The sequence below is a fragment of the Pseudomonas sp. genome, assembly GCF_046581935.1.
In the GTDB taxonomy this organism is placed as follows: domain Bacteria; phylum Pseudomonadota; class Gammaproteobacteria; order Pseudomonadales; family Pseudomonadaceae; genus Aquipseudomonas.
The window spans coordinates 1-54,136 of the sequence record NZ_JAYGFK010000027.1 but is presented as its reverse complement, the minus strand read 5'-3'; the positions used below and the strand labels follow the sequence as shown (position 1 = coordinate 54,136).

The window sequence follows — 54,136 nt, the reverse complement described above, 5'->3', positions numbered from 1 at the left end:
TGATTGTGGTCAACCTGGCCCAGCCGGGTGCTGGCATGCATATCGACCCAAGCACGTTGGATGCCAGCAGCATTGCCGCGTATACCTCTGCAGGTGCGCAGCAGACGACTATCGGTTTTCTGCTTAACGTGATTCCAAGCACCGTCGTGGGTGCATTCGCCAATGGCGATATTTTGCAGGTGCTGTTCTTCTCGGTGCTTTTTGCTTTTGCGCTGCAGCGCATGGGTGAGTTTGGCCGGCCGGTGTTGGAGTTTATCGAGCGTATTGCTCAGGTGATGTTCGGCATCATCAACATGATCATGAAGCTCGCGCCCATCGGTGCTTTTGGTGCCATGGCCTTCACCATCGGCCAATACGGCGTGGGGTCGTTGGTGCAGTTGGGGCAGTTGATGATCTGCTTCTATATCACCTGCGTATTCTTCATCCTCGTGGTGCTGGGCGGTATCGCACGCAGTCATGGCTTTAGCATCCTGCGCTTTATCAGCTACATTCGCGAAGAGTTGATGATTGTGCTGGGCACCTCGTCGTCTGAGTCGGTATTGCCGCGCATGCTGACCAAAATGGAGAAGCTGGGCGCGAAGAAGTCGGTGGTGGGCCTGGTGATTCCGACGGGCTACTCCTTCAACTTGGATGGCACCTCGATCTACCTGACCATGGCGGCGGTATTTATCGCTCAGGCCACCGATACGCCGATGGACCTGACTCATCAGATCACCCTGTTGTTGGTGTTGCTGGTGGCTTCCAAAGGTGCGGCCGGGGTGACCGGTAGCGGCTTTATCGTGTTGGCGGCAACGCTGTCGGCTGTTGGCCACTTGCCGGTTGCTGGTCTAGCGCTGATTCTGGGCATCGACCGCTTTATGTCCGAAGCTCGCGCGTTGACCAACCTGATCGGTAATGGTGTGGCGACTATCGTGGTGGCCAAGTGGGTCAAGGAGTTGGATGAAGAAACCCTGCAGCGTGAGCTGGCCAGCGATGGTAAGGCGCAGCCAGTGCCACTGGCGGCCAAGACCGAGCTGAGCTGACGTATTTGTGTGGTTGCTGAACAGCCCGCCTTATTGGCGGGCTTTTTTTCGTCTGCAGCATTCGCTTGAGCGCTATTGCGGCTATGACCGTTTGGGTCAATCCAGGCTGAGCACATGGGTCATTGAGGCGTTGGGCAAGCGCGGCCTAACCTGCGTCACGACTTCAGCTCAGGGAGCAACTCCGCATGCAGCGCACTATTTTCGACACCGAGCACAATCTGTTCCGCGACGCGTTCGCCGCCTTTCTGAAGAAGGAAGTGGTGCCACATCAGGATGAGTGGGAAGCCGCTGGCGTGGTTAGCCGTGAGGTGTGGAAGAAGGCCGGCGAAATGGGCTTTCTGTTGCCCTGGGCGGATGAGCAGTATGGCGGCTCCGGGCTCAAGGATTTTCGCTATGAACAGATCATGTGCGAGGAGCTGGCCAAGATTAACGAACCGGGTTTTATGCTACCGCTGCACTCGGCGCTGTGTGGTCCGTATATCGCCGAGTATGGCAGCACCGAGCAAAAGGCGCGTTTTATGCCGGGCATCATCAGCGGCGATTTGATTTTGGCGGTTGCAATGACCGAGCCGAGCGCTGGTTCCGACCTGGCTGGTATGCGCACCAGCGCGGTGGAGCAGGGTGATCACTACGTGCTCAACGGCTCCAAGGTGTTTATTTCCAATGGCCTGCTTGCCGATGTGGTGATCGTGGCAGCGAAGACTGATCCGGCGAATAAGCACGCCATGGGTTTGTTTCTGGTCGAGCGCGGCATGGAAGGTTTCGAGCGTGGCAAGAAGCTGGAAAAACTTGGTATGAAGAGCCAGGACACCGCCGAGCTGTTCTTCAATAACGTCAAAGTGCCCAAGACCAACCTGCTGGGTGACGCCAAAGCCGGCTTCTTCTACCTGATGAACATGCTCACCCAGGAGCGTCTGACCAACGCCTGCGGCGCGGTGGCGGCGGCCGAGGCGGCGCTGCAAGTGACTATCGATTATGTGCGTGAGCGCAAGGCCTTCGATCGGCCGATTTCGCACTTCCAGAATACCCGCTTCAAACTGGCGGAAATGCGCACGCAGATCGACGTTGCCCAGGTGTTCGTCGACCGCTGCGTGACGGATCACAACGAAAAAAAGCTCACCCCGGAAGTGGCCGCCGAAGCCAAGCTGTTTACTACCGAACTGCTGGGCAAAGTGGTCGATGAAGGGGTGCAACTGCACGGTGGCTGGGGTTATATGTGGGAGTACCCGATCTGCAAGATGTACGCGAACGCACGCATTCAGCGCATCTTCGCCGGCACCTCGGAGATCATGAAAGAGATCATCAGTCGCGGCATGAAGCTTTAACGCGCGGTTTTGGTTGAGCGCAGCGATATATCTCAGCATTAAAAACACCCAAGGAGCGGTTATGTCAGGCCCGTTGTCTTCGCTGAAAGTGCTGGATTTCTCCACCCTGCTACCGGGGCCATTTGCCTCTTTGCTGATGGCGGATATGGGCGCCGAGGTGCTACGGGTTGAGTCGCCTTCGCGCATGGACCTGGTGCGTGTTCTCCCGCCGCATGACGGCGGCGTATCGGCCAGCCATGCCTATCTCAATCGTAACAAGCGCTGCATCGCCCTAGACCTGAAAAAGCCCGAGGCGGTGGAGATGGTCAAGCAGCTGGTGGGGGAGTACGACATCGTGCTTGAGCAGTTTCGCCCAGGCGTGATGGATAAACTCGGCGTTGGTTATGCGGCGCTGAAGGCGATCAATCCGCGCCTGATTTATGTGTCGATCACGGGCTACGGCCAGAGCGGCCCGTACAAGGATCGCGCCGGGCATGACATCAACTATCTCGCTCTGGCTGGTATTGCCAGTTACACCGGTCGGTGCGACAGCGGGCCGTTGCCGTTAGGCATTCAGGCGGCGGATATTGCTGGCGGCTCGCTGCATGGGGTGATTGGTTTGTTGGCTGCAGTGATCCAGCGTCAGGTGACCGGGCAAGGCCAGCATGTGGATATCAGCATGACTGACTGCGCTTTTAGCCTGCACGGCATGGCTGGCGCGGGGTATCTGGCCGCAGGCGTGGAGCCCGCGATGGAGAACCAGGCGCTAAATGGCGGTAGCTTTTACGACTATTACCGCACCCGTGACGGTCGCTGGTTTTCAGTTGGCAGCCTGGAACCGCAATTTATGCAGCAATTCTGCGCGGCTATCGGTCGCCCTGAGCTGGCGTCGCGCGGCTTGTCGCAGAAGCCGGAGGATCAGCAAGCGCTTAAACGCGAAATCGAAATCGAGTTTGAAAAACGCGACTTTGCTGAGTGGAGCCAAGCGTTTGCCGAGCTGGATGCTTGCGTGGAGCCGATGCTCAACCTCGGCGAAGCGGTCGAACATCCGCAGATCAAGGCTCGTGGCTTGGTCGCTGAGGTGCCGCGTGCAGGCAATTCCGCGCAATCACAAATCGCCTGCCCCATCAAATTCTCCAGCGGTTTACCTGCGCCCCGGCATATCGGCGCAGCACTGGGCGCGCACACCGAGGAGGTTTTGCTCGAATTGGGCTACAGCAGCGAGCAGATCGCTCAGCTCAAGGACGCTAAGGTGGTCGCTTGAACGGCGTTGATTGCGCGTTGAGTGTTTAGTTTGCTGCAATGTGTGCTCGTCAAATGCTGAATTTTCCGGCATAAGCCTGGTAGCTCGTTCGGGAACACAACATGTATCACGGTGAACGCTTTAACGCCTGGACCCATCTGGTCGGGGCAATTTTGGCCTGCATGGGGGCCGTTTGGTTGCTGGTGCTGGCAAGCCTGGATGGCGATTTACGCAAAATCATCAGTGTGGCGATCTATGGGCTGACGCTGGTGTTGCTCTACAGCATCTCCACGCTTTACCACAGCGTTCAGGGACGGGCGAAAGTGGTGATGCGCAAGCTTGATCATTTGTCGATCTACCTGCTGATTGCTGGAAGTTACACGCCGTTTTGTCTGGTAACGCTCTATGGCGCGTGGGGCTGGACGCTGTTTGGCATCGTTTGGACGTTAGCGGTGCTGGGCATGCTGCAAGAGATCAAACCACGCTCCGAGGCGCGGGTGTTGTCGATTGTGCTCTACGCGGTGATGGGCTGGATTGTCCTGGTAGCCGTCAAACCGCTGCTTGCAGCGTTGGGTACGGCAGGGTTTATTTGGCTGGCGGGTGGCGGGGTGTTGTACACGGTGGGGATTATCTTTTTCGCCTATGACAGCCGCTTCCGTCACTGGCATGGCATCTGGCACCTGTTCGTGATGGGCGGCAGCTTGATGCATTTTGTCGCTGTGTTGCGTTACGTGCTCTAAGTGCCCACCTTGAGCTGCGGTGGCGGTTAATAACGTCTTTATAGCTGCTTGAACTGCTGTGACGGGTTATTCGATGCGCTGTTCGCCGGTGTAGCTCAACGTCACTTTGCAGCGCCGGCAGTAGTAGCGCCGGCCTTTGCTGACCAAGGCGTGACGCTGGGCAGAGAAGGGGAATTCGCCTTGCGGGCAACTGCAGCGATAGATATAGCGGCTTACCGCGCGCCGCTGCACGGCATAGCTGTGGCAGCGGTTGGGCGCTAGTTCATACACGCCGCGCATAATCAGCTGCCACTCTTCGCCGTGGGGCTGGATCTTCAAGCCGAACAGTTGGTGAGCGATCAGGTGTGCGACTTCGTGGGGCACGGTCTGCCTGAGAAAGTCTTCGCGGTTTTCCCGATACAACTGTGGGTTGAAGCGCAGTTTGTTTTCCGTCAGGTGCGCCACGCCAGCCTTTTGTCCACGCAGCTTGAAACTCACTTCGGCACGGACAAAGGATTGCTTGAAGAAGGCTTCTGCCTGCTGGTAGCAGTGCTCTACGCGGCTCAGGAGGTGTTCGGGCATAAAAGGTGGCTATCGCGACGTGGATGGCGATTATGCCCAAGCCATGGATGTTGCGCAGCCCTGAAACGACGAAACCACCTGTTGGTGGTTTCGTGGTTTTTCAGTCATTGAGCTGCTAGCTGGTGTATACCGGGCCGACCCCAAAGCCCCAAAGAATTACCGAACAGGCAATCATCGCAACCAGTACCACCAGCCCCACTGCCAGTACCGAGCTGGAGAACATAAAGCCTTCATCTTCGGGGATGCCCATAAAGGCTGGTATGCCTACGTAGAGCAGGTAGACCGTGTAGCAGATGGCCGCCGTGCCGACCACCATGGCCAGCCAGAGGTGTGGATAAAGCGCTGCGAGCCCGCCGATAAACAGCGGTGTAGCGGTGTAAGCGGCAAATACTACGCACTGGGTGAAGTTCGGGCTGGCGTCGTAGGTCCGTGCCATCCAGTGGATGAACGCTCCCATTACGGCTATCCCGGCGAGCATGGCCAGGTAAGTCATGATGGTCATTTGCATGGCGCTGGCTTCTGTGAGCATCACCGGTGCTCGATCGCCGATGGCCCAGCCAACCTGGGTCGTGCCGATATAGGCGGATACAGCGGGAATCGCCGCTAGTACAAGTACGTGGGTGAGGTACATGTGGCTTATAGATTCTTCTTCGCCACGGATTTCCTGCCATTCCTGATCGGGATGGGTGAACAGCCCCAAAACATGATGGATCATGTCAGATCTCCTTTTGGTATAGCGATCGCCCCCCAGCTCAGCGCCTGATTTGCGTGTGCAGCGTTATCAGGTGCGAGGCCGAACCTATGCGACCGTATGTCGCAGTATAGGCAGCGATTAAACATGACAACGGCGTGACGTTAGAGCAAATCGAACTCTCAACAGCGGCCGTAATAACGTTCGAGGATTTCCATAGCCTTGTTGATCGACTGCAAGCGCTCTGTACTGCCGCCTCGATCCGGATGATGCAGGCTGACCAGTTGTCGGTAGCGGTGCTTGATGACCGGCAGGCTGAGCGTTTGCTCGCTGTCTGTGAGTTCGAAAAGCTCTAAAGCCGCTTGCTCCTCCTCGCCGCCCTGCATGCGTGACCAGAAGCTGTGCAGCAGCTTGGCCACATCTTGCTCGTCGGTATCGCGTAGCTGGCTCATGTCCAGGTAGTAGTCGCGCAGTGGGTCATGTTCGCTCAGCTGCGCACTGCCAGGCTGGTAGGGCAGAAGCTGGATGTTTAACGCGCTGATATGCAGATAACCGCTTTGCGTCGCCCAGAGCTTTTCACGCAGGCGATAGAGGGCGTTGAACAGCAGGAAATGGGTGCGGAACAGCACCAGGTGGTCGGTCAGTGGCAGGTTGGGGATGTGCGTGCAGTGGCGTGCTTTTAGTTGCTGGATCAATTGGTACTCGCCAAGGCCAGCGGGCGCGGCGCGTAGCAACTGGAGCAGCTGTTCGGACAGATCGAGGTCGGGGTTTAAATCGTCATTCATCGGCCGAGCCTAGCATTTAAGCAACTGCGGGGTAGGGCGCGTCACGCTTTCTGGGTAAAATGCCGCACTTTCGTAACCCTCCGGATTCCAGCGCACCATGGGCACCCTCTCGGTCAATCAGAACAAACTGCAAAAACGCCTGCGTCGCCAGGCCGGCGAAGCCGTTGCCGACTTCAACATGATTGAAGATGGCGACAAGGTCATGGTCTGCCTGTCCGGCGGTAAAGACAGTTACACCATGCTTGACGTGCTGCTGCACCTGCAGAAGGTCGCGCCGATCAAGTTCGAGATCGTAGCGGTAAACATGGACCAAAAGCAGCCAGGCTTTCCCGAACATGTGCTGCCGGCATATTTAGAGTCCATCGGCGTGCCCTATCACATCGTCGAGAAGGACACTTACTCGGTCGTTAAAGAGAAGATCCCGGAAGGCAAAACCACCTGCTCGCTGTGCTCGCGTCTGCGCCGTGGCACGCTGTACACCTTCGCTGATGAGATCGGCGCGACCAAGATGGCCCTCGGGCATCACCGCGACGACATTCTGGAAACCTTCTTCCTGAATATGTTCTACGGCGGCACCCTCAAGGCCATGCCGCCCAAACTGCGTGCCGACGATGGGCGCAACGTGGTGATTCGCCCGCTGGCTTACTGCAACGAGGCGGATATCGAAGCTTACAGCCAGCTCAAAGAATTTCCGATCATCCCGTGCAACCTCTGCGGCTCGCAGGAAAACCTGCAGCGCCAAGTGGTCAAAGAGATGCTGCAGGACTGGGAGCGCAAGTCGCCGGGGCGTACCGAAATCATGTTTCGCGCGCTGCAGAACGTGGTGCCATCGCAACTGGCTGACCGTAACCTGTTTGACTTCAAGAGCCTGAAAATCGACGACAGCGCGACGTCACGCTTTGTCGACGTGATGAATCTGTAAGCTTCGCGCGAATTATTGAGGAGGGTGCGTATGCGCGCTGCGCTGTTACTGCTGGTATGTCTGTTGCTATCTGCCTGCGGCGGCTCTGCTGAAAAGGGGCATTTGACCCTGAGGTTCGACGGCAAGCCGATGACGTTCAACGGGCCACTGAACGCGCAGCTGGGTGAGAGCCGTGAACACTTGGTAGTCGGCGGTTACCACACCGGTTCGAGTGAAAGCTACGACATCGAATTGTGGAGTCTCGGCAAGCAGATCGTGCCTGGTACCTATGTGCTGCCCGGTTCCAAGCTGATCAGTCGTTATGCGATCCAGCAGATCACCGATGGCAAGAACCGTGGCACCACCATTTGGTCCGCCTTTCGTCCCGAAGAGGACACCTTTAGCCTGACCATCGACTCGATTGATGATTGGGGCGTGAAAGGCCATTTCAGTGGTCGTATCCAGTTGCTCGGCGGTAACGGCAGTACGTTCATCAGAGTTAGCGACGGCAGCTTCGCCGCTCCCTACAAACTGCAAACCCACTAAGGCCGGCAGTCCCGATGCGTGATTACAAATGGCTTAACGAATTCTGCTTGAACCGCTTCGGCTCGGCCGCTGCGCTGGAATCGATCCTGCCGCAGCCGCTTAGCCCTCGCGAACTGCGCGCGATCAGTGATGATCGATACCTGTCGGTTTTGAGCCTGCGGGTCTTTCGCGCAGGCCTCAAGCACAGCCTGGTGGATGCCAAGTGGCCGGCGTTTGAGCAGGTGTTCTTCGGCTTCGACCCGGAAAAAGTGGTGTTGATGGGCGCTGAGCGTCTGGAAAATCTGATGCAGGATGCGCGCATCATTCGCCACCTGGGCAAGCTCAAAAGCGTGCCGCGCAATGCCCAATTCATTCTCGATGTGCGCCAGGACAAGGGCAGCTTCGGTGCGCTGATAGCGGACTGGCCGGTGAGCGATATCGTCGGTCTGTGGAAGTACTTGGCCAAGCACGGCAGCCAGCTCGGCGGGTTGTCCGCGCCGCGTTTTCTGCGCATGGTCGGCAAGGATACGTTTTTGCCGACCGATGACATGGTCGCCGCGCTAAAAGCGCAGAAAATTATCGACAAGGCCCCGACCAGCCTGAAGGAGCTGGCCGCCGTGCAAGCTGCGTTCAATCAGTGGCATGAGCAGAGCGGGCGGCCACTGTGTCAGCTGTCGGTGATGCTCGCGCATACAGTTAACCACTGAGGTCGTTTGACCATGGAGCAGGCAATCAAGCAGGTCGCAGAGCAGCTTCGCCAGGCTGAGCGCATTTTGCTGATAACCGGCGCGGGCTTGTCCGCCGACTCCGGGTTGCCCACTTACCGTGGTCTGGGTGGCTTGTATAACGGTCACACCGCTGAAGGTTTGCCGATTGAGGCGGCGTTGTCCGGCTCTATGTTGCAGCGTGACCCAGCGTTGTGCTGGAAATACCTGGCAGAGCTGGGTAAAGCCTGCCTGGGTGCGCAGGCTAATGCCGGGCATTACGCCATCGCCGAGTTGCAGCGGCGAAAGCCGCAATGCTGGCTGCTAACCCAGAATATCGACGGTTACCACCGTGCCGCCGGTAGTCCGATGGAGCGAGTAATTGAAATTCATGGCGATCTGGCGCCACTGTATTGCCAGTCTTGTGGTGCAGTTGATCACGAATTGGCTGAGCATTTGAGTCGGCCGTTACCGCCCAAATGCCGACAGTGCGCCGGAGTGCTGCGCCCACCGGTGGTGCTGTTTGAGGAAATGCTGCCTGAGCAGGCGATAGACACACTTTACGCCGAGGTGCGCAAAGGCTTCGAGGTGGTGATCAGTGTCGGTACTAGCGCCAGCTTCCCGTATATCGTTGAGCCGCTAATGCGTACGCGGCAGGCTGGCGGCTTTACTGTGGAAATCAACCCGCAGCGTACGGACTTGAGCAGTCGCGTGGACGTGCATCTGCAAGGGCGGGCGTTAGATGTTTTGCCGGAACTACTAAGTCACATTTAGATCCATAGAATTTGCAAATGCATGTCATAGAAGGCATAGTCGCGCTCTTGTGAACTCTATAGACACGGCCGTGCCCATGCTAAAACGCCTCGCACCCCTCGTGCCCATTGCACTTTCTGTGGTTCTGGCCGCTTGCGCCAACCACGCGCCACAGCCAGAGCTGGCAAGCCAGTCGGCTGTGTTTTCGCCAAGTTCGATAGAGCTTGATGAGCTTGATGAACAAGCCAAAGAAGCCGCGCTTGGCGACTTTACTGAAGAAAAATCCTACAAACTGCCTCAGCTGGCGGACAGCATCCTTTCCCATGGTCTGTCGCTGGTCGGTACACGCTACCGCTTTGGTGGCGGCTCGGTGAGTTCTGGTTTCGATTGCAGCGGCTTTATCGGCTACCTGTTCAAAGAAGAAGCTGGCATGCAGTTGCCACGCTCTACCCGCGACATGATCAATATCGATGCACCGCTGGTTGAGCGTGATGCGCTTAAGCCAGGCGATCTTTTGTTCTTCAGCACCAATGGTCGTGGTCGCGTCAGTCATGCGGGTATCTACTTAGGTGATGATCAATTCATCCATTCCTCAAGCAGCCGTAGCGGCGGTGTGCGGGTCGATAGCCTGGATGATCGCTATTGGAAGCGCACCTTTATTGAGGCCAAACGCGCCCTGGCGATGGCTCCAAACGATATGCTGGTTCGTCACCCTTAAGCCTTTGGGCAGCAGTTGAATTGCTCAACTGCTGCCGCTTCTGATGCATCTCGATAGTTTTCAATCACCTACTAAGCAAAGCTAAAGCTTGCACTACGTTGTGCAAGCCGGCAGAGTAGGGCGCATCTCGCTCAGGGTTGGCTTGTCCATGACCGCTATCACCCGTTTCAGCTTGCTGGTACTTGCAGCGCTGCTCAGCGCTTGCTCCAGCCATGCTCCCGCCCCAGTCCAACCACAACCAGTTGTGCAGCCTGCCATTAGCAGTTTTAACGGCAATGCTGACGATGTCTTGTTTCGCGCGCTGGGTTTGGTGGGTACGCCTTATCGCTATGGCGGCAATACGCCGGATGGTGGCTTCGACTGCAGTGGCTTGATTGGCTATGTCTACCGCGATGCGGCGGGCATTCGCTTGCCACGTACAACCCGTGAACTGATTAGCATGCGTGCGCCGAGCATTGGCCGTGAAGCCCTGCAAAGTGGCGATTTGGTGTTCTTCGCCACCAGCGGCGGTAGCAAGGTCAGCCATGCCGGGATTTATGTCGGCAATGGGCGCTTTGTACATGCGCCGTCCACTGGCGGTACCGTGCGCCTGGACAGCTTGAGCAACACTTACTGGCAACGTACCTACCTGAATGCCAAGCGCGTGTTCACCCCGGAGCTGGCGGGTAATCCTTGAGGCGCGTTAGCTATCGGGATTGCTGAGGGGAGTTTGTGTGACCACCCAAACGCTTAATCTTGATGCGGCTCTGCATCGCTACCTACTGGATGTTTCCTTGCGTGAAACGCCGCTGCTTAAGCGCCTGCGTGAGGAGACCGCGCAACTGAGCACCGCGCGCTGGCAGATTGCCCCTGAACAAGGGCAATTTATGGCCTTGCTGGTCCAGCTGATGGGCGCGCGGCGCATCGTCGAAGTCGGCACCTTTACCGGTTACAGCGCCATTTGTATGGCTCAAGCCATGCCGGAGGAGGGTCGGCTGATCTGCTGTGATATTCCTGGTGAGTACAACGCCACGGCTGAGCGCTACTGGCGCGAGGCCGGGCTCAGTACGCGGATCGAACAGCGTTTGGCGCCGGCCCTTGAGACGCTGGCGGCTCTTGAAGGAGAGGGTTTGGCGGGAAGTATCGATCTGCTGTTTATCGATGCCGACAAGGCCAATTACCCAACCTATCTGGAGCATGCTTTGCGCCTGGTGCGGCAGGGTGGCTTGATTCTGTTTGATAACACCTTGTGGAGCGGCCGAGTGCTGGAGGCAAACCCACAAAGCGCCGATACGCTTGCGATTCAGGCGCTGAACCTGGCGTTGCGCGACGATACACGCATCGATCTATCACTGCTGCCGCTGGGCGACGGTTTGACGCTGTGCCGTAAACGTTGAAGTTGAGTCGCATTCGTTTGACGCCTAATCACGAACTCTCTACCCTTCGCGCCTTGTAACAGGTGCCTCCAGCGCTATGCGTTTGCGGGGTGAAACAGGGAAGTCGGTGCGTTGTGCGCTTCTACGCCAGCTATTCCGACGCTGCCCCCGCAACGGTAAGTGAGTTAAACGCCGCTAATGCCACTGTGCTTAAGCATGGGAAGGCGCGGCTTAGAACCTTTTATGATCTGCTGCGCGTCGGCTAAACGGCGTTGAAAACGGCCTCGGAATGCTCATTTACAATCAGCAAACTCCGCTTCTTCGGCCATTTTCGCCACCGTTCATCTCTAGCTCGCTAGATCATAAGTAGGTTCTGAGAACCTCAAGGTTCGCTCACAAGCCCGGAGACCGGCCTGTTGCAGTCCACGGCATCGCGGAGGGCGTTGTCTGGCGTGTGGTTGCGCTGTGCGTGATCCCGCGTTCTCTCTATCTCCGCGTGCTTTTTCCAGCCAGATCGCCTTGCGGCGGTGGAGCAGCATGTTGACCTATCATCTTGCTTTGCCGACCGTTTACCCGCCTGGCATAGCTGTGGCTGATCAGACCGTAGTGAGCATGAGTGATGACTGAATCGATTGAGCGTGACGCCCGCCACAAGGCGCGCATGGCCCGTAAGAAAGCCCTGATCGATGAAAAGATTGCCCAAGCTCAGGATGAATATGGCCTGCTGCTGGTGCACAGCGGCAATGGCAAGGGCAAAAGCAGCAGCGCTTTCGGCATGGTTGCCCGTGCCTTGGGCCACGGCCTCAAGGTCGGCGTGGTGCAATTTATCAAGGGCGCGGCCAGCACGGGCGAAGAGGCCTTCTTTCGTCGCTTCCCTGATGAGGTCAGCTACCACGTGATGGGCGAGGGCTTTACTTGGGAGACCCAGGATCGCCAACGGGATATCGATAAAGCCCGCGAAGCTTGGGCCGTGGCCGCGCAGTTGCTGAACGATCCGGCTGTCGGCCTGGTGGTGCTGGACGAGCTGAATATCGCCCTGAAATACGGCTACCTGGAACTCGACGCAGTACTCGCCGATATCGAAGCACGGCCGCTACTACAGCATGTGGTAGTGACCGGGCGGGGCGCGTTGCCGGGGATGATCGAAGCGGCGGATACCGTGACCGAGATGAACCTGGTCAAGCACGCCTTCAAGGCTGGGGTTAAGGCGCAGAAGGGAGTGGAGTTCTGATGAGCCACGCTGCCGCCCGCCAATGCCCGGCGCTATTGATCGCGGCGCCAGCCTCAGGCCAGGGCAAAACCACGGTGACTGCCGCCTTGGCGCGTTTGCATGCACGCCAAGGCAAGCGCGTGCGGGTGTTCAAGTGTGGCCCGGACTTTCTCGACCCGATGATTCTCGCCCGCGCCAGCGGTGCGCCGGTGTATCAGCTCGACTTGTGGATGGTCGGTGCCGCCGAGAGTCGTCGCTTGCTCTGGGAGGCGGCTGGCGCAGCCGATCTAATCCTGATTGAAGGGGTGATGGGCCTGTTCGATGGCACGCCGTCGGCGGCTGATCTGGCGCGGCATTTTGGCGTGCCGGTGTTGGCCGTGATTGATGGTTCGGCCATGGCGCAGACTTTCGGTGCGATGGCCCATGGTCTGGCGACCTTTCAGCCGGACCTGCCGTTTTCCGGGGTGCTCGGCAACCGGGTGGGCAGTGCGCGGCATGGCGAGATTTTGCGTGATGCCTTGCCAGCGTCAATTCGCTGGTACGGTGCCTTGCCGCGCAGTGCCGAGGTTGGTTTGCCCAGCCGCCACCTTGGCTTGGTGCAGGCCGCTGAGTTGGCCGATCTGGATGCACGCCTGGATGCCGCCGCCGATGCCTTGTCTGCCAGCGCCGATACCGACTTGCCGCCAGCGGTTAGTTTCGCGCCGCCTGAGTCGATCAAGCCTGCACGCTTGCTGAATGGGGTGCGTATCGGCGTGGCGCGTGACAGCGCCTTTGCTTTTCTCTATCAGGCCAACCTTGACCTGCTGCGCGAACTGGGCGCTGAACTGCACTTCTTTTCACCGCTGACAGACGCGCGCCTGCCTGAGGTCGACAGCCTCTATTTGCCGGGTGGTTACCCGGAGTTGCACCTGGCGCAGCTTGAGGCCAACCAGGCGATGGCCGAGTCGATTCGCGCGCACCATGCGGCCGGTAAGCCGATCCATGCCGAGTGCGGTGGCATGCTGTATCTGCTCGACAAACTGACCGATAAGCAGGGTATCAGCGGCCAGATGCTCGGCCTGTTAACTGGCGAGGCGACCTTGCAACCGCGCATGACCGCCATGGCTTTGCAGCAAGCCGAACTGCCGGAGGGGCTGTTGCGTGGTCACAGCTTCCACTACTCGGCGTTAAGCAGTGAGCTACAACCGCTAACCCGTGGCGAATGCCCGAATTACAAGCGCACATCTGAGGCGGTTTATCGCCAGGGCCGGCTTACGGCGTCGTATATCCACTTCTATTTGCCGTCTGATCCGCTGGCCGCCGCTGCGCTGTTTTGTCCTGGAGCCGGGGTATGAGCGAACACGCGTTCAGTTCTGCAGAGCGTGCAGCGGTTTACCGCGCCATCGCCGAACGCCGTGATATGCGCCACTTCAGCGGCGGCGAGGTGGCACCGGAGCTGCTCGCCCGTTTGCTGGAAGCGGCTCATCAGGCCCCCAGCGTTGGTTTGATGCAGCCGTGGCGGTTTATTCGTATCACTCGCCCGGCCTTGCGTGAGTCGATCCACGGCCTGGTGGAGGAGGAGCGCGTGCGCACCGCCGAGGCGCTGGGTGAGCGCAGCGATGAGTTTATGCGGCTCAAGGTCGAGGGTATTCGCGACTGCGCTGAACTGCTGGTCGTCGCCCTGATGGACGGCCGCGAAGCGCATATATTTGGCCGGCGCACGTTACCGGAAATGGACCAAGCCTCGCTCGCTTGCGCGATCCAGAACCTCTGGCTGGCGGCCCGCGCCGAAGGCTTGGGGCTCGGCTGGGTGTCGTTGTTCGAGCCGCAGGCGCTGGCCGATTTGCTCGGTATGCCCGTGGGTAGCAAACCGCTGGCGGTGCTCTGCCTAGGGCCGGTAGAGGCGTTCTATGATGCTCCGATGCTGGTGCAGGAAGGCTGGGCTAAGCCGCGGCCGCTGGGCGAGTTGTTATTTGAAAACCACTGGGGCATGCCATGAGCCTGGTGCTTAGCACCTGCGCCGGGGTCGCGCTGGATGCGCTGTTTGGCGAATCCCGGGGCTGGCATCCGTTGGTGGCGTTTGGTCGGTTGGCGGGACGCATCGAGCAACGTTTCAATCAGGCAGGCACTGGTTGGCGCAGCCATGGTGTCACGGCCTGGTGTTTGGCGGTTTTACCACTGACCTTGCTCGCCTGGTTGCTGAGCCAGATTAGCGGCCTGGGCTGGTTGGTTGAGATTGTCGCGCTGTACGCCGCGCTGGGCCTGAAAAGCCTGGGCGAACACGCTATGCCGGTGGCTCAGGCGCTGCGGCTGGGCGATCTGGCGCTGGCTCGTCAGCGCGTCGGTTATATGGTCAGCCGCAATACCGCAGCACTGGACAGTACGGGAGTGGCCCGTGCGGGTACTGAGTCCGTATTGGAAAATGGCAGTGATGCGGTCTTTGCGGCGCTGTTCTGGTTTCTTCTGGCCGGTGCACCGGGCGTGGTGCTGTATCGCCTGAGCAATACCCTGGATGCCATGTGGGGCTATCGCAATGAGCGCTTTGAGCGTTTCGGTTGGGCGGCGGCGAAGATCGATGATCTGCTCAATTACATCCCCGCGCGGCTGGTTGCTGTGACTTACGCGCTGCTGGGGCAGACCAAGCTGGCGCTGCGCTGCTGGCGGCAGCAAGCGCCACTATGGGACAGCCCGAATGCCGGCCCGGTGATGGCGGCCGGGGCTGGTGCACTTGGCGTCAGCCTGGGTGGTGCGGCGGAGTATCACGGCGAGTTGCATGTGCGCCCTGAGTTGGGCGCTGGTCCGCAGCCCAAAGCACAGGATATCGAGCGCGCAGTCAATCTGGTTAACGGCGGCGTGCTGCTATGGTTGGCGCTGCTGCTGCTCTGGGGGCTTTTCTATGCTTGAACATGGCGGTCGCCTGCGGGCGGCGTCTTTGCGTTATGGCATCGCGCTGGCCGATTGGCTGGACCTGTCCACCGGTATTGCCCCCTACAGTTGGCCGCTGCCAGCGATTCCCGCTACTGCCTGGGCGCGCTTGCCCGAGCAGCAGGATGGCCTAGAAATCGCCGCGCGAGATTATTACGGGGTGGCCAACCTGTTGCCGGTTGCCGGTTCGCAGGCCGCGATCCAGGCGTTGCCGCGTTTGGTGAGCAATGTCACGGTGGGCATCGTTTCGCCGGCCTACGCCGAGCATGCTGCCGCCTGGCAGCGTGAGGGGCATCGACTGCTAGAAATCAGCGAGGGCGCCATTGAGCGCGCGCTGGAGCGCCTCGATGTGCTGTTGCTGGTTAATCCGAATAATCCGACTGGTCGGCGCATCGAACCTCAGCGTTTGTTGGAGTGGCACCGCCGCTTGGCCGAGCGTGGCGGCTGGCTGGTGGTGGATGAGGCGTTTATCGACTGCACACCTGATTGCAGCTTGGCGGCGTTCACTGAGTTGCCGGGGCTGATTGTGCTGCGCTCGTTTGGCAAGTTCTTCGGGTTGGCCGGGCTGCGCCTGGGCTTTGTTTTCGCTCAGGCGCAACTGTTGGCGCAGTTGGCCGAGTTGCTTGGGCCTTGGGCGATCAGTGGGCCGAGTCGGGTGGTGGCTACTGCGTTGCTGCAGGATCATGCCAGTCAACAGGTGCAGCGTGAACGCCTGCTGGCCGATGCTCAGCGTTTGGCCGCGCTGCTGAGTGCTAACGGCTTCAGCCCGACAGGTGGCTGCGCGCTGTTTCAGTTTTGCTGCATCCCGCAGGCGGCCTTGCTGCATGAGTATTTGGCGCTACAGGGGATTTTCACGCGGCTGTTCGAGGCTCCGCTGAGCCTGCGCTTTGGCCTGCCGCCAGATGAGCAAGGCTGGCAGCGCTTGCAGCAGGCGCTTGCAGCCTTTGCCGGAGAGTTGGCATGAGTACGCTGATGGTGCAGGGCACCACGTCCGATGCCGGCAAAAGCACCTTGGTCACCGCGCTATGCCGTTGGCTCAAACGCCAGGGCGTTGCGGTGGTGCCGTTCAAACCACAGAACATGGCGCTTAATAGTGCGGTAACTGCCGAGGGTGGCGAGATCGGTCGCGCCCAGGCCGTGCAAGCGCAAGCCGCCGGCCTTGCAGCGCATACCGATATGAACCCTGTGCTGCTCAAACCCAACAGCGACACTGGTGCGCAGGTGATCATCCATGGCCGCGCCCTGAGCAGCATGGATGCCGTGGCGTACCACGATTACAAAGCCGTGGCGATGCAAGCCGTGTTGCAGTCGCACCAGCGTCTGAGTGCTGCTTACCCGGTGGTGATGGTGGAGGGCGCGGGCTCGCCTGCCGAGATCAACCTGCGTGCCGGAGATATCGCCAATATGGGCTTTGCCGAGGCCGTGGATTGCCCGGTAATCCTGATTGCTGATATCGACAAGGGCGGGGTGTTTGCGCACTTGGTCGGTACGCTGGCGCTGCTCTCCGAGAGCGAGCAAGCGCGGGTTAAAGGTTTTGTGATCAACCGTTTTCGCGGTGATATTGCCTTGTTGCAGCCGGGTTTGGATTGGTTGCAGCAGTACACCGGCAAGCCGGTGCTTGGCGTGCTGCCGTACCTGATGGATTTTCACCTGGAAGCAGAAGATGCCATCGACCGCCGCCAGAGCGTCAAGGCGGCCGAGGTGCTCAAGGTTGTGGTGCCAGTGTTGCCACGGATCAGCAATCACACCGATTTTGATCCGCTGCGTTTGCATCCCCAGGTCGAGCTGACGTTTGTTGGCCCCGGCCAGCCGATCCCCGCTGCGGACCTGATTATCTTGCCCGGCTCGAAAAGTGTCCGCGCGGACCTGGCGTTTCTCCGTCAGCAGGGTTGGCCAGCGGCTATCGACAAGCACCTGCGCTACGGCGGCAAGCTGCTTGGTATCTGCGGTGGCTTGCAGATGCTTGGTATGCAGATCGATGACCCGCAGGGGTTGGAAGGGGCGGCCGGTTCAAGCCCAGGTTTGAGCTTGTTGAATTTCACCACTGTGTTGGCAGCGGAAAAGCAGCTGCGCAATGTGCGCGGCCAACTGTGTCTGGAAAATGCCCCGGTCAGTGGGTACGAAATCCATGCCGGGGTCAGCAGTGGCGCGGCCCTGGATGCGCCAGCGGTGCAGTTGGACGATGGCCGGGGCGACGGCGCAGTGAGCGCCGACGGCCAGGTGCTTGGCACTTATCTGCATGGCCTGTTTGAACGCAGTGAAGCGTGCAACGCCTTGCTGCGTTGGGCCGGGCTGCGTGAGGTGCAGGCGGTGGATTATCACGCCCTTCGCGAGCGTGATATTGAGCGCCTGGCCGATTTGGTCGAGCAGCATCTGGATAACAACAAGCTGCGCGAACTTTGCGGCCTATAGCCCGGAAACAGTCTCAAGAAAGGTGAGTTATGCATGAACTGATTCTCGGCGGTGCCCGTTCCGGTAAGAGTCGGCTGGCCGAGCGACTGGCGAGCGAGTCGGCTCTGGCAGTCACCTATATCGCCACCAGCCAGGCATGGGATGCCGAGATGTGTGCACGGATTGGCCAGCACCGTAAGCGGCGTCCGGCGCACTGGCAACTGGTTGAGGAACCGCTGGCATTGGCTCAGGTGCTGCGTGAGCATGCCGCCACCGACCGCTGCCTGCTGGTGGATTGCCTGACGCTGTGGTTGACCAATCTATTGATGCTGGAAGATCAGGCGCGCCTAGAAACTGAACGTACTGCGCTGCTGGAGAGCCTGGCGGATCTGCCGGGGCGGATTATTTTCGTCAGTAATGAAACGGGGCTGGGCGTGGTGCCGTTGGGTGAATTGACTCGGCGTTATGTCGATGAAGCCGGTTGGTTGCATCAGGCGTTGGCCGAGCGTTGTCAGCGGGTGGTGTTCTGCGTGGCTGGCTTACCGATGGTACTCAAGGGGGACGCATTATGATGTTGCAGTGGTGGCAAGGCCCGGGTCAGCCGTTGGATCACGTTGCCCGCAATAAAGCGCAAGCGCGTCAGCTGCAATTGACCAAACCGGCCGGTTCCCTCGGTCAGCTAGAAAGCTTGGTGATTCAGCTGGCTGCTTTGCAAGGCCGCGAGCGGCCCCGTATTGAGCATGTGGCCATCAGCATTTTTGCGGGCGACCACGGTATTGTCGCCGAAGGCGTTTCTGCCTTCCCACAGGCTGTGACTGGGCAGATGTTGCGTAACTTTGTTGCTGGAGGTGCCGCCATCAGTGTGTTGGCCAAGCAGCTAGGCGCGGCGCTGGAGGTCACCGACCTGGGCACAGCGCTGCCGCTGGAGTTGCTACCTGGGGTGCGTCATTTACATATCGGTGCCGGCACGCAGAATTTTCTGCAAGGCCCGGCCATGACCTCTGCGCAGATGATTGCCTCACTCGAGGCGGGACGCGACAGCGTGCTGCGGGCGCAGTCGAAGGACTGTGAGCTGTTTATTGGCGGAGAGATGGGCATTGGTAACACCACTGCCGCTACTGCTCTGGCTTGTTGGCTGCTGGACTGCCCAGCAGCCGAGTTGGTAGGGCCCGGCACGGGCTTAAATGCCGCCGGGGTCGCGCACAAAGCCAGGGTTATAGATGCTGGGCTGACCTTACATTGCGCGTTAATCAATGGCCCGATGGACGCGTTGCGTGCCTTTGGCGGGTTTGAGATTGTCGGGTTGGTAGGGGCTTATCTCGCCTGTGCGCAGCACGGTATTACGGTGTTGGTTGATGGGTTTATCTGCAGCGTTGCGGCGCTGTTGGCCGTGCGGGTTAATCCGAGTTGCCGCGAGTGGCTGCTGTTTGCCCATTGCGGGGCAGAGCCTGGTCATCAGCGTGTGCTGCTGGCCTTGCAGGCCGAGCCGCTGTTGGATCTGGGCTTGCGCTTAGGTGAGGGCAGCGGTGCGGCTTTGGCCGTACCGTTGTTAAAGCTGGCTTGCAGCCTGCACAACGATATGGCCACTTTTGCCGAGGCGGCTGTGGCTGATCGCCCGGCATGACGGTTTATCTAGAGTTGCTACGGCACGGCGAAACAGAGTTGGGCGGCGGCTTGCGCGGCAGCCTGGACGACGCCTTGACCGCTACTGGTTGGGCGCAATTGCGCGCGGCGGTGGCCGATGGCAGTCGCTGGGACCGCCTGGTGAGCTCACCGTTGCAGCGTTGTGCGCGTTTTGCCGAGGAACTGGCCGCGCAACAAAAGCTGCCTCTGAGTTTTGAAGCTGATCTGCAGGAACTGCACTTTGGCGCGTGGGAAGGCTGCAATACGGCTGACTTGATGAAGACCAGTGCCGACGCGCTGGGGCATTTTTGGCGTAATCCTTATGGCTTCACCCCGCCAGAGGGTGAACCGCTGCTGGCCTTTGAGGCGCGGGTGTTGAGGGCGTTGCAGCGCTTGCAAGCGGACTATGCCGGCCAGCGGTTGCTGCTGGTTACCCATGGCGGGGTGATCCGTCTACTGCTGGCGCGGGCGCGTGGTTTGCCGCGCAATGATCTGTTGCAGGTAACGGTTGCTCATGCCCAGCGCTTTCAACTGAGCCTGGATAGCCAGGGCGAACTCCGGGAGTTGGCATGACGCCCTGGTGGATTGCCCTGCAGTTTCTTACTCGTCTGCCGGTGACACTGGCTGGTATGCCGACACCTGAGCAGATCGGGCGGTCGCTGTTGTTCTACCCGCTGGTGGGGTTGTTTATCGGCCTGCTGCTGCTCGCCGCGCAGCACCTGCTGGGTGATACCGCAGTACTGTTGCAGGCGGCGCTGCTTCTGACGCTGTGGGTAGCTATCAGCGGGGGGTTGCACCTGGATGGCCTGGCGGATAGCGCCGATGCCTGGGTGGGTGGCTTTGGCGACCGGCAACGTACCCTGGACATCATGAAGGACCCGCGTAGCGGACCTATCGCCGTGGTTGTGCTGGTGCTGGTGCTGTTGCTGAAATTCGCCGCGTTGGTGGCGTTGCTGCAAAACGGCTCCGGGTGGCTGCTGGTTTTGGTGCCTTGGCTGGCGCGCAGCCTGTTGCCGCTGCTGTTTCTCACCACGCCGTATGTGCGCGCGGGTGGCTTGGGTCAGGCTCTGGCTGAGCACTTGCCACGTCGTCCGCTTATCTGGGTGCTGGTTGTACATGGCCTTGTAATGATGCTGTTCGGCGGTTCTGCTGTATTGGCTTTGGGCGCGGCGGCGTTGGTGTTTATCTGCTTGCGCCAGGAGTTGATTAGGCGGCTAGGCGGCACCACCGGTGACACAGCGGGAGCAATGCTTGAACTGGTTGAGTGCGCCGTTCTGATAACCCTGGCTCTGTAATTGTGGCCTTGCGCCAAAGCTGTGAGGCGAATGCTTAATTACGGTTGTACAACCAGTGATGTGATGAGACGTCTTTGCCGCTGCAGTTTCATGTTTTATTCAGGGTGCAATCGAGCCATGGCAGGCTCTCTCGACTCTCACAGGCGTTGGGGTAGAAAGTCATTCGGTAACTGTTGAATCCTTTTCCGCATATCCGCAGTGAATAGCGCAGTGCCTTGTTGCGTGCTTGCATGTAAAATAAATGATAATCATTATTGTTTAAATTCTCGTCAATGTTCTTTACCCTAGCGAACGTTTTTGTTGGCCAGCTGTATTGGTTGGCCCTTGGGCTAAGGGGAGAAAACAATGTCGAAGGAAGTGCTAGGCGAGGGACGGTTTCAACTGAAATGCTTGGCCGTGGTGATTGCTGCTACGTGCCACGGTGCTGTATTTGCGGCGCAAGCTGAGGATGTAGATGCCCTTACACTGCCTGAACAGACAGTCACCGGGGTGCAGGACCAGCCGCAAGGCCCTGACTTTGGTTATAAGGCAGCCAAAAGCCTGACCGCCAGCAAGACCAGTACGCCGCTGTCCGAGACGCCGCGTTCGGTCTCCGTGGTCACCCGCAAACGTATCGAAGACCAGAAGTCACAATCCTTGACCGACGTGCTCGGCTACGTGCCAGGCATCTTCGCGCCACCTTTCGCCGCTGGTGACGGCCTGGCCGGTGACCTGTTCTATATCCGTGGCTTCAACGCCACCGACTACGGTTACGGCCTGCTGCGCGACGGCCTGCGCGTGCAGGGCAACCGCTACGACACCACCAGCGAGCCCTATGGCCTGGAGCGCGTCGAAGTGTTCCGTGGCCCGACCTCGATTCTCTATGGCGAGAACGCGCCGGGTGGTCTGGTTAACCTAGTCAGCAAGCGTCCGCCTGCGGCGTCCCAGGGCGAAGTACAACTGAGCTACGGCTCCAACAATCGTCGCCAGCTCAATGTGGACGTTGGTGGCCCGCTCGATGAAAGCGGCAATATTCTCGGCCGCGTGGTGATGGTCGGCCGTGTCGCCGACACCCAGGTCGACCATGTGCAGGACGACCGCCTGCATATCGCACCGTCGCTGACCTTCAATTTCGACGAGTTCAACACCCTGACCCTGCTGTCCACCTACCAGAAGGACCGCACCAAACTCGAACTGGGTCTGCCGGCGTCGGGTACGCTGCTGAGCAACCCCAACGGCAAGATCGACAAGGACACTTTTCTCGGCAACGAGGACTGGAACACCTTCGAACGTGAGGTCTGGACCGCCGGCTACGAGTTCACCCACCGCTTCAATGACGACTGGCAGTTCCGCCAGAACTCGCGCTATATGCAGTCGCGTATCCAGCGTAATGAAACCTGGCCAGGGGATCTGAGTAACGCCGGGTTTGGTAAGACAGTGGGCATGACGGTTTACGATCGCTACAACAAGTCCATCACCTACTCACTGGATAACCAGTTGGAAGGCAAGTTTGACACCGGGGCGTTGCAGCACACCTGGCTGCTGGGCGCGAGCTTTGACCGCACCTCGTTCAATCAGGACTGGAGCGCTGGCCCTGGAGAATCAATTGATGTGTTTGACCCAAACTGGGAGAGCGAACCGAACGCGTCGCTCACCGTGCAAAATGCACAGCTTGATCAGCAGATGACTGGCATCTACAGCCAGATACAGAGTAAGTACGAAAACTGGATTTTTCTGCTCGGTGGGCGCTTCGACACGGTCGACAATCAGTATCGCAACAAGCGTGATCCCAGTAGCCTGTACAGTAACGCCGATTCCGAGCTGGACTACACCGACCGCGACTTCACCTGGCAGACCGGTGTGATGTACGAGTTCGACAATGGCCTGTCGCCCTATGTCAGCTACTCCACCTCCTTTGTTCCGGTGCAGCAGATTAGCAGCGCTAGTGGCGCGCTAGATCCGATCACGGCCGAGCAATACGAAGTGGGCCTGAAGTATGAGCCCAAGGGCTGGAACACTATGTTCACCGCTGCGGTGTTCGACCTGCGTAAAGAAGATGACACTTACTTTGATTCGGCAATTAATGATTACCGTCAGGTCGGCGAAAGCCGTTCAAAGGGTGTTGAGTTGGAGGTTAACAGCGATATCAATGCCAGCCTGAATATCACCGCAGCCTACACCTACACCGATGCACGCATCACCAAGGATAAGCCGGATTCGCGGGTTGAAGATCACCAAATGACTGGTGTGCCGCGCAATCAGGGATCGGTCTGGGCTAACTACCGCTTCCTCGATGGTGGCTTGCGCGGCCTGCGTCTGGGTGGTGGTGTGCGTCACTTCGATAGCACCTTCGCTTATACCCCTGCGAGCCTTTACGGTCGCCTCGATACTGGCGACGTAACCCTGGTCGATGCGGCCATTGGTTATGACATCGACAAAAACTGGTCGGTGGACCTGAACGCCAAAAACGTCTTCGATAAGGAGTACGTGGCTGGTTGCAACAACGCCGGTCGTTGCTACTGGGGTGACGAGCGCACCCTGCTGGGGACGGTATCGCTGCGCTGGTAATGCCTGATCTGGGCTGAGTAAACCAAGGCGAGGGGGCAGCCCTTCGCCTTTTTGTATGTGTAGGGGAATGTAATGACAAGCTTAAGCGGCACTGCGCAACTAGTGGGCGTGTGGTGATAGCGCATTTTTGTTCGTAAAAATTATTGGAGTTGTGCGGGTTGCTCTTGCTTTTTAAACGCTGCTTTATCAAGGTGTCGGCGATGCACAGTCGGCTGTAGACACGCTCTTAACCGCCACTTGCTTACTATTACCGCGGTTTTATCAGGGATGTCTTATCGTGTTTAGCCTGTGCTGTGCAGTGGCATTCTCGGTATTGCTTTGGCTAATACCTAACACCGCCACACTGCATGCCGAAGAGTTGCGTTGGGGCGCTGTACCGATTCCTGGCATGTTCAATCTGCGCGACGGCGAAGTGACCGGTGGCATGCTGGTTGAAGCGTTGCAATTGCTGGCGGCGCGTTTGCCGAGTTTGCAGATGCGTTATGTCGTGCTGCCCATGAGTCGTGTTGATCAACGTATTAGCCGTAAGGGCAAAATCTGCAGTATTGGCCAACTGCAAACCCCTGAGCGGGACAGTGCTGGTTATTTCATACCCTACGTCGGGGGCATGCCCATTCAGGTGTTGGTGCGCCGTCAGAGCCTAGATCAGCTATTGATTGAGGGCGGTCAGGTTAGCCTTGACTGGTTATTTGCTAATCCGTATTTGCGTGGTGCTCTGTCTAAGGGGCGGGTTTATCCGCAGCCGATTCGGCAGCGTTTGGCGCAGGCGCTGGCTGAGGGAAGCATTGCTGAGTTGGGTGGGAGTTTAGGCGGGGAGAACCTCGTACGGATGGTCAGCAACCATCGCCTGGACTATGTATTTGATTACCCACTGATCCATAGCGAGATGATGCGCGACGCTAATTTGAGTGATGCATTGGTGAGTGTTCCGCTGCGTGAGCATTCGCAGTTGGAAGCGTTGGGGATTTATTGCCCGCGAACGCCTTGGGGTCAGCGCATGACGGGTCTGCTTGATCAAGCCATTCGCGGTGAGTCGGCTAACCCGGAACGCACTCTGGATATCTACCGGCGTTGGTTGCCGCCGCAAGTGTTTGCCGATTACCGCGAGCAGTTGCTGCAGTTCTTCCGTCAGCGTGCTAATGCCGCTCCTTTGGCCTTTGATTAGCCCTTGGTCGACTTGTCTGGCTGGCTCCGGCCGGCCAATCTACCCGGCTCTACAGTTAAGGACTTTTTATGAAAAGCATCGGGCGTGGCAGTCTGTGGATTCTGCTCGGCGCATCGTTGATTCTGGCTCTGTCGCTGGGTATTCGGCATGGCTTTGGTCTGTTCTTGCCGCCGATGAGTGCCGAGTTTGGTTGGGGGCGAGAGGTCTTTGCCTTTGCCATTGCTTTGCAGAACCTTATCTGGGGGCTTACGCAGCCGTTTACCGGGGCGCTGGCGGATCGTTTCGGCGCTAAACCTACGGTGATTGTTGGCGGCATTCTCTATGCCATCGGTTTGGGGTGTATGGGGTTGGCCGACTCGCCCTTGAGCTTGTCGCTGAGCGCCGGTGTGTTGATTGGTATTGGTTTGTCCGGCACCTCGTTCTCGGTGATTCTCGGCGTAGTGGGGCGTTCTGTGCCGATGGAAAAACGTAGCGTGGCGATGGGCATGGCAGCGGCGGCCGGATCGTTCGGCCAGTTCGCTATGTTGCCTGGCACCCTGGGTTTGCTTAGTTGGCAGGGCTGGTCGGTGGCGCTGATGGCTTTGGGGTTGCTGGTTGCGTTGATTATTCCGTTGGCCGCGATGCTCAAAGACGCCCCGTTAGCACACGTAGGTCCGCAGCAGACGTTGGCTGAGGCGCTGCGTGAGGCATGCACTCACTCGGGTTTTTGGTTGTTGGCATTAGGTTTTTTTGTCTGTGGTTTTCAGGTGGTGTTTATCGGTGTGCACTTGCCGGCCTATCTGGTCGATCAGCACCTGCCGGCAATGGTTGGCACCACGGTGTTGGCCCTGGTGGGCTTGTTCAATATCTTTGGTACCTATATTGCGGGCCTGCTGGGTGGGCGGATGTCCAAACCGCGCTTGCTCAGTGCTCTGTACCTGGCTCGTGCGGTGGTTATCTTGGCATTTATTCTGGCCCCGCTAACAATATGGAGCGCCTATGCCTTTGGTGTGGCTATGGGGCTGCTGTGGCTTTCAACGGTGCCGTTAACTAATGGCACGGTGGCGACGCTGTTTGGGGTGCGTAACCTGTCGATGCTCGGCGGTATTGTGTTTCTGTTCCACCAGCTTGGGGCTTTTCTCGGTGGCTGGATGGGTGGTTACCTGTATGACCGGACGGGCAGTTATGATCTGGTCTGGCAGATTGCTGTACTGCTTAGCTTGCTGGCCGCAGCTCTGAACTGGCCGGTACGCGAGCAGCCAGTGGCACGCTTGCAACAACAAGAGGCGATGGTATGAATACTGACTATGGTTTGAATACCGCTCTGGTCATGGGCGGCATGTTGCTTCTGGGTTTGGCTTGGTGGGGCTGGTTGCAAAGCGGTTTGGCATTTTTGCAACTGGGCCTGGGTGTTTGCTGAGGTAATCCCTGGCTCTGCCTATTCCATCAAGGTGATCCCTATGTGGCGTTTATCCCTGTTTATCCTTGTCATGCTAAGCGCCTGGGTGAGTGCTGCGCAGGCCTCTGAATGCCCGGCGTTGTTGCAGGGTGACTTGCAGAAGTTGCGTAGCCAGGAACGTATCGACTTATGCGCAGCGTTCGCCGGCAAACCCTTGCTGGTGGTTAATACCGCCAGTTTTTGTGGCTTTACCCCGCAGTTCAAAGGCCTTGAAGCGCTCTACCAGCGTTATAAGGGGCAGGGGCTAGAGATGCTAGGCGTGCCCTCCGATGACTTTCGTCAGGAGGCTGATAGCAGCGAAGAAACGGCCAAGGTCTGTTACGTCAACTACGGCGTGACCTTTGCCATGACTGAAACTCAGCCAGTCACCGGCCCAGCAGCAATCCCACTGTTCAAGGCGCTTACTGCACAGAGCAAGGCACCCAGCTGGAACTTTTCCAAGTATGTGGTCGACCGGCAGGGCAAGGTAATTGCGAGTTTTTCCAGCCGCACCAAGCCGGATGATCCGGCACTGATTGCCGCTGTGGAAAAGGCCATTGCTTCTGCGCCCTAGGGGCGTGTGTTGCGCACTGTTGTTGGTGTGCTCACGCGGCTCAGTTTTCCGCGCCGCGTGCGTGCTGCGTTATGCGATCAGTAAACTAAAAGCGGTAGGTCACTTGTGCGCCCAGGCCATGAGCGGTGTTCTTGTAGGTAGCGCTGTAGTCGTCCCGGGTGATCTGTGTGTCGTCTTCCTTGAGATAGGAATAGGCCAGGTCGATAGTGACATCATCATTTGGGCTCCAGGCTGTGCCCAGGCTGAAGATGGTGCGGTCACCGGTTGGGATGCGTGGTGAACGGTCAGTGTTGTTGGTCGGTGACTGATCTACGGCAAAACCAGCGCGCAGGGTCCACTGGCGATTCAGCTTGTAGGCCGCGCCCACGGCGTGCGCCCAGGTGTCGTGCCAGTTCTGTGGTTCGTTAATACTGGTCAGGGCACCTGCCAGGGCACCGCCTACACCTTTGTTATCGACGCGGATTTCTTCCAATCGGCTCCAGCGCGTCCAGGTGCTGCCGGCATAGAGGGTCCAGTCGGCATTCAAATCGTGGGTTACCGAGAAATCCACCGATTCTGGGGTGGTCAGCTCAAGCGATGCATCGTAGGTACCGGCCGACGAACCAATCACGACGCCTGGGCCGGAAACCTTAGTTTCACCTTTCAGGCGGTAATCCACCTTGGAGTGGTAGGTCAGGCCGAAACGAGTCTGTGGGGTGATTTCAAACAACACGCCAACGTTGTAGCCCAGCGCGGTGTCATCGCCTTTGATCTTGACCTTGCCGTCACCCGCGCCGGGAATTGGGTTGTTAATAGCAGAAGTCAGCTCGCCGTCGATGCGGTTTATGGTGGGGCCTAAACCGATCGATAGGTGCTCGGTGAAGCGATAGCTCAGGGTCGGTTGCAGGGTAATCACCCGCACTTCGCTGCGGTCGCCGTGGTAGCGGCCCTGAAAGTTGCGCTCGTAATCGGTAACCAAGCCGAACGGTACATACAGGCCCAGACCGAAGCTCCAGTTATCGTCCAGCGGTTTGACGTAATAAGCCATGGGTGCGCCGATAAACGGCACCATATCGCCGTCATTGCTACCACTGGCAGAGCCGCTGGCGTTGTCGATATCGGTCTTTGCCTGGAGCAGCGCAATACCACCACTGACTTGCTCGCGCTTAATGCGCGCCATGCCGGCTGGGTTGCCGAATACAGTGCTGGCGTCATCGGCAGATGAGGAGCGGCCGGCGTAGGCGGTGCCCATGCTGCTGATGCTCTGTTCGTTAATTGCAAAGCCACCGGCAAAGCCAGGGGTTGCGGCAGAAACAAGGACAAGGGACAGGCAGGTTTTGACGGCTCTTCTCGTCACGGAGAACTCCTAGCGTTTAGCGGGGGCGAAAACTAGCAACTTTTCATGACCCATGCCAGTCTTTGAAGTTCCAAATATTGAGCGCTTTATGGGTTTAAATGCTGCTATTTTCTGCTAACTACGAAAATATTGTCGGACAATGCCTCGCGCTAGTTACCGGCTCAGGCGACCTGGCTTAGGTTGCCGATGCAGCGTTGCCAGGCCGCGATAAAGTCTTTGCTGCGGCCGTGGGGTTTGAATACCCTGCGCCAAACGTGCGCCATGCCGAGCAGGTCATCGGCGGCTGGTAGTTCGCGGTGCTCGGCGTTGATCAGCATCCAGGCAATGGCCGTGGCGTAACGCAGGTTGACGGTCAGTTCCAGATGCGGTGCGGCAAGAAAGGCATGCTGGCTGGCGAGCCCACGTACTTGGCTGGCGAGGTCAGGGTCCAGCGCCAGATGCTTATCCCAGAGCTGCTGGTGACGCTCTGCGGCGATGCGGTAAAGGCCATGGCCGTGTTTGTCGTCTAGGGCTGAGCCAAGCCCGGATTGGCTGGCGGCGGTTCCGGGCAACAACGCTTCGGCAGCGATTGAGTAACTGCCCAAGTAAAGCAGGGTAGGGCGGATGACGTACTGGCTTAACTCGCAGGCGGCAATTCCCATATAGCCCTCGGCGTAAGGTGACCGATGTAGCTGGGGCGCTGGCTGCTTCGAGTTATTTTGAAAAGGCCCCACCGGGAGCGGGTTTAGCCGCTCATGTTGAAGTGTAGTGCGACCTTTTCACTGTAAAGGGCTGTTTTTAAATTGTTTTCGGCTTTCGGTTATTGCCTATATTCCAACCGGTGCTTAACCGCAGCCGCTGACGTAGCACTGCCTGCACACGCCAACCAGCAAAGCGACCATCAGTCACCAGTGGCCACTGGCCGAGCGTCATCGGTGATCCATTCGCTCCAGGAACCGGCATATAGCGGCGCTAGCGGGTAGCCAGCCAAGCACAGGGCGAACAGGTTGTGGCAGGCGGTTACGCCGGAGCCGCAGTAGGCGACTAGCTCGCTGACAGGGCGTTCAGCGAGATAAGTAGCAAAGCGTTTGTGCAGTTGGCTGGCACTGAGGAAGTGGCCGTCGCTGTCGAGGTTGTCAGTGAACACGGCACATTGCGCGCCAGGGATGTGTCCGGCTACTGGGTCGATGGGTTCTACTTCGCCTTTGAAGCGAGGCAGGCCGCGCGCATCCAATAGGGTCATTTGGCTGTTGCCGAGACGCTGTTGTAGCTGTACGGCGTTGATCAGCAGGCTGGCATCGGGCTTACCGCTGAATGTGCCTAGCGCTGGCGTGGGTAACTCAGTAGTCAGAGCACCACTCGCTTCACGCCAGGCTTTTAGCCCGCCATCGAGCAAGTACACGCCTTCGCGCTTGCCCAGCCAGGCCAGTAGCCACCAAGCGCGGGCTGCGAAGGCACCGGGATTGTCGTCGTATAGCACCACTTCGCTGTGCGTATGCATGCCCCATTCGCGTAGGCGTTGCAGCAGTTGCGCGGGCTCTGGCAGCGGGTGGCGGCCGGTAATGCCCTTATGAATCGGCCCCGACAAATCACGCTCCAGATCAGCAAATTGCGCTCCTGGGATATGCCCTTCGACATAGCTACGCTGGCCGTAGCTCAGGTCATCCAGGGCGGCGCGGCAATCGAGAATCAGCAGGTTGGGTTGACCAAGGCGCTGCTGCAGTTGGGCGGCGCTGATCAGTTGTGCGAGGGGCATACCAGTCATCCTGTAGATAAAGGGGCAGTGCGCATCATAGCCTTGGGTTTCGCGGCCCAGAGGCGTGATGCAGAAGAAATTCTGTTAACAGGCGCTGCATCTTGGCCCTTTTATGTGCATGCTGCGCGCCTGTTTTGTACTCAGCTAGGTTGCCTCTGCCCATGAAGCGTTTTGTATTGCTCGACACCGCCCCGATTCCTGATGGTTCTGGCGCGTTGTGCCTGTTCGAGTATGGTGAGGATTTTGTCATCAAGATTGCCGGTGGCGATGGTGGTCAATTGATGAACACCCGCATGCATGGCTCTGAAGATGCGTTGGCGGCGATTCCCTGCAAGAAGGTCGCTGGTCGACCGGACTCACGGGTGCTGATCGGCGGTCTGGGTATGGGCTTTACCCTGGCCGCCGCCTTACAGAACCTTGGTAAGACGGCCGAGGTCGAGGTGGCCGAGTTGGTGCCGGGTGTGGTGGAGTGGAATCGCGGCCCGTTGGGAGCCAAGGCCGGTTACCCGATCCTTGATCCGCGTACCCGCGTGATTCAGGACGACGTGGCCAATTGCCTGAAGAGCGCCGATCAGCGTTATGACGCGATCATGCTGGATGTCGATAACGGTCCCGAAGGCCTGACCCAGAAACGCAACGGTTGGCTGTATTCGGCTCAGGGACTGCAACGCTGCTATCAGGCGCTACGGCCCAAAGGCGTGCTGGCGGTGTGGTCGGCGAGTGCCGATCAGCAGTTCAGCGATAAGGTGCGTAAGGCGGGCTTTAAAGTAGAAGAAGTGCAGGTCTATGCCCATGGCAACAAGGGTACGCGGCACACGATCTGGATTGCTAGCAAGTAGCTGCACTGAGCGTCGGTTGGTGCTCAGTGCAGCTGGGCTTAGCCGAGTAGCTCAGCAAAGCCTTTGTCGGCTTCCAGAATCACCGGCAGCTCTTCTAGCAAGCTGACGACGTCCAGCCCTTCAAATAGCGGGCCTTGCAGGGTTTCTACCGCCTTAGTCATTTCACCGGGGTGTTGACGCAGGGCCTCGGCAATCGATACCGATTGTGCCAGCACCCGAGGCAATGGCATGTCGGCTGGTGCTTGGAGCGGCCGGCTTTGGTAGGCGATAGCCTGCTGGATCAGGTCTGGCAGTTGCCAGCGTCGCGCCAATTCAGCCCCCACCTCAGGGAAGCCAAAGCCCAATTGCAGGGTCTCTAGCGCCACCCGTTGGGCTGCATCGACATCCTTACCGTTCTGATTGAGGCGCTCGGCCAGCTCCGGCACCCCGGTCTGGATCAGTAGCTCGCCGATGTTGTGCATCATGCCGCAGGTGAAGGCGGTTTCTACAGCGACACCGCGATTCTTCGCCAGCAATCGGCTGATGCTGGCGACCTGAAAACTGTGTGTCCAGAACCCTTTGATATCAAAACCCGGTGGTGCCTGGAACGCGCCAGTCACCGCCGATGCCAGTACCAGGGTGCGCAGGGTGTTGAAGCCCAAGCGCATAGCCGCATCTTCAACGCTGCTGGATTCCCGGGAGCCACGGAAGCGGGCGGAGTTGGCCAGGCGTAGTACCTTGGCGGCGATCACTGGGTCTAAGGCAATATTGCTCGCGACACTGTCCAGGCTGGTGTGGGGGTTATCGAACTGCTGAATCAGTTCCTGAGCGACGCGGGGGATGGAGGGCAAGCTGTTAACTTGAGAGAACAGGGCGTTTATATCCATGACAAAAGCCTGCAAAAAAGGTGGGAATTATCAAGATAGCAGTGATTTCCCCGTGCAAACGTCCGGTTTAAGGCTTGTGCTGATTTGAATCAGGAAAACCGGTCGAAAGTATCGAAGCGCGGCTTGATGAGGCGTTGTGTGCATCGCAGGCCACTGTCACGTGTTGTCAGGGCCTGCGGTAGAAAGGTCAGCGGATTTTCAGCTTACCAATGCGGTCGTTGTCCAGGCTGCCGAAGTACAGGTAGTCGCCCACGGGTTTGACCGAGGTGATCAGGCGTAGGTGGCTACCGCTGGTGTCGTGCAGGCTTTGGATGATTTGCCCTTGCTCATTGATAGCGATAGCAAATCCGTAGGGCACGGCCTTGGGCCACAAGGAGCGCGGTAGTTTGGCTATTTGTGCTTTCAGCCAGGGGTGGCGGTGAAGGAAGTCGGCATCGGCTTTACGCGGGCTGGGTAGGGCCACCCAGAAAGTGCCCTTGCGGTCGCCCTGCAGGTTGTCCGGCAGGCCGGGCAGGTTGTCGATAAAAATATCGTGAGTGCCGGCTTTAGCGCCGCTCAGCCAGTAGCGAGTGATGCGATAGCGGTAGGTTTCGTTGACCAGAACGAAGTCTTCATTGGCCGATAACGCCACACCATTGGCGAAGTACAAGTCCTTGAGCAGCACCTTGGTTTCGCCGGTGGCCGGGTTGTAGCTGAGCAGGCGGCCGTGGGGGCGGGCTTCGAGCAGGTCGAGCAGGTAGTCCGGTTGTTCGAAACGGGCAGAGGCGTCGCTGAAATAGATGGTGCCGTCGCGGGCGATATCGAGGTCATCGGTGAACTTGAAGGGCACACCTTGCGCCTCGGTGGTCAATACCTTGATCTGTCCTTGGCTATTGATGCTAAGCAAGCCTTTGTAAGCATCGGCGACGATCAGGTTGCCATTTGCGTCAAAATCCATGCCCAGTGGTCGGCCTTGGGTGTCGGCGAAGGTTTCTACGCTGCCATCAGCCTTGATCCTCACGACTCTGCCGTCATGCAGGCCGCTGTAGACCTGGCCCTGTGCGTCGACGGCCGTGTCTTCCGGGCCGTGCACTTGGCCTCGGCCGAGCAGTTCGGTTTTCATCAGCGTGTCGTTGGGTTCCAGTACGCCGGTTAGCGTTGGGGGGCTCGGGGCATCCCAGGCCAGCGGGTCAATCGGGCTGGGCGTGGCAATAAGATAGATCGCCGCAGCGGCAATCAGGGCCACAAGCAGGCCAAGCAGTTTCTTCATTCTCGTTATCCCTATTGTGAAAGTGTCGCCTGTAAACGCAGTGCAGAAGAATAGCGCTTCTCTGTCGCGCCGCGCATTGTGAATGTCCGTCTATGCGGCATAGCGATATATACTGCGCGGCATTCTTGAGGGGAGAGCCGCGTGGCGATTGATATTCAGTGGATCGGCGATAACGCCAGCCTGGCGCAGCATTGTGCAACTTGGCGGAGCCTGCCGTTTGTGGCAGTCGATACCGAATTTATGCGGGTGGATACCTTCTACCCGATTGCCGGCCTGTTACAGGTCAGTGAAGGCGAGCGGGCGTACTTGATTGATCCGCTGTTGATTAGCCACTGGGCTCCTTTTACCGAGCTGCTGCAAGACCCCACCGTGGTCAAGGTGCTGCATGCCTGCAGCGAAGACCTGGAGGTGTTTCTGCGCCTGACCGGCAGCCTGCCAGCGCCGCTGTTCGACACCCAGTTAGCCGCCGGTTACCTCAATCTCGGTTTCTCCATGGGTTATTCGCGCCTGGTGCAAGCGGTGCTGGATATTGAATTGCCCAAGGGCGAGACCCGCTCCGACTGGCTACAACGGCCGTTGTCGGCCACTCAAGTCAGTTATGCCGCCGAGGATGTGCTGCACCTGGCTGACGTGTATGGCCGTCTCAAGGAGCAACTGTCTGCCGAGAAATATGCCTGGGTGTTGGAAGACGGTGCCGAGTTGGTCAACAACCTTAACCGGGAAGTCGACTCTGAATTGGCTTATCGCGAAGCCAAGCTGGCATGGAAACTTACCCGTCAACAGTTGGCGGTCTTAAAGGCACTGTGCACCTGGCGTGAAGAGCAGGCGCGTAAGCGCAACCAGCCGCGTAATCGGATTATTCGCGAGCATTCGCTATGGCCCCTGGCGCGCACTCAGCCGGACAATTTAGTGGCTTTGGCGCGCATCGAGGACATGCACCCGAAAACCGTGCGTCAAGACGGCGAATTTATTCTGCGCTTGATTAAGCAGGCCGCTGACACCCCGCAAACCGAGTGGCCCGAGGCATTGCCCGAGCCGTTGCCGCTGGACGCCACAACATTGTTGAAGAAGCTGCGGGCTATTGGCCAGCGTGAAGGGGAGCGCTTGAACATCGCCCCTGAGCTGATGTTGCGCAAGAAAACCCTCGAAGCCCTGCTGAAAACGGGCTATCCCCACGGGCCATACCAACTGCCAGATTCGCTGCGCGGCTGGCGGCGTGAATTGATGGGCCAGGCGCTGCTTGATTGCCTGGCTGCAACCGGAGAGTCCGCGTGAAACGTATTTGCTCGATTTACAAAAGCCCGCGCAAAAATGAGATGTACCTCTACGTGCTGCGCAGCGATGGTCTCAAACGTGTGCCGGAAAACCTCCTGCTGGCGTTTGGTCCACCGGCCTTGGCTTTCGAACTGGTCTTGACCCCCGAACGCGAACTGGCCCGTGAAGACATACACAAGGTGCTGGGCAATCTTGACGAGCAGGGCTACCACTTGCAGATGCCGCCACCGGAAGATGAATACATCGAGCACCTGCCGGATGAGTTGCTACGCCGTAACGACCCGATGTAATGACTATGTCCGCCACTGTGAGTGCGCCTATGCGCTTGTTGATTGCTGAAGCTGATCAGGCACTGTATTCCGAGTTACTGGGCGAATTGGCGCCTGAGCTGGAGCTGATTTGTAGCGATCGCGCCGACGAACTCGCTGAGCATGCTGCCAGGTGCCCCGTCTGGCTAGGTCAGCCGGATTTGCTCGCGCCGTTGCTACGCCAGGGCGTGCAACCGCAGTGGCTGCAGTCGACCTGGGCGGGCATCACGCCATTGCTGGCCGCAGACTTACCGAGCAATTACCGCCTGACCCGTGCGGTCGGCATTTTCGGTCAGGTCATGGCGGAGTATGTGCTGTGTCATCTGCTGGCTCATGAACGGCAGCTGTTTAGCCGCTTGGCCGCGCAGCATGAGCAACGCTGGGACAACCGTTTGCCGCATAGCCTGGCCGGGCGTAAGGCGCTGATCGTCGGTTGCGGTGATATCGGCTTGAGCGTGGCGCAGTTTCTCGCGCCGTTCGGCATTCAGCTGTATGGCATTGCCAGTAGCGCACGGCAGTTGCCGCCCTTTGCTGAGGTGGCAGGGCTTGATGATTTGCCGCGCTTGGTTGGCGAGGCTGATTACCTGATCAACCTGCTGCCGAACACCCCAGCAACTCAGGATGTTTACGACGCTGCCTTGTTCGCCTGCTGCAAATCCAACGCGCTGTTTATCAATGCTGGGCGCGGTGTTGCGGTGGTCGATCAGGCGTTGGTGAGCGCGCTGCAACAAGGGCAACTGGCGGGCGCGGTGATTGATGTGTGCCGTGAAGAACCATTGCCTGCGGGGCATCCGTTCTGGGCTGCACCGCACTTGCTGCTGACGGGTCACAGCTCGGCCCCGACTGATCCGCGTCTGCTGGCGCAGCTGTTTGTCGATAACCTGACGCGCTGGCGCACGGGTGTTGAATTACGCGGCTTGGTGGACTTCGCTCGCGGTTACTGACGCTCCCATCTCTGTTTGCAGGAACAGCTTGCACCATTCGGCTCGCCGCCCTTGGCCGTTGTGGGCCTAGCCGCTAGACTGCCGGCCTTTTCACAGCTCACCGTACCCTTGCCATGGCCGCCAAAGTCGAACCCTTCTGGAAACGCAAAACCCTCGAACAGCTGGATCAGGACGAGTGGGAATCGCTGTGCGACGGCTGCGGCTTGTGCTGCCTGCAAAAGCTTGAGGATGAGGACGATGGCAGCGTTTATTACACGCGCATCGCCTGCAAACTCCTTGATCTGAATACCTGCCGTTGCACCGACTACAGCAACCGGCGCAAATTCGTCGCGGACTGCATCCAACTCACCCCGGCGCAAGCGGATCAATTCCAGTGGTTGCCGCCTACCTGTGCCTATCGTCTAGTCAGTGAGGGCAAGGATTTGCTGCTCTGGCATCACCTGGTCTGTGGTGACCCTGAGCAGGTGCACAAACAACGTATTTCCCAGGCGGGGCGTATGCTCAGCGAAAACAGCGTGGCCGAGGACGATTGGGAGGATCATATGATCTTCCGCGCTGGCTGATAGGTTGTTAACCGGTGACTGTGTTTGGCCATTACGCGATGCAACCAGCCTGACCTTCGCACATTATTTTCTCTGCGGCCTCTGAACCTGTTCGATCAATGCCAGCCTAAACTCGTCTGAGCCAATCTTTTGCACTGTGGAGCTTTGCCATGCTGATGCGCCGTTTGCTGCTGTCTGCTGTTCTGCTAAGCCTGAGCACGCCGCTGTGGGCGAAGAAGGTCGATTTGGATTACCGCGTGCGCTTTCTGCCAGATACCGAGCAGGCGGAGGTCAGCCTGACCCTGGCCGATGGCGCGCCGGTGCATAGCCTGGCGTTCAATCTGGGTGAGCAGGGTGCTTACAGTGATTTCAAGGCTGACGGCCAATGGACCCAAGACAGCCCCGCGCAGGGCACCTGGCAGCCGGCCAAGGGCAAAGCGAGCCTGACCTACCGCGTACGTATCAATCACGAGCGCAGCCCTGGCCGCTTCGATGCGCGGATTACCAAAGACTGGGCCTTGCTGCGTGGCGATGACCTGGTGCCGGCAGTAAAACTGCGCCAGGCTGACAAAACCGAGCTGGTTTCGCGCCTGCAGTTCGATCTGCCTGATGGTTGGAAAAGTGTCGAAACTGGCTGGCCAAGGGTGGGTAAGAACAAGTTCCGCATCGATAACGCGCAGCGCAAATTCGACCGCCCGACTGGCTGGATTGTCGCAGGCAAGATCGGCACTCGCCGTGCTCAGCTCGGGCAAACCGACATAGCGATTGCCGCGCCAGTAGGTGAGGGCATGCGGCGCATGGACATCATGACCTTGCTGACCTTTGTTTGGCCGTATGCGCAGGAAGTGTTTCCCCGCGACCCGGCCAAGTTGCTGATTGTTGGCGCGGGTGACCCGATGTGGCGCGGCGGCCTGTCAGCGACCAACTCCTACTACATGCAAAGTGATCGGCCACTGGTCAGTGAGAATGGCACCAGCTCCCTAGTGCACGAACTGGTGCATGTGTTCAGCCGTATTCGCGCCCATGATCGCAGTGACTGGATCACCGAAGGCATTGCTGAGTATTACGCCATCGAGTTGATGCGTCGGGCTGGCGGCATTAGTAAGGACCGCTATCAGAAAATCCGTGCACAGCTGATTAGCTGGAGCAAACCGGTAAAAAGCCTGCGTACCGACAACTCCAATGGTCCAGTGACAGCTCGCGCCGTATTGCTACTGCAGGAGCTTGACCGGGAAATCCGTCAGGCCACCAAGGGCAGCACCCAACCCCGCTCGCTGGATGACGTCGCCCGTGGCCTGATGCGACTGGATAAAGCCAGCACCAAAGACTTTATCGAAATCAGCGAAAACGTTATGGGCACAGCTTCCAAGGTGTTGGACAGCAAGTTGTTGCGCTAGGGGCTGTTGCCGTTTCATCGCGAACCGCGTTGCTGCGAGTGAAGCGGCAACATCTAGGGTTTACTTGAGACCGGGCCCGGACTTGGTGTTGATGCCTTTGGCCATGCGGTCGTAGAGCACCACGTTAACGGTGGCAGCGAGGTTCATGCAGCCTTGTGTGGGGATGTAGATCACGTCCTCACACCAGTCGAGCACCTCTTTACTCAGCGAACCATCTTCCGGGCCGAAGATATAGATGGCGCGGTCAGGGTGGGTGTATTGCGGCAATGGCCGTGCGCCTTCGACCAGTTCCACGGCCACCGGCGTACAGCCAATGGGGATGATCTGCTGCAGGTCCTCAACGCCAATCAGCGGAATATCCATATAGATGCGCTGCGTGTCGGTGACGAAGTCGCGGGCACGGGCATAGCGTTTGCCGCTGTAAAACACCGAGGCCGCGCCATAGCAGCCGGCCGCGCGCATTACCGAACCGACATTCTCTGGGGATTTTGGGTTGAACAACCCGATGCAGCTGTATCGTTTGTTTGCCACAACATTTGGCCATCAAGAAAAATGGCCGCGAGTATAAAGCCTTGCTGCATTACGGTCAGGGTGATCGGACAAATAGGCCGATGGCTGTTGTAGCATGAGCGCCTTTCGCATAACCCAGGCTCTGGGCAATCGCCTGCCGTGCTGCGCTGTATGGGACCCCGTTATGGATAAGCTATTGGCTCTCAGATCGTTTGTCGAAACCGTCGACGCCAAGGGCTTTTCTGCAGCTGCGCGGCGGCTTGGGGTGGCCACTTCATCGGTTACGCGCATGGTCGATGCGCTGGAAGCCGAGCTGGGTACGGTATTGCTCAATCGCTCTACCCGGCAGATTAGCGTCTCTGAAGCAGGAGCGGCCTATTACGAAAAAGCCTGCACGATTCTTGCGGCGGTAGCCGAAGCCGACGCTCAGGTTGCTGACCGTGGCGATGAGCCTGTTGGCTTACTGCGAGTCAGCGTACCGGTCGAATTCGGCCGGCGTATTATCGCGCCGCATCTGGGCCGCTTGCTGGCGCTGCATCCTGGCCTGGAAATCAATCTGACGCTGAGCGATGAAATCAGCGAGCTGCTAAGCGAACGGATAGATGTATCGATACGCCTGGGCAGCACTGTGCGCAACGACGATATCGTCAGCCGCGGCATCGGGCAGTTCCAGCGTTGGTTGGTCGCCAGCCCCGATTACCTGGCAAGCAATCCGCTGCCGAAGACGCCTGAAGAGCTGCAAGAGCACCAGTGCCTGCGTTTTGATTATGGCCATGCCATGCAGGACTGGCGCTTCCTTCGCGATGGTGAAGCTGTTTCTGTGCAGGTCAGTGGCCGGCTACGCAGTAACAATGCCGACATGCTCCGTGAGGCGGCTCTTGCAGGCTCGGGCATTGCTCTGCTGGCAGATTGGCTGGTGAAAGCGGATGTTACTAGTGGCCGTCTGACCCGTTTGCTTGAGGAGTACGAAATCAATCCGGGGGAGGTGCGTACTTCAATTAATGCTCTGTACCTACCTAATCATCGTGGCTCGCGGCGGGTGGCTGCGTTTATCGACTTCCTTGAAGAGTTGTTGCTCAACAGCCAGTAACGTCGGCGTTGCGTTTTCAGCAAAGCTGCTTTGCGACGCTGGCTGATTCTCCCGCAGCCGCTCTGACAGTAATTTGGCGACACGCGTTTTGCAGAGGTCGCCATTAGAGCGCCATTGCTATACGCATCACCGCTAAGCCTCTGCGCCTGTGTGCAGGGCTATATCGCCTACTAAATACTTTTCTGGCGTGGATATGACATGACTGATTTAAGTACACCGCAACTGGCGCAAACGCCCCATGTATTGACTCGCGGTCTGGTGCTGCTATTTGCGTTCTGTTGCGGCGCGATTGTCGCCAACCTCTATTACGCTCAGCCAATCGTCGAGCTGATTGCGCCTTCTGTAGGCCTGAGTGCACATAGCGCCAGCATGATCGTCTCGCTGACGCAGATCGGCTATGCCGTCGGCTTGCTGCTATTGGTGCCGCTCGCGGATCTGCTGGAGAACCGCAAGCTGATGATCGGCACCGCTATCATCGCTTCTGTCGGCCTGTTAGCGGCGGGCTTGACTAGCCAACCTAACCTGTTCCTCGCGCTGTCGTTGTTGATCGGCTTTAGCTCGGTGTCGGTGCAGATGCTGATTCCCTTGGCCGCGCACCTGGCCCCAGAAGAATCACGCGGGCGGGTGGTTGGCAACATCATGAGCGGACTGCTGCTCGGTGTGCTGTTGGCTCGCCCAATATCGAGCTTGGTGGCCGATCATTTTGGTTGGCGGATGGTGTTTGTCGCAGCGTCGCTGCTGATGTTGGCGATCATTGTGGTCATCGCGCTGACCATTCCCACTCGCCAGCCGGCGCACAAGGCTACTTACGGGCAACTGATGGGCTCGTTGCTTACCTTGCTGCGCACTCAACCGGTACTGCGTCAGCGGGCGCTTTATCAGGGGCTGTTCTTCGCCAGTTTTAGCTTGTTCTGGACGGCGGCACCGATTGAGCTGACGCGCCAGCATGGCTTGTCACAAACGCAGATTGCGATATTCGCCCTGGTCGGCGCGATTGGCGCGCTGGCTGCGCCGCTAGCCGGGCGCTTGGCGGACGCCGGGCATACGCGCCGGGCCTCTATCGTGGCGATGATCATCGCCTCGCTAGCTTTTCTGCTCAGTTGCAGCGGCCCTGGCTACAGCGTAATTGGCTTGGCCCTGACAGGCATATTTCTCGATTTTGCGGTGCAAATGAACATGGTCCTGGGTCAGCGCGCAGTTTATGCCCTCGACCCAGCCAGCCGCGCCCGACTTAACGCGCTGTACATGACCAGCATCTTTATCGGTGGGGCCATCGGCTCTGCGTTAGCCAGCCCGCTGTATGAAGCGGCGGGCTGGCTGGTTATCGCCATGGCGGGTGCTGCTCTGCCGGCTGCTGCGCTGGTGGCTTTGCTGTGGTTTGGACGTCAGCGCTAAGAAAGGCTTAGTCGTCCTTTTTCATCAAACCGGCCAGCGCGGCGAAGGGGTTGTGGGTGGCCTGAGCGGTCTTTGGGGTGCTCAGCGAGCCCTCGCTGAAGTACTGCTGGTCGGTGTAGCGCGAGTGCTCGTTGTCATGGCAGAACAGGCACAGCAGTTCCCAATTGGAACCGTCTTGCGGGTTGTTGTCATGGTTGTGATCGCGGTGGTGCACGGTCAGCTCGCTCAGGCGCTTGCCGGAGAACTCGCGGGCGCAGCGGCCGCAAACGTGCGGGTACATCTTCAGCGCCTTGTCGCGGTAGCCTTCTTCACGCGAGCGCTGGGACTCAGCGAGGATGCGGTCAAGCTTGCTGGTGGCGGAGGGGTTTTTATCGCTGCTCATCAGGCGTCTCGTTGGGTGGGGCTTTGCCGCAGTCTAGCCTTACCAGCCGTCAGTGAGAACTGCCGGAGCGGCACTTTACGACAGCGCTGTGGCCGAAAAGGGAACCGCACAGGAGATGTCATGATGCGTCTGAACACTTTGCTATTGGTCCTGAGTACCTTGGCCAGCACCTCGCTGCTGGCTCAACAACAGCCGAAAATGCCGGCCGCAGCACCCACGCCAAGTGGCCCAGGTACGGCGACACCACAACCTTACCCGACAACTACGCCACAACACTTGCCAGCCCCTAGAGCAAATAATCCGCCGCTGCTCAAACAGGCTATGCCAGCCCAGCCTAGCCAGCAGCGTCGCGATAAGGACTTGCCATTGCTGCAAGAGCAGCGCGAGCGCAACGCCAAGTCGTTGAGCGAACCAGATGAGTAAAACGGCAACAGGCCCTAGCCCAGACCCAGAACCTTGAAGACAAAGGCATATTCCAGCGCCGCATCCTTGAGGGCCTGATAACGGCCGCTCATGCCGCCGTGGCCAGCGTCCAGTTCGGTTTTCAGCAGCAACAGGTTGTCGTCGGTTTTCTGCGCGCGCAGCTTGGCCACCCATTTGGCGGCTTCCCAGTACTGCACCCGGCTGTCGTTGTAGCCGGCCACGGCAAGAATCGCTGGGTAAGCCTGGGGCTGGACGTTTTCGTAGGGCGCGTAGTTTTTGATCCGTGTGAATACTTCCGGCTGGTTCGGGTCACCCCATTCGTCGTACTCGGTAACCGTCAGCGGTAGATCGGGGTTTTGCATGGTGTTGAGCACATCAACAAACGGCACCTCGGCGATGGCCGCTACAAACAAGTCGGGACGTTGGTTAAGCACTGCGCCGATCAGCAGGCCGCCGGCGCTACCACCGCTGATCGCCAGTTGTGCTGGGCTGGTGTAGCCCTGCGCGATCAAGTGTTCGGCGCAGGCGATAAAGTCGCTGAACGAGTTGTGTTTGTGCTCCAGTTTGCCAGCGCGATACCAGGCTTCGCCGAGTTCACCGCCGCCACGTACATGGGCGATGGCGAAGACAAAACCACGCTCGAGCAGGCTTAACCGCGCGTGGGAAAACCACGGGTCGAGGCTTTCGCCATAGGCGCCGTAGCCATACAGGTAGAGCGGGGCGCTGCTGCCCAGTACGTCGCGTTTGGCTACCAGGCTGATCGGCACCTGCGTGCCATCTGCCGCCGTCGCCCACAGGCGTTGGCTGACATAGCTGTCGGCATCGAAGTCGCCCAGTACCGGCGTTTGCTTGAGCACCCGTTGCTCACCCCTGGCCAGGTTTAATTGGCGAACCTGTGCGGGGCGATTGAGCGCTTCGTAGCGCAAGCGAATCACCGTGCTGGCGAACTCCAGACTGTCTTGCACATACAGGCTGTAGGCCGCATCGGGCAGTTGCACGCGGTAGGCGGCTTGGCCTTGCGGTTGTACTTCAATAATCGGCAGGCCGTTTTCCCGCAGGCTGAGAATCAACGCCTGTTGATTGAGGCTGACGCCTTCCAGCATCACCTGCGGATCATGGGCGCGCAGTAGCTGCCAGTGTGCGCGGCTCGGGGCCGCTTCAGTCGCGCTGAACAAGGCGAAGTTGATGCCGTGCTGGTTGCTACGGATCAGCCAGGTCCATTGACCATTCAGCATGCCGTGGTCCACGTCATAGTCGTGGTCGTCTTCACGTGGAGCGACACAGCGGAAAGCAGCGTGCGGCGTGGTGGCATCCAGCACCCAGGCTTCGCTGGTGGTCTTGCTGCCCAGTTGCAGGATCAATTGGCGTTCGGAGCTGCTGCGGTAGCAATGCAGAAAGAATCGTCCATCTTGCTCATGAAACACCAACTCGGCGGAGTCGCTGCCGAGACAGTGACGGTAGAGCTTGTGTGGTCGGTGGGTGTCGTCCAGTTCGCCGAAGAACAGGGTTTGGCTGTCGTTGGCCCAGGTCATGCTGCCGTCGCAGTCTGCAAAGGGCAGCTCGATCAGGCTGTTGTCGTCCAGTTGTTTGACGAACAGTTGGTAGGTTTCTTCGCCGCTGGTGTCCAGGCTGTAGGCCAGGCGCTGATGGTCAGGGCTGATACTAAAAGTACCCAGCGAGATAAAACCGCCATCGGCCAGTGCATTGGGATCAAGCAGCAACTGCTCGCTGTGCTCATCGACAGTCAGCGAGCCATCGGCAGGTTTAACGCAGCGGTAATGCCGTGGGTATTCATCGCCGGCATTGGTGCGCTGGTAATACAGGTACGGCCCCCAAGGCGACGGCAGGCTGAGATCGGTTTCCTTGATGCGGCCCTTAATTTCCTCAAACAGTGTTTCGCGCAGCGCCAGTTGATCACTGAGCTGCTGTTCCAGGTAGGTGTTTTCTGCCTTGAGGTAATCGAGAACCTGCGCACTGTCGCGGTTTTCCAGCCAGCGGTAAGGGTCGGCAGCGTTGTCGGCGCGGGCGATGGGGGCCAAGGACATGGGTTTACTCCAATAGGTTGTGGCGGCCGACAGCGGGGACGCCGAAACAGGCAAAAGCCGTTATCATAAGCGCCACTTCGCCTATTGGTCGCTGGAATCTGCGCGCATATGCGCCTGCACAGCCGATCGGCCCTCAATGTCAGAGAATTTGCTTTCTATGAATGAGAACGACTACATGCTTGCCTGGGGCGCCTATCTAGTTGCGGCGCTTGGCTGTCTGTTGGTGTGGTTTCGTCTGACCAGTTGGATGTGGCGCTACCTGCGTGAGCCGCTGCGTGTGCTGGTTCTGGTGCTGCTTTTCAGTCCGACTATTGTTGACCCAGGCAAAGAGCAGTTTGCCCCGTCGATCACCATCACGGCGATGGATTTACTGCTGCATGTAGGCAGCAACGCCTGGCGCGCGGTGGCTGATTTGAGCATGTACGGCATGATCGTGTTTGCGCTGTATCTGCTGTTTGTCGCCGTACGTTGGCCCGTGGAACGCTGGTGGCAAGGGCGTAAAGGCCCGACATCAGTTGCAGATCACGAGCCGACTTTGCGCGAGCGAATGCGTGATGAGCAGGATCATGGCGACACCCGTTACGATGCCCGTGGTGACCGCCGTTTACGCGTCGAGCCGCGCCTGTAATGCGCTAACCATGTGGCGCAAAGCCTCTTGAGCACGGTCCGTCAGGGATAAGGATGTTTTATGGAGTGTGTGTTTTGTGCAATTGCTGCCGAGCAATTACCTTCGGCACAAATTTATGCAAACGAACACTTTATAGTCTTACTGGATATCTACCCCTTGCGTCCGGCTCACGTACTGATCGTCAGTCGGGAACACGCGCCCTTTCTCAAAGACCTTTCCACCGCTGCCTGTGAGCAGCTGTTGCCGCTGGCGCAACGCATTACTGCGGCCTTGCGTGCGGTCGGTTATGGCGAGCAGGGCATCAATTTTTTGATTAACGACGGGCCGGCTTCCAATCAGCATGTGCCGCACTTGCATTTACACCTGATTCCACGACGCAGCGGCGATGCCATGCAGTTGCTCTGGCGTGCCCTGACGCGTTTTCTACCCTTGGCGCGTAAACGTATCGAAACGCGCTTGACGATTGAGGCGCAGCAACTGCGCGAGGCGTTACGCAATGTGTGAATTGTTGGGCATGAGCGCCAATGTGCCGACCGATATTGTTTTCAGCTTCACCGGCCTGATGCAGCGCGGCGGCCGCACGGGTCCGCATCGCGATGGTTGGGGGATCGGCTTTTATGAGGGCCGTGGTCTGCGCCTGTTTCAGGACCCACGAGCCAGCAGCGAATCAGAGGTGGCGCAGCTGGTGCAGCGTTATCCGATCAAGAGTGAAGTGGTGATTGGCCATATTCGTCAGGCCAATGTCGGTCGCGTCTGCCTGGCCAATACCCATCCTTTTGTGCGCGAGATGTGGGGACGCAATTGGTGTTTTGCCCACAACGGCCAACTGGCGGACTTCGTCCCGCTTTTGGACAATTACCGGCCGATTGGCGACACCGACAGTGAAGCGGCGTTCTGTGACCTGCTTAATCGTCTGCGCCAGGCCTTCCCTGAGCCGGTTGCGGTGGAAAAATTACTGCCGATCCTGGTCAGCGCCTGCGTCGGCTATCGCCAGCATGGCGTTTTCAATTGCTTGCTCAGTGATGGCGAGTGGTTGTTCAGCTTCTGTTCGAGCAAGCTGGCGCATATCACCCGGCGTGCACCATTCGGTCCGGCACATTTGAAAGATGCCGACATGCAGGTGGATTTTCAGGCAGAAACCACGCCCAATGATGTGGTCACGGTAGTGGCCACTGACCCGCTAACCAATAACGAGAGCTGGACTCTATACCAGCCTGGCGAGTGGCGTTTGTGGCGCGGTGGTGAGTGTGTCGCGCAGGGCGTGACGAGCTGATCGACGTAAATTTAGGGGAGAGGGGAGTAATGCTTAGAAGTTATCTGCGGTTGGCCTTGTTTGCCCTTGGGCTGCTGGTTGGGGTGCAGGTGCCGGGGTTTATCGACGATTACAGCAAGCGCGTCGAAGCCCATCGCATCGAGGCAGATCTGGCGCTCAAAGGCTTTCGGGATACGGCTCAGCGCTTTTTCAAAGGTGATATGGACGCATTGGTTGGCCATTACCAGGCCAGCAATGATCCAGTGATGCGTAGCGATGCACAAAGCGTGGGCTCGCTGGTCGAGCGCTCGGCATTGCTTGAGCGCGAATCCAAAGCGATGCAAGGGCCTTGGTATGCTCAGGTTTGGCACCTGGCCACAGCCGCAGATCATGAGCTGCTAGAAGAAACCGCCGCCGCCTATCGCTACCAAGTACTGCTGGCTCCTGAGGCCATTGCTTGGGGGATTGCCTGCGCGTTGTTGCTGGCTTGGCTGCTGGAAAGCCTGGCACTGTTGGCAGGCACGCTGTTTGGCGCTGGCCGCAGCCAGAAGGTGCAGCAGCGGCACTGGCGCTAAGTTGGAAAACAGCAAGGGCTCATCGGCGCCCTTGCTTATTGCGTGACCTGATCGAAGATTGCATGTGCCTGCAGGCCCTGGAAGATGGGATGACGTACCTGTCTAAGTAAGTCCAGCTGCAATGAAAAACGCCGCGAAACATGCACAGGGTTCGCGGCGTTTTTCTAATTACTGGTAGACGGGCCGTTGGCTTACTCCTGCATCAACTGACCCAGCATCCTCTCGGTATAGTCGAAGCAATAATCCGGCTTCTCGCGTGCCTTCACATAGCCGACGGCGAACATGAGCGACATGTCGCTCAGGCGTTTTTCGTCCAACGCACTGCTGATCGGCAAGCCGACCGCAGGCATATTAGGAATGCGTTCCCGCACGAAATCTGCGCTGGTGGTCAACCGGTTGGCATCCCCGGCGAAGGCCCAGTCGCGCATGGTTGCCTCTCATGCTGCGTTCCGTCCTGATCCCAGCCAGCAGCACGGCAAACGCCGTGAAACGCATTCCTGTGCATCACATTTCCCACACGTCGAACTCAGCGCTTGTTCGCGTCGTCCGGTTTGTTCAGGTCCATCACTGTCTGCGCAGGCTCCTCCGGCGTGGTCTCGGCTGCAGCCGCCACGGGCGCACTGGCCTCTTCGCTCACGCTTTGCTTCTTGCGCAAGCCAAGGCGCTTGCCCAGCAAGCCGATCAGTAGTGCTGGAATGATCCAGAACTTCTTCAACAGCACCAGAAGCATAACCAGCAGACCGGTCTTAGCGGCGACCTTGCCCGCTACCAGCGCACCCAGGCCGTAAGCGGCAATGGTATCCAGATCCGGGTTGAACTCGGCATAACGCTCGCCTGGATTGAATTCGGTTGCAGCCAGTACCGCCGGGACATTGGCCTCGATTTCCGCCAGTTGGTCCATGTAGGCGACGAAGTTCAGCACCAGCACGCCCTTACGGCCCAGCACGCGGATGTTGTAGTTGAGGGTGTTGGTGTCGCTATCGCCGAACTTCAGCTCCTTGGCCCAGTGCAGTTTTTTGCCTTCGGCATCGTAGCGCGGCTCGGCGGCCCAGCCGACCAGCTCGATCGGTTCGTAGCCGTTCTCGGCACGCCAGACATTGCTCTCTCGCATGTCGGCCTGCATGTCCTTGAGCATGTCGCCGTAATCGATATCGGCGGCGTCCTCGTCGGATACGTAGCCGCTGTCTTCATACTCGACCGTCACGCCCCAGGACTCATCGGCCAGCGGCGAAATGCCGGCTGGCAGGATCATGCCCAGCGGCGGAACTTCGTCAGGTGGGTTGTCCCAGCCGTCGACCAGCAGGCGCTGGGCGTTCTCGCTATCGAGGAACACCAGCGAGTCGGGCAGGTTGAGTGTGGCCAAGCCCTTGCCCAGCACGATGCGGCCATGCTGAAAGTTCAGACTGGCGACGAAGGCCTCGGGGTCTATGCCCTGGACGTCTTCGTCGGCATGCACGCTTTCCTCGACGGGCACATCATCAGCATGGGCAAAAGACAGGAAAGGTAGGAAAGCAGCCAATGCGGCAGCCAGGATCGAATCCTTGATCGACATGGGAACTCCATAACAGCGGTTGGGTAAATGTAACACGATGCTACATTACCACTGCTTAATCTGGCGGCAGGTGAACCAGCGCAACTTTTGGTGGCTTGTCATCCATAGCGGCCAATCACCGGGCGAGAGCAAAAAGCGCTCATGGCGATTTTTGCACTCAGCGCCAATTTCGTTGCTGCGTGCGGTGGGTCTGCCCCGCTAAGAGTATCTAGCCAATCGTCTTTATCAGGCCAACCTATTGGCCTGAGGTGGGTTGCGCGGTAAGCGCCTGCTTGCTGTTTTGTACGCCAACGCCAACGCCAACGCCAACGCCAACGCCAACGCCCTCGCTAGCAGGCGGCTGGATGGGTAATAGCTTGCGCCGAGACACCAGCAGTACGCCCGCTAAAACCAGGCCAGCTCCGGCCAGTTGTGCCAGCGAAAGTGGCTCGGACAACAACAGCCAGGCAAACACAATCGTCAGAATGGGCCCCAGTGTGCCAATCAGCACTGTGCGCGCCGAGCCAATCAGGCGCAGGGCTGCTGATTGCCAGAACACCGGCAGCACCGTGGAGAAAATCGCCATCGCTGCGCTGTACAGATACACCTCTACAGGTTGCTGCAGTGCGGAAAAAGGCTGTGTCACGAGGAAGTGAATCTGCGTCGCGAAGGTGGAAATTATGATCGCCAACGCCGCAAAGCGGATGGTCCCCAGGCGGTGAATCGCCACCTCGGCCCCAGCGCTATACAGCGCATAGGACAGCGCAGAGCCGAACACGAATGCCGCCCCGACCAGTACGATATGCATGTCATCCGCCACTTGCAGGTCGTGGGCGAACGCCAAGCCGATGCCTGCGTAGGACAGCAGTAACGCTACAACTTGGCGTTTCTCCAAGCGCTTGCCCATAAACAGCACACCGATCAGCACGGTCATGGTTGGGTAGATAAACAGAATCAAGCGCTCAAGTGCCGCCGAAATATACTGCAGGCCAATAAAATCAAGGATGCTGGCCCCGTAGTAGCCCAAAATTCCCAGTGCGATCAGCATGCCCCAATCCTTGCGGGTGAGCGGCGGTGCGGAGCGGCACAACCACAAGGTGGCCCACAACGCGATTGGCAGGGCAAAGCTCATGCGTAGCGCTAGTAAAGTGACGGCGTCTACCGGTGCGGCGGCGTAAGCCAATTTGACGAAGATCGCTTTGAACGAGAAGCCAAATGCAGCGAGTACCGCAAGCGCGATACCCATGCGTTCGGCTGACCAGGATTTCCATGGCATGGCAGGTAAAGTCCTAAAGGGTTGTGCTGTGGCGAATGATGCAGGGTATAGAATCCCGATAGAATTGGCTTTTTCATAACTGATCGTTCGGATTTAACTAAGGCTATGCATTACGACCTGATTGATCTTCGTTTGTTTGTCGCCATTGCCGAAGCCAAAAACCTCACTCGCGGTGCCGAGCGCGTGCATTTGGCGGCTTCTTCGGCCAGCCATCGTATGCGCGTGCTGGAAGAGTCGATTGGTACGCCGCTATTGGTTCGTGAACCCCGTGGCGTCAGCCTAACCCGTGCGGGCGAGGCCTTGTTACGCCATGCACGGCAGGTATTTGCCCAGCTCGAACAAATGCATGCCGACCTCACGCCCTACGCTAAAGGTATGCGCGGGCATGTCAGTGTGTGGGCCAACACCCATGCCACCCATACCTTTCTACCCGACAGCCTTTCGGCTTTTTTACAGCGTCATCCGCAAGTCAGTATTTCCCTGGAGGAGCACAGCAGCCCACAGGTGCTGATGGCGGTTGCGCGTGGCGAGGTGGAAGTTGGTGTGGTGGCCGGGACGATCGAGGGCGCTGATGTTGAGCTGATGCCTTATCGGGCAGATCGATTAGTGCTGATTGCCCCCGTCGCGCACCCGCTTGCCGCCCGGGTCAGTAGCCCTTTTGCGCAGGTGCTGGATTATCCCTTTGTGATGCTCCATTCAGGCTCGGCCATTCATACCTTTACGATGAACACAGCGGCGGCACTTGGTCGGCACCTTGAAGTGCGGATTCAGGTACGCAGCTTTGAGGCCGTGTGCCGCATGGTCAGCGCTGGCGTTGGCATCGGCCTGGTGCCGAGCAGTGCATTAGCCGATGTACCGCTGGCGGTGATCGAGTTGGACGAGCCGTGGGCGCAGCGCGACTTGCAGGTTTGCGTACGTAAGCGTGAGTTGTTGTCCAGGTTCGCCGCTGAATTGGTCGACTGCCTGATTGGCAGCGATAGCCATCCCGGTTAAAACCGGCAAAAGAACAACGGGCCTTGTTAGGCCCGTTGGTTTTATTTGGAGAGGAACTTCATCCCGTCTTCTAGCCCCTGCAGGGTTAGCGGGTACATCTGGTCTTCCAACAGCTCACGCATGATGTTGGTCGAGGCGGTGTAGCCCCAGGTGTCCTTGGGGTAGGGGTTGATCCAGATAAGCTTTTTGTACTTCTCCATAAAGCGCTTGATCCAGACGTAACCCGGCTCTTCGTTCCAGTGTTCGACGCTGCCGCCGGCCTGGGTGATTTCGTAGGGCGCCATCGAGGCATCGCCGACGAAGACCACTTTGTAGTCCGCGCCGTACTTGTGCAGCAGATCCTGGGTGGAGAAGCGCTCTGAGGTGCGGCGCAGGTTGTTCTTCCACACCGACTCGTACACGCAGTTATGGAAGTAGAAATACTCCATATGCTTGAACTCGGTCTTGCAGGCGCTGAACAGCTCTTCGCAGACTTTGACATGGGCGTCCATCGAGCCGCCGATGTCGAACAGAATCAGCAGCTTCACTGCGTTACGGCGCTCTGGGCGCATCTGGATATTCAGCAAGCCGCCGTCTTTGGCGGTGTGGTCGATGGTGCCGCTGAGATCAAGTTCGTCTTCAGCACCCTGGCGGGCGAATTTGCGCAGGCGGCGCAGGGCCACCTTGATATTGCGCGTACCCAGCTCGACCTGATCGTCGAGGTTTTTATACTCGCGTTGATCCCAGACTTTCACCGCCTTGCCCTGACGCTTGCCCGCGTCGCCTACGCGAATGCCTTCCGGGTTAAAGCCGCCAGAACCGAACGGGCTGGTACCGCCGGTGCCAATCCACTTGTTGCCGCCTTCGTGGCGTTCTTTCTGCTCTTCGAGGCGTTTCTTGAACTCCTCGATCAGCTTGTCCAGGCCGCCGAGGGATTCAATCTTGGCGCGCTCTTCATCGGTCAGCGAGCGCTCGAACTCCTTGCGCAGCCACTCATCGGGGATCAGTGCTTCGATGTGCTGATTAAGGTTTTCCAGGCCCTTGAAGTAGGCCCCGAACGCACGGTCGAACTTGTCGAAATGCCGCTCGTCCTTGACCAAGATGGTGCGCGAGAGGAAGTAGAACTCGTCCATGTCGGCGAACACCACGTTGTGCTTCAACGCGTTGATCAGGTCGAGTAGCTCACGTACCGATACCGGCACTTTGGCGGCGCGCATTTCGTTGAATAGGTTGAGCAGCATGGCTGCATCCTCGTGATTTTATCTGCCCGTGGCGCTAGGAGCGCCGCTCCAATGGCAGGCCATCATTGATGGCGTACCAGTCGGCTTTCGATTCCGGAAAAATATGCTTCTGCGCGATTTCACCCGCAGGCGTGTCCAGTGTGCCCAGCGCCACCGAGAGCCATTGCGGATGGGCGTGTTCGCTGAACCACTGCAGGGACGAGCCACAATTTTTACAGAAGGTTCGCGTTACCCCCGGCGAGGAGATATAGACCCCTAACGACTCCTCGCCTTGGGTGAAGTGAAAGTCCCGCCTGCGCACGTTGCCGAAGGTGGCGAATGCGGCACCATGAGCTTTTCGGCACATAGCGCAATGGCAATGATTCGCCGACTCTATCGGGGCATCAATACGGTATTTCACCGCAGAGCAAAGGCAACTGCCGCTGTACATGGACTTTCCTTCTACTGGGCTAGCAACGCTTAACGACCGGCGCGGCGGCTCATAAAGGCCAGGCGCTCCAGCAGCTGCACATCCTGCTCGTTCTTCACCAAAGCACCGGCCAGTGGCGGGATGGCTTTGGTGGGGTCGCGTTCACGCAGCACCGCTTCGCCGATATTGTCGGCCATCAGCAGTTTCAGCCAGTCGACCAGTTCGCTGGTGGAGGGCTTCTTCTTCAGGCCCGGCACCTTGCGCACATCGAAGAATACATCCAGCGCTTCGGCGACCAGATCCTTCTTGATGTTGGGGTAGTGCACGTCGACGATTTTCTGCAGGGTCGCGCGATCTGGGAAGGCGATGTAGTGGAAGAAGCAGCGGCGCAGGAAGGCGTCCGGCAGTTCTTTTTCGTTGTTCGAGGTGATGATGATAATCGGGCGTTTAGTGGCCTTGATCGTCTCGTCGGTCTCGTAAACGTAGAACTCCATCTTGTCGAGTTCTTGCAGCAGGTCGTTGGGGAACTCGATATCGGCCTTGTCGATCTCATCGATCAGCAGAATCACCCGTTCTTCGGCCTCGAAGGCCTCCCACAGCTTGCCTTTCTTGATGTAGTTGCGCACGTCGTGGACTTTGTCCGAATCCAGCTGCGAATCGCGCAGGCGACTGACGGCGTCGTACTCGTACAGGCCCTGGTGGGCCTTGGTGGTGGACTTGATGTGCCAGGTGATCAGGCGCGCACCAAAGGATTCGGCCAGTTGTTCGGCCAGCATGGTTTTACCGGTACCCGGCTCACCTTTGACCAGCAACGGGCGCTCCAGGGTGATGGCGGCATTGACCGCGAGCTTGAGGTCGTCGGTGGCGACGTAAGACTGGGTGCCTTCGAACTTCATCGGTAAATCCTCGAACGGTAACGCGCAGGGCCATACCCGCGGGTTCAGTATTTGAAAAGCAGACTATAACGCGCAGCCCTGGCGACTGTGAACGTAGACGCGCCATTCAGTCACTGAATGGCGGGTCACTTGGCTTCTGTCACGGTTATTGGCTGTCAAAGCGGTTGTTGAACGCCTGGACAAAAGCATTGCGCAGAATCGCCTTGAAGGCCTGCCAGCGACTGACGTCATAGGCTTTGAGATCGCCGTCGATGTCGATGCGGGTAGCGAATTGGTCCTTACGCTGATTTTTCAGCAGCCAACTGCTACCACCGACCAAGGCTTCCCAGGCTCCGCTAAGCAGACTCTTGTCCTTGGCCGCGACATCCTGCTGCCAGTTGAAGATTTCCATGTCGCGCAGCAGTGGCTTGGCGTAACCCTTGAGCTTGCCTTGCTGGGCATCCAGCTCCATGACGAAATCGCCCTGTCCGGCGGCAAAGTCGAAGTCAGCATAGGCGCGGGTAAAACTGTTGAGCTGTTTGAGTTGAACATCGGTGATGCGCAGGCGCAGGTCGAAATCATCCAATTGGCCGAGCGGGTCGAAGTTGGCACTGATCTGCAGCGGCGCTTGCTCAAATATGTTGGCGTTGGCCTGTAGGCTGGCGGGTCGCCGTGTATCGGCCACGTTGACGTTACTCAAGTTGAGGAGTCGGCCGTTGATCTGGTTGGCTTGCAGGTCTACCGGCGGGGTTGCGCTGAAGTTGCGGAAGGCCAGCGTGCCGTCCTGTATGCGGATTTCGTTGATGTGAATGGGCAGCAGGCCTTTCAGTTGCGCGCGCCAATCGACGCCTTCACCGGTTTGGGAGTCGGCTGCGTTACCGCCGTCGACAAAGGTTAGCTGCGGCCGTACGAAGACCACTTCGGCGACCACGCTGTGCGATTCCCACAGCGCCCGCCAACTGACGGAGAGATCGATCTCTGGGGCTTCGAGCAGCGGCACAGGCACCTTGCCGTTAACCTTGACGATATGCAGGCCGTTGATTTGGTAAGCCCCACGCCACAACGCCAGGTCGATATCGCTGATTTGGCCACGGTAGTCGCCCATATTGGCCAGCTTGTCATTCAGGTAGTCGCGCAGTAGCCAGGGCAGGGCGACATGCAGGGCTATCAGGGCGATGGCTAGGCTGAGCAGTGTCCAGAGGGGAATTCGGTAGCGCTTCTTCATAAACAAACAGACTTATCCAATAACAATAGGTTTCCTGCCGGGTGCTGGCATGGCTGGACTGCCGCTCGAACCGGCCTTAGGCTTGAGAGCTTACTCGGCAACGCATGAAAAAGGACCCGCTATGAGCCGCATCTTCGCAGACAACGCGCAATCCATTGGCAACACACCGCTGGTGATGATTAACCGCCTCGGGCCTAAAGGTGTAACCATCCTGGCCAAGATAGAAGGGCGTAATCCGGCGTACTCGGTGAAGTGCCGCATCGGCGCGAGCATGGTCTGGGATGCGGAAGAGCGCGGCGTGCTTAAACCCGGCATGACCATTGTTGAACCGACCTCTGGTAACACGGGCATCGGCCTGGCCTTTGTGGCTGCTGCCCGCGGCTATAAGTTATTACTGACCATGCCGGCTTCGATGAGCCTGGAGCGGCGCAAGGTGCTCAAGGCCTTGGGTGCCGAACTGGTGCTTACCGAGCCCGCCAAAGGCATGAAAGGTGCCATCGATAAAGCGACGGAAATCGCCGAGTCTGATAGCAACACCTACTTTATGCCGCAGCAATTTAATAACCCGGCCAACCCGGCAATCCATGAAAAAACCACCGGCCCGGAAATCTGGAATGACACCAGCGGTGCAATTGATGTGCTGGTATCCGGCGTCGGCACCGGCGGCACCATCAGCGGTATTTCCCGTTACATCAAAAACACCCAAGGCAAGCCGATTCTCTCGGTAGCAGTTGAGCCGATCAGCTCGCCAGTAATCACCCAGACCATCGCCGGTGAAGAGGTCAAACCTAGCCCGCACAAGATCCAGGGCATCGGCGCGGGCTTTGTGCCACGCAACCTCGACCTGAGCATGGTCGACCGGGTTGAGCTGGTAACTGACGACGATGCCAAGGCTGTGGCCCTGCGCCTGATGCGTGAAGAGGGGATTCTTTGCGGTATTTCCTGCGGTGCAGCCATGGCAGCCGCCCTACGCCTGGCGAACGAGCCGGAGATGCAAGGCAAAACCATCGTAGTGATCCTGCCGGACTCCGGCGAGCGCTACCTGTCGAGCATGCTGTTTAGCGATATGTTCAGCGAGCAGGAGTTGCAGCAGTAAAGGTCTGCGGTCACAAGAAAACGCCAAATTCTGGCGGTTTTTTGTGGGTGGTTACTGGGGTGATTTACGAGCCAACGCTGCTGATTGATTAGGCCTAGATGCATTTGAGATGGTTGTTCGGCAGGGGGAAGGGTGGTTACAGGCCGGTGTCGGCCGATTCTGTTGAAAAAGTAGCTTCAGCGGCAGCCTGCCGATCAAGTGTGCCTGCTGTCGAAGTGGCTGCAAGCCACTTCAAGTTGCCTTCCGGCGTTTCACTGAGCGTCCCTGCTCAGGTTTGAGGGTTAATTTGAGG

General features: G+C 58.5%; 59 protein-coding genes and 1 riboswitch (1 of these 60 cut by a window edge). Of the genes, 41 read left to right on the top strand and 18 right to left on the bottom strand.

Annotated elements, in window-relative coordinates; genetic code table 11:
* From VCA57_RS21750 to trhA, 4 genes are all read left to right on the top strand, one after another.
* On the top strand, positions 1-1,022 hold the 3' portion of the coding sequence (locus VCA57_RS21750; RefSeq protein ID WP_411187559.1) for a dicarboxylate/amino acid:cation symporter. It extends 301 nt beyond the left edge of the window; the window shows 1,022 of its 1,323 coding nt (coding positions 302-1,323); its start codon lies off the left edge, out of view; it ends in the stop codon at positions 1,020-1,022.
* Positions 1,023-1,207: 185 nt separating this feature from the next.
* Complete coding sequence (locus VCA57_RS21745; RefSeq protein ID WP_411187557.1) at positions 1,208-2,347, top strand: acyl-CoA dehydrogenase family protein; 1,140 nt, start codon at positions 1,208-1,210, stop codon at positions 2,345-2,347.
* Between the two features lie 61 nt (positions 2,348-2,408).
* The gene (locus VCA57_RS21740; protein ID WP_411187555.1) at positions 2,409-3,590 is read left to right on the top strand and encodes a CaiB/BaiF CoA transferase family protein; all 1,182 of its coding nucleotides are present in this window, start codon (positions 2,409-2,411) and stop codon (positions 3,588-3,590) included.
* A 101-nt stretch (positions 3,591-3,691) separates the two neighbouring features.
* On the top strand, positions 3,692-4,309 hold the full coding sequence (gene trhA, locus VCA57_RS21735) for a PAQR family membrane homeostasis protein TrhA (RefSeq protein ID WP_411187553.1): 618 nt from the start codon (positions 3,692-3,694) through the stop codon (positions 4,307-4,309).
* Positions 4,310-4,375: 66 nt separating this feature from the next.
* Here trhA and VCA57_RS21730 read toward each other — a convergent pair whose 3' ends face one another.
* From VCA57_RS21730 to VCA57_RS21720, 3 genes are all read right to left on the bottom strand, one after another.
* A complete protein-coding gene (locus tag VCA57_RS21730) occupies positions 4,376-4,870 on the bottom strand; it encodes a SprT family zinc-dependent metalloprotease (protein ID WP_411187551.1) in 495 nt (164 codons plus the stop codon).
* Between the two features lie 115 nt (positions 4,871-4,985).
* Positions 4,986-5,585 (bottom strand): Yip1 family protein, encoded by a 600-nt coding sequence (locus tag VCA57_RS21725; protein ID WP_411187549.1) that lies wholly within the window; start codon positions 5,583-5,585, stop codon positions 4,986-4,988.
* 158 nt (positions 5,586-5,743) lie between these two features.
* On the bottom strand, positions 5,744-6,346 hold the full coding sequence (locus VCA57_RS21720; RefSeq protein WP_411187547.1) for a DNA-J related domain-containing protein: 603 nt from the start codon (positions 6,344-6,346) through the stop codon (positions 5,744-5,746).
* Between the two features lie 97 nt (positions 6,347-6,443).
* Between VCA57_RS21720 and ttcA the strand changes: the two genes are divergently transcribed.
* From ttcA to VCA57_RS21610, 22 genes are all read left to right on the top strand, one after another.
* Entirely contained in the window at positions 6,444-7,268 is an 825-nt protein-coding gene (gene ttcA / locus VCA57_RS21715) for a tRNA 2-thiocytidine(32) synthetase TtcA (protein ID WP_411187545.1), read from the top strand.
* 30 nt (positions 7,269-7,298) lie between these two features.
* A complete protein-coding gene (locus VCA57_RS21710; protein ID WP_411187543.1) occupies positions 7,299-7,793 on the top strand; it encodes a hypothetical protein in 495 nt (164 codons plus the stop codon).
* A gap of 14 nt (positions 7,794-7,807) precedes the next feature.
* Entirely contained in the window at positions 7,808-8,479 is a 672-nt protein-coding gene (locus tag VCA57_RS21705) for a DNA-3-methyladenine glycosylase I (RefSeq protein WP_411187541.1), read from the top strand.
* A 12-nt stretch (positions 8,480-8,491) separates the two neighbouring features.
* On the top strand, positions 8,492-9,250 hold the full coding sequence (locus VCA57_RS21700; protein ID WP_411187539.1) for an NAD-dependent deacylase: 759 nt from the start codon (positions 8,492-8,494) through the stop codon (positions 9,248-9,250).
* A gap of 76 nt (positions 9,251-9,326) precedes the next feature.
* The gene (locus tag VCA57_RS21695; protein WP_411187537.1) at positions 9,327-9,947 is read left to right on the top strand and encodes a C40 family peptidase; all 621 of its coding nucleotides are present in this window, start codon (positions 9,327-9,329) and stop codon (positions 9,945-9,947) included.
* Between the two features lie 148 nt (positions 9,948-10,095).
* Positions 10,096-10,623, top strand: coding sequence for a C40 family peptidase (locus VCA57_RS21690; protein ID WP_411187535.1), 528 nt, complete (start codon positions 10,096-10,098; stop codon positions 10,621-10,623).
* Positions 10,624-10,660: 37 nt separating this feature from the next.
* Entirely contained in the window at positions 10,661-11,323 is a 663-nt protein-coding gene (locus tag VCA57_RS21685; protein WP_411187533.1) for an O-methyltransferase, read from the top strand.
* Between the two features lie 43 nt (positions 11,324-11,366).
* A riboswitch (cobalamin riboswitch) is annotated at positions 11,367-11,734 on the top strand.
* 187 nt (positions 11,735-11,921) lie between these two features.
* On the top strand, positions 11,922-12,533 hold the full coding sequence (cobO, locus tag VCA57_RS21680; protein ID WP_411187530.1) for a cob(I)yrinic acid a,c-diamide adenosyltransferase: 612 nt from the start codon (positions 11,922-11,924) through the stop codon (positions 12,531-12,533).
* Positions 12,533-13,846: a cobyrinate a,c-diamide synthase gene (locus VCA57_RS21675; RefSeq protein ID WP_411187528.1), complete on the top strand. Its 1,314-nt coding sequence runs from the start codon at positions 12,533-12,535 to the stop codon at positions 13,844-13,846. Before cobO ends, VCA57_RS21675 begins: the two co-directional genes overlap by 1 nt.
* Positions 13,843-14,490 carry a 5,6-dimethylbenzimidazole synthase gene (gene bluB, locus VCA57_RS21670; RefSeq protein WP_411187526.1) on the top strand — a complete coding sequence of 216 codons (648 nt, stop codon included), beginning with the start codon at positions 13,843-13,845 and terminating at the stop codon, positions 14,488-14,490. Before VCA57_RS21675 ends, bluB begins: the two co-directional genes overlap by 4 nt.
* Positions 14,487-15,395: an adenosylcobinamide-phosphate synthase CbiB gene (gene cbiB, locus VCA57_RS21665; RefSeq protein ID WP_411187524.1), complete on the top strand. Its 909-nt coding sequence runs from the start codon at positions 14,487-14,489 to the stop codon at positions 15,393-15,395. The genes bluB and cbiB overlap by 4 nt, the downstream gene beginning before the upstream one ends.
* Positions 15,388-16,380, top strand: coding sequence for a threonine-phosphate decarboxylase CobD (gene cobD / locus VCA57_RS21660; protein ID WP_411187522.1), 993 nt, complete (start codon positions 15,388-15,390; stop codon positions 16,378-16,380). Before cbiB ends, cobD begins: the two co-directional genes overlap by 8 nt.
* Positions 16,377-17,828 (top strand): cobyric acid synthase, encoded by a 1,452-nt coding sequence (locus VCA57_RS21655; protein ID WP_411187520.1) that lies wholly within the window; start codon positions 16,377-16,379, stop codon positions 17,826-17,828. Before cobD ends, VCA57_RS21655 begins: the two co-directional genes overlap by 4 nt.
* Before the next feature lie 29 nt (positions 17,829-17,857).
* Positions 17,858-18,379 (top strand): bifunctional adenosylcobinamide kinase/adenosylcobinamide-phosphate guanylyltransferase, encoded by a 522-nt coding sequence (gene cobU / locus VCA57_RS21650; protein WP_411187518.1) that lies wholly within the window; start codon positions 17,858-17,860, stop codon positions 18,377-18,379.
* A complete protein-coding gene (gene cobT / locus VCA57_RS21645; protein ID WP_411187516.1) occupies positions 18,376-19,431 on the top strand; it encodes a nicotinate-nucleotide--dimethylbenzimidazole phosphoribosyltransferase in 1,056 nt (351 codons plus the stop codon). Before cobU ends, cobT begins: the two co-directional genes overlap by 4 nt.
* Positions 19,428-20,003 (top strand): alpha-ribazole phosphatase family protein, encoded by a 576-nt coding sequence (gene cobC, locus VCA57_RS21640; protein ID WP_411187514.1) that lies wholly within the window; start codon positions 19,428-19,430, stop codon positions 20,001-20,003. Before cobT ends, cobC begins: the two co-directional genes overlap by 4 nt.
* Positions 20,000-20,725, top strand: coding sequence for an adenosylcobinamide-GDP ribazoletransferase (locus VCA57_RS21635; protein WP_411187512.1), 726 nt, complete (start codon positions 20,000-20,002; stop codon positions 20,723-20,725). Before cobC ends, VCA57_RS21635 begins: the two co-directional genes overlap by 4 nt.
* Before the next feature lie 345 nt (positions 20,726-21,070).
* Positions 21,071-23,272 carry a TonB-dependent siderophore receptor gene (locus VCA57_RS21630; RefSeq protein WP_411187510.1) on the top strand — a complete coding sequence of 734 codons (2,202 nt, stop codon included), beginning with the start codon at positions 21,071-21,073 and terminating at the stop codon, positions 23,270-23,272.
* A 277-nt stretch (positions 23,273-23,549) separates the two neighbouring features.
* A complete protein-coding gene (locus VCA57_RS21625; protein ID WP_411187508.1) occupies positions 23,550-24,437 on the top strand; it encodes a hypothetical protein in 888 nt (295 codons plus the stop codon).
* Between the two features lie 68 nt (positions 24,438-24,505).
* Positions 24,506-25,714 carry an MFS transporter gene (locus VCA57_RS21620; RefSeq protein WP_411187506.1) on the top strand — a complete coding sequence of 403 codons (1,209 nt, stop codon included), beginning with the start codon at positions 24,506-24,508 and terminating at the stop codon, positions 25,712-25,714.
* Positions 25,711-25,836: a hypothetical protein gene (locus tag VCA57_RS21615; protein ID WP_274088708.1), complete on the top strand. Its 126-nt coding sequence runs from the start codon at positions 25,711-25,713 to the stop codon at positions 25,834-25,836. Before VCA57_RS21620 ends, VCA57_RS21615 begins: the two co-directional genes overlap by 4 nt.
* Before the next feature lie 40 nt (positions 25,837-25,876).
* Positions 25,877-26,428, top strand: coding sequence for a glutathione peroxidase (locus VCA57_RS21610; protein ID WP_411187504.1), 552 nt, complete (start codon positions 25,877-25,879; stop codon positions 26,426-26,428).
* Between the two features lie 85 nt (positions 26,429-26,513).
* On the opposite strand, the gene VCA57_RS21605 is transcribed toward VCA57_RS21610, so the two are convergent.
* The 3 genes from VCA57_RS21605 to VCA57_RS21595 all read right to left on the bottom strand — a co-directional run bounded on the left by VCA57_RS21605 (position 26,514) and on the right by VCA57_RS21595 (position 29,499).
* The gene (locus VCA57_RS21605) at positions 26,514-27,764 is read right to left on the bottom strand and encodes an OmpP1/FadL family transporter (RefSeq protein ID WP_411187502.1); all 1,251 of its coding nucleotides are present in this window, start codon (positions 27,762-27,764) and stop codon (positions 26,514-26,516) included.
* 161 nt (positions 27,765-27,925) lie between these two features.
* On the bottom strand, positions 27,926-28,405 hold the full coding sequence (locus VCA57_RS21600; protein WP_411187500.1) for a hypothetical protein: 480 nt from the start codon (positions 28,403-28,405) through the stop codon (positions 27,926-27,928).
* 239 nt (positions 28,406-28,644) lie between these two features.
* Positions 28,645-29,499 (bottom strand): sulfurtransferase, encoded by an 855-nt coding sequence (locus VCA57_RS21595; RefSeq protein ID WP_411187498.1) that lies wholly within the window; start codon positions 29,497-29,499, stop codon positions 28,645-28,647.
* A 161-nt stretch (positions 29,500-29,660) separates the two neighbouring features.
* On the opposite strand from VCA57_RS21595, the gene VCA57_RS21590 reads away from it, so the two are divergent.
* The gene (locus VCA57_RS21590) at positions 29,661-30,338 is read left to right on the top strand and encodes a spermidine synthase (RefSeq protein WP_411187496.1); all 678 of its coding nucleotides are present in this window, start codon (positions 29,661-29,663) and stop codon (positions 30,336-30,338) included.
* A 38-nt stretch (positions 30,339-30,376) separates the two neighbouring features.
* On the opposite strand, the gene VCA57_RS21585 is transcribed toward VCA57_RS21590, so the two are convergent.
* The gene (locus VCA57_RS21585; RefSeq protein WP_411187494.1) at positions 30,377-31,204 is read right to left on the bottom strand and encodes an HDOD domain-containing protein; all 828 of its coding nucleotides are present in this window, start codon (positions 31,202-31,204) and stop codon (positions 30,377-30,379) included.
* 187 nt (positions 31,205-31,391) lie between these two features.
* The gene (locus VCA57_RS21580) at positions 31,392-32,453 is read right to left on the bottom strand and encodes an SMP-30/gluconolactonase/LRE family protein (RefSeq protein ID WP_411187492.1); all 1,062 of its coding nucleotides are present in this window, start codon (positions 32,451-32,453) and stop codon (positions 31,392-31,394) included.
* Between the two features lie 141 nt (positions 32,454-32,594).
* On the opposite strand from VCA57_RS21580, the gene rnd reads away from it, so the two are divergent.
* From rnd to VCA57_RS21555, 5 genes are all read left to right on the top strand, one after another.
* Positions 32,595-33,728: a ribonuclease D gene (gene rnd / locus VCA57_RS21575; RefSeq protein ID WP_411187490.1), complete on the top strand. Its 1,134-nt coding sequence runs from the start codon at positions 32,595-32,597 to the stop codon at positions 33,726-33,728.
* Positions 33,725-34,018 carry a YcgL domain-containing protein gene (locus VCA57_RS21570; RefSeq protein ID WP_411187488.1) on the top strand — a complete coding sequence of 98 codons (294 nt, stop codon included), beginning with the start codon at positions 33,725-33,727 and terminating at the stop codon, positions 34,016-34,018. Before rnd ends, VCA57_RS21570 begins: the two co-directional genes overlap by 4 nt.
* 29 nt (positions 34,019-34,047) lie before the next feature.
* A complete protein-coding gene (locus tag VCA57_RS21565; RefSeq protein WP_411187802.1) occupies positions 34,048-34,980 on the top strand; it encodes a D-2-hydroxyacid dehydrogenase in 933 nt (310 codons plus the stop codon).
* Positions 34,981-35,093: 113 nt separating this feature from the next.
* Entirely contained in the window at positions 35,094-35,543 is a 450-nt protein-coding gene (locus tag VCA57_RS21560; protein ID WP_411187486.1) for a YcgN family cysteine cluster protein, read from the top strand.
* 149 nt (positions 35,544-35,692) lie between these two features.
* Positions 35,693-36,919 carry a hypothetical protein gene (locus tag VCA57_RS21555; RefSeq protein WP_411187484.1) on the top strand — a complete coding sequence of 409 codons (1,227 nt, stop codon included), beginning with the start codon at positions 35,693-35,695 and terminating at the stop codon, positions 36,917-36,919.
* A 60-nt stretch (positions 36,920-36,979) separates the two neighbouring features.
* Here VCA57_RS21555 and VCA57_RS21550 read toward each other — a convergent pair whose 3' ends face one another.
* Positions 36,980-37,450: an RNA methyltransferase gene (locus tag VCA57_RS21550; RefSeq protein ID WP_411187482.1), complete on the bottom strand. Its 471-nt coding sequence runs from the start codon at positions 37,448-37,450 to the stop codon at positions 36,980-36,982.
* Positions 37,451-37,613: 163 nt separating this feature from the next.
* On the opposite strand from VCA57_RS21550, the gene VCA57_RS21545 reads away from it, so the two are divergent.
* Together VCA57_RS21545 and VCA57_RS21540 are read left to right on the top strand one after the other, a co-directional pair.
* On the top strand, positions 37,614-38,519 hold the full coding sequence (locus tag VCA57_RS21545; RefSeq protein WP_411187480.1) for a LysR family transcriptional regulator: 906 nt from the start codon (positions 37,614-37,616) through the stop codon (positions 38,517-38,519).
* 198 nt (positions 38,520-38,717) lie between these two features.
* Entirely contained in the window at positions 38,718-39,914 is a 1,197-nt protein-coding gene (locus tag VCA57_RS21540; RefSeq protein ID WP_411187478.1) for an MFS transporter, read from the top strand.
* Positions 39,915-39,921: 7 nt separating this feature from the next.
* On the opposite strand, the gene VCA57_RS21535 is transcribed toward VCA57_RS21540, so the two are convergent.
* Complete coding sequence (locus VCA57_RS21535) at positions 39,922-40,296, bottom strand: YajD family HNH nuclease (RefSeq protein ID WP_411187476.1); 375 nt, start codon at positions 40,294-40,296, stop codon at positions 39,922-39,924.
* 120 nt (positions 40,297-40,416) lie between these two features.
* On the opposite strand from VCA57_RS21535, the gene VCA57_RS21530 reads away from it, so the two are divergent.
* Positions 40,417-40,719, top strand: a complete 303-nt coding sequence (locus tag VCA57_RS21530; RefSeq protein WP_411187474.1) for a hypothetical protein — start codon at positions 40,417-40,419, stop codon at positions 40,717-40,719.
* 14 nt (positions 40,720-40,733) lie between these two features.
* Here VCA57_RS21530 and VCA57_RS21525 read toward each other — a convergent pair whose 3' ends face one another.
* Entirely contained in the window at positions 40,734-42,764 is a 2,031-nt protein-coding gene (locus tag VCA57_RS21525; RefSeq protein ID WP_411187472.1) for a S9 family peptidase, read from the bottom strand.
* 157 nt (positions 42,765-42,921) lie between these two features.
* On the opposite strand from VCA57_RS21525, the gene VCA57_RS21520 reads away from it, so the two are divergent.
* The 4 genes from VCA57_RS21520 to VCA57_RS21505 are packed head-to-tail and all read left to right on the top strand — an operon-like array spanning position 42,922 to position 45,219.
* Positions 42,922-43,392 (top strand): MFS transporter, encoded by a 471-nt coding sequence (locus VCA57_RS21520; RefSeq protein ID WP_411187470.1) that lies wholly within the window; start codon positions 42,922-42,924, stop codon positions 43,390-43,392.
* 60 nt (positions 43,393-43,452) lie between these two features.
* Positions 43,453-43,896: an HIT family protein gene (locus VCA57_RS21515; RefSeq protein WP_411187468.1), complete on the top strand. Its 444-nt coding sequence runs from the start codon at positions 43,453-43,455 to the stop codon at positions 43,894-43,896.
* Complete coding sequence (locus tag VCA57_RS21510; protein WP_411187466.1) at positions 43,889-44,665, top strand: class II glutamine amidotransferase; 777 nt, start codon at positions 43,889-43,891, stop codon at positions 44,663-44,665. The genes VCA57_RS21515 and VCA57_RS21510 overlap by 8 nt, the downstream gene beginning before the upstream one ends.
* A 29-nt stretch (positions 44,666-44,694) precedes the next feature.
* Positions 44,695-45,219 (top strand): DUF2937 family protein, encoded by a 525-nt coding sequence (locus tag VCA57_RS21505; RefSeq protein ID WP_411187464.1) that lies wholly within the window; start codon positions 44,695-44,697, stop codon positions 45,217-45,219.
* 191 nt (positions 45,220-45,410) lie between these two features.
* On the opposite strand, the gene VCA57_RS21500 is transcribed toward VCA57_RS21505, so the two are convergent.
* From VCA57_RS21500 to VCA57_RS21490, 3 genes are all read right to left on the bottom strand, one after another.
* Entirely contained in the window at positions 45,411-45,647 is a 237-nt protein-coding gene (locus VCA57_RS21500) for a hypothetical protein (RefSeq protein WP_411187462.1), read from the bottom strand.
* Positions 45,648-45,745: 98 nt separating this feature from the next.
* Positions 45,746-46,771, bottom strand: coding sequence for a DUF2167 domain-containing protein (locus VCA57_RS21495; RefSeq protein ID WP_411187460.1), 1,026 nt, complete (start codon positions 46,769-46,771; stop codon positions 45,746-45,748).
* Positions 46,772-47,006: 235 nt separating this feature from the next.
* Positions 47,007-48,026: a DMT family transporter gene (locus VCA57_RS21490; protein WP_411187458.1), complete on the bottom strand. Its 1,020-nt coding sequence runs from the start codon at positions 48,024-48,026 to the stop codon at positions 47,007-47,009.
* Between the two features lie 105 nt (positions 48,027-48,131).
* Here VCA57_RS21490 and VCA57_RS21485 point away from each other — a divergent pair, with 105 nt between their 5' ends.
* A complete protein-coding gene (locus VCA57_RS21485; RefSeq protein ID WP_411187456.1) occupies positions 48,132-49,019 on the top strand; it encodes a LysR family transcriptional regulator in 888 nt (295 codons plus the stop codon).
* A gap of 41 nt (positions 49,020-49,060) precedes the next feature.
* Here VCA57_RS21485 and VCA57_RS21480 read toward each other — a convergent pair whose 3' ends face one another.
* The 4 genes from VCA57_RS21480 to VCA57_RS21465 form a co-directional block, all read right to left on the bottom strand.
* On the bottom strand, positions 49,061-50,239 hold the full coding sequence (locus tag VCA57_RS21480; RefSeq protein ID WP_411187454.1) for a vWA domain-containing protein: 1,179 nt from the start codon (positions 50,237-50,239) through the stop codon (positions 49,061-49,063).
* 34 nt (positions 50,240-50,273) lie between these two features.
* Positions 50,274-50,669, bottom strand: a complete 396-nt coding sequence (locus VCA57_RS21475) for a GFA family protein (protein WP_411187452.1) — start codon at positions 50,667-50,669, stop codon at positions 50,274-50,276.
* A gap of 29 nt (positions 50,670-50,698) precedes the next feature.
* Complete coding sequence (locus VCA57_RS21470; RefSeq protein ID WP_411187450.1) at positions 50,699-51,544, bottom strand: AAA family ATPase; 846 nt, start codon at positions 51,542-51,544, stop codon at positions 50,699-50,701.
* 145 nt (positions 51,545-51,689) lie between these two features.
* Positions 51,690-52,748 carry a DUF748 domain-containing protein gene (locus tag VCA57_RS21465; protein ID WP_411187448.1) on the bottom strand — a complete coding sequence of 353 codons (1,059 nt, stop codon included), beginning with the start codon at positions 52,746-52,748 and terminating at the stop codon, positions 51,690-51,692.
* Between the two features lie 121 nt (positions 52,749-52,869).
* On the opposite strand from VCA57_RS21465, the gene cysK reads away from it, so the two are divergent.
* Entirely contained in the window at positions 52,870-53,844 is a 975-nt protein-coding gene (gene cysK / locus VCA57_RS21460) for a cysteine synthase A (protein ID WP_411187446.1), read from the top strand.
* Positions 53,845-54,136: the final 292 nt, after the last annotated feature.

Excerpts from the sequence above, each read along its gene's own strand:
- VCA57_RS21720 (WP_411187547.1), bottom strand. The coding sequence starts at position 6,346 with ATGAATGACGATTTAAACCCCGACCTCGATCTGTCCGAACAGCTGCTC.
- cobD (WP_411187522.1), top strand. The coding sequence starts at position 15,388 with ATGCTTGAACATGGCGGTCGCCTGCGGGCGGCGTCTTTGCGTTATGGC.
- VCA57_RS21510 (WP_411187466.1), top strand. The coding sequence starts at position 43,889 with ATGTGTGAATTGTTGGGCATGAGCGCCAATGTGCCGACCGATATTGTT.
- cobC (WP_411187514.1), top strand. The coding sequence starts at position 19,428 with ATGACGGTTTATCTAGAGTTGCTACGGCACGGCGAAACAGAGTTGGGC.
- VCA57_RS21600 (WP_411187500.1), bottom strand. The coding sequence starts at position 28,405 with ATGGGAATTGCCGCCTGCGAGTTAAGCCAGTACGTCATCCGCCCTACC.
- VCA57_RS21705 (WP_411187541.1), top strand. The coding sequence starts at position 7,808 with ATGCGTGATTACAAATGGCTTAACGAATTCTGCTTGAACCGCTTCGGC.
- VCA57_RS21675 (WP_411187528.1), top strand. The coding sequence starts at position 12,533 with ATGAGCCACGCTGCCGCCCGCCAATGCCCGGCGCTATTGATCGCGGCG.
- VCA57_RS21555 (WP_411187484.1), top strand. The coding sequence starts at position 35,693 with ATGCTGATGCGCCGTTTGCTGCTGTCTGCTGTTCTGCTAAGCCTGAGC.
- VCA57_RS21485 (WP_411187456.1), top strand. The coding sequence starts at position 48,132 with ATGCATTACGACCTGATTGATCTTCGTTTGTTTGTCGCCATTGCCGAA.
- VCA57_RS21690 (WP_411187535.1), top strand. The coding sequence starts at position 10,096 with ATGACCGCTATCACCCGTTTCAGCTTGCTGGTACTTGCAGCGCTGCTC.
- VCA57_RS21585 (WP_411187494.1), bottom strand. The coding sequence starts at position 31,204 with ATGGATATAAACGCCCTGTTCTCTCAAGTTAACAGCTTGCCCTCCATC.
- VCA57_RS21745 (WP_411187557.1), top strand. The coding sequence starts at position 1,208 with ATGCAGCGCACTATTTTCGACACCGAGCACAATCTGTTCCGCGACGCG.
- VCA57_RS21540 (WP_411187478.1), top strand. The coding sequence starts at position 38,718 with ATGACTGATTTAAGTACACCGCAACTGGCGCAAACGCCCCATGTATTG.
- VCA57_RS21730 (WP_411187551.1), bottom strand. The coding sequence starts at position 4,870 with ATGCCCGAACACCTCCTGAGCCGCGTAGAGCACTGCTACCAGCAGGCA.
- VCA57_RS21725 (WP_411187549.1), bottom strand. The coding sequence starts at position 5,585 with ATGATCCATCATGTTTTGGGGCTGTTCACCCATCCCGATCAGGAATGG.
- VCA57_RS21620 (WP_411187506.1), top strand. The coding sequence starts at position 24,506 with ATGAAAAGCATCGGGCGTGGCAGTCTGTGGATTCTGCTCGGCGCATCG.
- VCA57_RS21535 (WP_411187476.1), bottom strand. The coding sequence starts at position 40,296 with ATGAGCAGCGATAAAAACCCCTCCGCCACCAGCAAGCTTGACCGCATC.
- VCA57_RS21595 (WP_411187498.1), bottom strand. The coding sequence starts at position 29,499 with ATGCCCCTCGCACAACTGATCAGCGCCGCCCAACTGCAGCAGCGCCTT.
- VCA57_RS21560 (WP_411187486.1), top strand. The coding sequence starts at position 35,094 with ATGGCCGCCAAAGTCGAACCCTTCTGGAAACGCAAAACCCTCGAACAG.
- VCA57_RS21655 (WP_411187520.1), top strand. The coding sequence starts at position 16,377 with ATGAGTACGCTGATGGTGCAGGGCACCACGTCCGATGCCGGCAAAAGC.
- VCA57_RS21700 (WP_411187539.1), top strand. The coding sequence starts at position 8,492 with ATGGAGCAGGCAATCAAGCAGGTCGCAGAGCAGCTTCGCCAGGCTGAG.
- VCA57_RS21480 (WP_411187454.1), bottom strand. The coding sequence starts at position 50,239 with ATGCTGCTCAACCTATTCAACGAAATGCGCGCCGCCAAAGTGCCGGTA.
- VCA57_RS21710 (WP_411187543.1), top strand. The coding sequence starts at position 7,299 with ATGCGCGCTGCGCTGTTACTGCTGGTATGTCTGTTGCTATCTGCCTGC.
- trhA (WP_411187553.1), top strand. The coding sequence starts at position 3,692 with ATGTATCACGGTGAACGCTTTAACGCCTGGACCCATCTGGTCGGGGCA.
- cysK (WP_411187446.1), top strand. The coding sequence starts at position 52,870 with ATGAGCCGCATCTTCGCAGACAACGCGCAATCCATTGGCAACACACCG.
- VCA57_RS21610 (WP_411187504.1), top strand. The coding sequence starts at position 25,877 with ATGTGGCGTTTATCCCTGTTTATCCTTGTCATGCTAAGCGCCTGGGTG.
- VCA57_RS21520 (WP_411187470.1), top strand. The coding sequence starts at position 42,922 with ATGAATGAGAACGACTACATGCTTGCCTGGGGCGCCTATCTAGTTGCG.
- VCA57_RS21525 (WP_411187472.1), bottom strand. The coding sequence starts at position 42,764 with ATGTCCTTGGCCCCCATCGCCCGCGCCGACAACGCTGCCGACCCTTAC.
- cobT (WP_411187516.1), top strand. The coding sequence starts at position 18,376 with ATGATGTTGCAGTGGTGGCAAGGCCCGGGTCAGCCGTTGGATCACGTT.
- VCA57_RS21740 (WP_411187555.1), top strand. The coding sequence starts at position 2,409 with ATGTCAGGCCCGTTGTCTTCGCTGAAAGTGCTGGATTTCTCCACCCTG.
- VCA57_RS21630 (WP_411187510.1), top strand. The coding sequence starts at position 21,071 with ATGTCGAAGGAAGTGCTAGGCGAGGGACGGTTTCAACTGAAATGCTTG.
- cbiB (WP_411187524.1), top strand. The coding sequence starts at position 14,487 with ATGAGCCTGGTGCTTAGCACCTGCGCCGGGGTCGCGCTGGATGCGCTG.
- VCA57_RS21495 (WP_411187460.1), bottom strand. The coding sequence starts at position 46,771 with ATGTCGATCAAGGATTCGATCCTGGCTGCCGCATTGGCTGCTTTCCTA.
- VCA57_RS21490 (WP_411187458.1), bottom strand. The coding sequence starts at position 48,026 with ATGCCATGGAAATCCTGGTCAGCCGAACGCATGGGTATCGCGCTTGCG.
- VCA57_RS21475 (WP_411187452.1), bottom strand. The coding sequence starts at position 50,669 with ATGTACAGCGGCAGTTGCCTTTGCTCTGCGGTGAAATACCGTATTGAT.
- VCA57_RS21465 (WP_411187448.1), bottom strand. The coding sequence starts at position 52,748 with ATGAAGAAGCGCTACCGAATTCCCCTCTGGACACTGCTCAGCCTAGCC.
- VCA57_RS21615 (WP_274088708.1), top strand. The coding sequence starts at position 25,711 with ATGAATACTGACTATGGTTTGAATACCGCTCTGGTCATGGGCGGCATG.
- VCA57_RS21580 (WP_411187492.1), bottom strand. The coding sequence starts at position 32,453 with ATGAAGAAACTGCTTGGCCTGCTTGTGGCCCTGATTGCCGCTGCGGCG.
- ttcA (WP_411187545.1), top strand. The coding sequence starts at position 6,444 with ATGGGCACCCTCTCGGTCAATCAGAACAAACTGCAAAAACGCCTGCGT.
- cobO (WP_411187530.1), top strand. The coding sequence starts at position 11,922 with ATGACTGAATCGATTGAGCGTGACGCCCGCCACAAGGCGCGCATGGCC.
- VCA57_RS21505 (WP_411187464.1), top strand. The coding sequence starts at position 44,695 with ATGCTTAGAAGTTATCTGCGGTTGGCCTTGTTTGCCCTTGGGCTGCTG.
- VCA57_RS21695 (WP_411187537.1), top strand. The coding sequence starts at position 9,327 with ATGCTAAAACGCCTCGCACCCCTCGTGCCCATTGCACTTTCTGTGGTT.
- VCA57_RS21565 (WP_411187802.1), top strand. The coding sequence starts at position 34,048 with ATGCGCTTGTTGATTGCTGAAGCTGATCAGGCACTGTATTCCGAGTTA.
- VCA57_RS21515 (WP_411187468.1), top strand. The coding sequence starts at position 43,453 with ATGGAGTGTGTGTTTTGTGCAATTGCTGCCGAGCAATTACCTTCGGCA.
- VCA57_RS21500 (WP_411187462.1), bottom strand. The coding sequence starts at position 45,647 with ATGCGCGACTGGGCCTTCGCCGGGGATGCCAACCGGTTGACCACCAGC.
- VCA57_RS21590 (WP_411187496.1), top strand. The coding sequence starts at position 29,661 with ATGAAGCGTTTTGTATTGCTCGACACCGCCCCGATTCCTGATGGTTCT.
- VCA57_RS21530 (WP_411187474.1), top strand. The coding sequence starts at position 40,417 with ATGATGCGTCTGAACACTTTGCTATTGGTCCTGAGTACCTTGGCCAGC.
- VCA57_RS21545 (WP_411187480.1), top strand. The coding sequence starts at position 37,614 with ATGGATAAGCTATTGGCTCTCAGATCGTTTGTCGAAACCGTCGACGCC.
- VCA57_RS21470 (WP_411187450.1), bottom strand. The coding sequence starts at position 51,544 with ATGAAGTTCGAAGGCACCCAGTCTTACGTCGCCACCGACGACCTCAAG.
- cobU (WP_411187518.1), top strand. The coding sequence starts at position 17,858 with ATGCATGAACTGATTCTCGGCGGTGCCCGTTCCGGTAAGAGTCGGCTG.
- bluB (WP_411187526.1), top strand. The coding sequence starts at position 13,843 with ATGAGCGAACACGCGTTCAGTTCTGCAGAGCGTGCAGCGGTTTACCGC.
- VCA57_RS21635 (WP_411187512.1), top strand. The coding sequence starts at position 20,000 with ATGACGCCCTGGTGGATTGCCCTGCAGTTTCTTACTCGTCTGCCGGTG.